The 56,271-nt window shown below is 71.0% G+C and carries 56 protein-coding genes (1 of these 56 only partly in view); 44 read left to right on the top strand and 12 right to left on the bottom strand.

Going from position 1 to position 56,271, the window contains the following annotated elements:
* From rpsP to PD653B2_RS04475, 14 genes are all read left to right on the top strand, one after another.
* Window positions 1–94: the end of a 30S ribosomal protein S16 gene (rpsP, locus tag PD653B2_RS04540; RefSeq protein WP_085871145.1), read on the top strand. It extends 494 nt beyond the left edge of the window; 94 of the gene's 588 nt are visible here — the last part of the coding sequence; the start codon falls outside the window, past its left edge; the stop codon is at window positions 92–94.
* Between the two features lie 2 nt (window positions 95–96).
* A complete protein-coding gene (locus PD653B2_RS04535; protein WP_085871144.1) occupies window positions 97–339 on the top strand; it encodes an RNA-binding protein in 243 nt (80 codons plus the stop codon).
* Window positions 340–419: 80 nt separating this feature from the next.
* On the top strand, window positions 420–971 hold the full coding sequence (gene rimM / locus PD653B2_RS04530) for a ribosome maturation factor RimM (protein WP_085871143.1): 552 nt from the start codon (window positions 420–422) through the stop codon (window positions 969–971).
* 157 nt (window positions 972–1,128) lie between these two features.
* Window positions 1,129–2,274: a tRNA (guanosine(37)-N1)-methyltransferase TrmD gene (gene trmD, locus PD653B2_RS04525; RefSeq protein WP_085871142.1), complete on the top strand. Its 1,146-nt coding sequence runs from the start codon at window positions 1,129–1,131 to the stop codon at window positions 2,272–2,274.
* Between the two features lie 205 nt (window positions 2,275–2,479).
* Window positions 2,480–2,830, top strand: coding sequence for a 50S ribosomal protein L19 (gene rplS / locus PD653B2_RS04520; RefSeq protein WP_085871141.1), 351 nt, complete (start codon window positions 2,480–2,482; stop codon window positions 2,828–2,830).
* A gap of 105 nt (window positions 2,831–2,935) precedes the next feature.
* Window positions 2,936–3,730 (top strand): signal peptidase I, encoded by a 795-nt coding sequence (lepB, locus tag PD653B2_RS04515; RefSeq protein WP_085871140.1) that lies wholly within the window; start codon window positions 2,936–2,938, stop codon window positions 3,728–3,730.
* 21 nt (window positions 3,731–3,751) lie between these two features.
* On the top strand, window positions 3,752–4,447 hold the full coding sequence (locus PD653B2_RS04510; protein ID WP_085871139.1) for a ribonuclease HII: 696 nt from the start codon (window positions 3,752–3,754) through the stop codon (window positions 4,445–4,447).
* Window positions 4,444–4,752, top strand: a complete 309-nt coding sequence (locus PD653B2_RS04505; protein WP_085871138.1) for a DUF2469 domain-containing protein — start codon at window positions 4,444–4,446, stop codon at window positions 4,750–4,752. The genes PD653B2_RS04510 and PD653B2_RS04505 overlap by 4 nt, the downstream gene beginning before the upstream one ends.
* 65 nt (window positions 4,753–4,817) lie before the next feature.
* Window positions 4,818–5,288, top strand: a complete 471-nt coding sequence (locus PD653B2_RS04500; protein ID WP_085871137.1) for a TadE/TadG family type IV pilus assembly protein — start codon at window positions 4,818–4,820, stop codon at window positions 5,286–5,288.
* Window positions 5,289–6,866 carry a hypothetical protein gene (locus PD653B2_RS04495; RefSeq protein ID WP_085871136.1) on the top strand — a complete coding sequence of 526 codons (1,578 nt, stop codon included), beginning with the start codon at window positions 5,289–5,291 and terminating at the stop codon, window positions 6,864–6,866.
* 115 nt (window positions 6,867–6,981) lie between these two features.
* Window positions 6,982–7,356: a YraN family protein gene (locus PD653B2_RS04490; RefSeq protein WP_085871213.1), complete on the top strand. Its 375-nt coding sequence runs from the start codon at window positions 6,982–6,984 to the stop codon at window positions 7,354–7,356.
* On the top strand, window positions 7,356–8,942 hold the full coding sequence (locus PD653B2_RS04485) for a YifB family Mg chelatase-like AAA ATPase (RefSeq protein ID WP_085871135.1): 1,587 nt from the start codon (window positions 7,356–7,358) through the stop codon (window positions 8,940–8,942). Before PD653B2_RS04490 ends, PD653B2_RS04485 begins: the two co-directional genes overlap by 1 nt.
* Window positions 8,939–10,075: a DNA-processing protein DprA gene (gene dprA, locus PD653B2_RS04480; protein ID WP_085871134.1), complete on the top strand. Its 1,137-nt coding sequence runs from the start codon at window positions 8,939–8,941 to the stop codon at window positions 10,073–10,075. Before PD653B2_RS04485 ends, dprA begins: the two co-directional genes overlap by 4 nt.
* 82 nt (window positions 10,076–10,157) lie before the next feature.
* On the top strand, window positions 10,158–11,057 hold the full coding sequence (locus tag PD653B2_RS04475) for a tyrosine recombinase XerC (protein WP_085871212.1): 900 nt from the start codon (window positions 10,158–10,160) through the stop codon (window positions 11,055–11,057).
* A 32-nt stretch (window positions 11,058–11,089) separates the two neighbouring features.
* Here PD653B2_RS04475 and PD653B2_RS04470 read toward each other — a convergent pair whose 3' ends face one another.
* Entirely contained in the window at window positions 11,090–11,671 is a 582-nt protein-coding gene (locus PD653B2_RS04470; RefSeq protein WP_207559330.1) for a M23 family metallopeptidase, read from the bottom strand.
* Between the two features lie 391 nt (window positions 11,672–12,062).
* Here PD653B2_RS04470 and rpsB point away from each other — a divergent pair, with 391 nt between their 5' ends.
* The 7 genes from rpsB to rlmN all read left to right on the top strand — a co-directional run bounded on the left by rpsB (window position 12,063) and on the right by rlmN (window position 17,884).
* Window positions 12,063–13,055 carry a 30S ribosomal protein S2 gene (gene rpsB, locus PD653B2_RS04465; RefSeq protein ID WP_085871133.1) on the top strand — a complete coding sequence of 331 codons (993 nt, stop codon included), beginning with the start codon at window positions 12,063–12,065 and terminating at the stop codon, window positions 13,053–13,055.
* 50 nt (window positions 13,056–13,105) lie between these two features.
* Complete coding sequence (tsf, locus tag PD653B2_RS04460; RefSeq protein ID WP_085871132.1) at window positions 13,106–13,918, top strand: translation elongation factor Ts; 813 nt, start codon at window positions 13,106–13,108, stop codon at window positions 13,916–13,918.
* A gap of 115 nt (window positions 13,919–14,033) precedes the next feature.
* Window positions 14,034–14,747, top strand: a complete 714-nt coding sequence (gene pyrH, locus PD653B2_RS04455) for a UMP kinase (protein ID WP_085871131.1) — start codon at window positions 14,034–14,036, stop codon at window positions 14,745–14,747.
* Window positions 14,748–14,816: 69 nt separating this feature from the next.
* The gene (gene frr / locus PD653B2_RS04450; protein WP_207559333.1) at window positions 14,817–15,371 is read left to right on the top strand and encodes a ribosome recycling factor; all 555 of its coding nucleotides are present in this window, start codon (window positions 14,817–14,819) and stop codon (window positions 15,369–15,371) included.
* A 15-nt stretch (window positions 15,372–15,386) separates the two neighbouring features.
* A complete protein-coding gene (locus tag PD653B2_RS04445) occupies window positions 15,387–16,292 on the top strand; it encodes a phosphatidate cytidylyltransferase (RefSeq protein WP_085871129.1) in 906 nt (301 codons plus the stop codon).
* A gap of 58 nt (window positions 16,293–16,350) precedes the next feature.
* On the top strand, window positions 16,351–16,698 hold the full coding sequence (locus PD653B2_RS04440) for a hypothetical protein (protein WP_085871128.1): 348 nt from the start codon (window positions 16,351–16,353) through the stop codon (window positions 16,696–16,698).
* A 55-nt stretch (window positions 16,699–16,753) separates the two neighbouring features.
* Window positions 16,754–17,884: a 23S rRNA (adenine(2503)-C(2))-methyltransferase RlmN gene (rlmN, locus tag PD653B2_RS04435; protein WP_085871127.1), complete on the top strand. Its 1,131-nt coding sequence runs from the start codon at window positions 16,754–16,756 to the stop codon at window positions 17,882–17,884.
* A gap of 20 nt (window positions 17,885–17,904) precedes the next feature.
* Here rlmN and PD653B2_RS04430 read toward each other — a convergent pair whose 3' ends face one another.
* The 3 genes from PD653B2_RS04430 to PD653B2_RS04420 are packed head-to-tail and all read right to left on the bottom strand — an operon-like array spanning window position 17,905 to window position 21,492.
* Window positions 17,905–19,515: a TIGR03767 family metallophosphoesterase gene (locus PD653B2_RS04430; RefSeq protein ID WP_085871126.1), complete on the bottom strand. Its 1,611-nt coding sequence runs from the start codon at window positions 19,513–19,515 to the stop codon at window positions 17,905–17,907.
* Window positions 19,516–19,542: 27 nt separating this feature from the next.
* Window positions 19,543–20,628, bottom strand: coding sequence for an LOG family protein (locus PD653B2_RS04425; protein ID WP_085871125.1), 1,086 nt, complete (start codon window positions 20,626–20,628; stop codon window positions 19,543–19,545).
* A gap of 9 nt (window positions 20,629–20,637) precedes the next feature.
* Window positions 20,638–21,492 (bottom strand): serine protein kinase RIO, encoded by an 855-nt coding sequence (locus PD653B2_RS04420; protein ID WP_085871124.1) that lies wholly within the window; start codon window positions 21,490–21,492, stop codon window positions 20,638–20,640.
* A 209-nt stretch (window positions 21,493–21,701) separates the two neighbouring features.
* Here PD653B2_RS04420 and PD653B2_RS04415 point away from each other — a divergent pair, with 209 nt between their 5' ends.
* Window positions 21,702–23,129, top strand: coding sequence for a M1 family metallopeptidase (locus PD653B2_RS04415; RefSeq protein WP_085871123.1), 1,428 nt, complete (start codon window positions 21,702–21,704; stop codon window positions 23,127–23,129).
* On the opposite strand, the gene ddaH is transcribed toward PD653B2_RS04415, so the two are convergent.
* Genes ddaH through PD653B2_RS04400 form a run of 3 tightly spaced genes read right to left on the bottom strand, consistent with a single transcriptional unit; the run spans window position 23,130 to window position 25,763 of the window.
* Window positions 23,130–23,894, bottom strand: a complete 765-nt coding sequence (gene ddaH / locus PD653B2_RS04410) for a dimethylargininase (protein WP_207559331.1) — start codon at window positions 23,892–23,894, stop codon at window positions 23,130–23,132. It abuts the gene before it with no gap.
* A 10-nt stretch (window positions 23,895–23,904) separates the two neighbouring features.
* Entirely contained in the window at window positions 23,905–25,281 is a 1,377-nt protein-coding gene (locus PD653B2_RS04405) for an NAD(P)/FAD-dependent oxidoreductase (RefSeq protein ID WP_242665139.1), read from the bottom strand.
* Between the two features lie 8 nt (window positions 25,282–25,289).
* The gene (locus tag PD653B2_RS04400) at window positions 25,290–25,763 is read right to left on the bottom strand and encodes an Lrp/AsnC family transcriptional regulator (RefSeq protein WP_242665138.1); all 474 of its coding nucleotides are present in this window, start codon (window positions 25,761–25,763) and stop codon (window positions 25,290–25,292) included.
* 164 nt (window positions 25,764–25,927) lie between these two features.
* Between PD653B2_RS04400 and PD653B2_RS04395 the strand changes: the two genes are divergently transcribed.
* From PD653B2_RS04395 to PD653B2_RS04380, 4 genes are read left to right on the top strand one after another with little or no spacing between them, the layout of a single operon-like run.
* A complete protein-coding gene (locus PD653B2_RS04395) occupies window positions 25,928–27,121 on the top strand; it encodes a polyamine ABC transporter substrate-binding protein (protein ID WP_085871119.1) in 1,194 nt (397 codons plus the stop codon).
* Complete coding sequence (locus PD653B2_RS04390) at window positions 27,114–28,271, top strand: ABC transporter ATP-binding protein (RefSeq protein WP_242665137.1); 1,158 nt, start codon at window positions 27,114–27,116, stop codon at window positions 28,269–28,271. Before PD653B2_RS04395 ends, PD653B2_RS04390 begins: the two co-directional genes overlap by 8 nt.
* Window positions 28,268–29,128 carry an ABC transporter permease gene (locus PD653B2_RS04385; protein WP_085871117.1) on the top strand — a complete coding sequence of 287 codons (861 nt, stop codon included), beginning with the start codon at window positions 28,268–28,270 and terminating at the stop codon, window positions 29,126–29,128. The genes PD653B2_RS04390 and PD653B2_RS04385 overlap by 4 nt, the downstream gene beginning before the upstream one ends.
* Entirely contained in the window at window positions 29,125–29,979 is an 855-nt protein-coding gene (locus tag PD653B2_RS04380) for an ABC transporter permease (RefSeq protein WP_242665136.1), read from the top strand. Before PD653B2_RS04385 ends, PD653B2_RS04380 begins: the two co-directional genes overlap by 4 nt.
* Before the next feature lie 85 nt (window positions 29,980–30,064).
* On the opposite strand, the gene PD653B2_RS04375 is transcribed toward PD653B2_RS04380, so the two are convergent.
* Window positions 30,065–30,958, bottom strand: coding sequence for a hypothetical protein (locus PD653B2_RS04375; protein ID WP_085871116.1), 894 nt, complete (start codon window positions 30,956–30,958; stop codon window positions 30,065–30,067).
* Window positions 30,959–31,171: 213 nt separating this feature from the next.
* Complete coding sequence (locus PD653B2_RS04370; RefSeq protein WP_085871115.1) at window positions 31,172–32,560, bottom strand: aspartate aminotransferase family protein; 1,389 nt, start codon at window positions 32,558–32,560, stop codon at window positions 31,172–31,174.
* A gap of 104 nt (window positions 32,561–32,664) precedes the next feature.
* Between PD653B2_RS04370 and speB the strand changes: the two genes are divergently transcribed.
* The 4 genes from speB (at window position 32,665) to PD653B2_RS04350 (ending at window position 38,159) form a co-directional block, all read left to right on the top strand.
* Window positions 32,665–33,666, top strand: a complete 1,002-nt coding sequence (speB, locus tag PD653B2_RS04365) for an agmatinase (RefSeq protein ID WP_085871114.1) — start codon at window positions 32,665–32,667, stop codon at window positions 33,664–33,666.
* Window positions 33,663–35,279, top strand: a complete 1,617-nt coding sequence (locus PD653B2_RS04360) for an amidohydrolase (protein WP_085871113.1) — start codon at window positions 33,663–33,665, stop codon at window positions 35,277–35,279. The genes speB and PD653B2_RS04360 overlap by 4 nt, the downstream gene beginning before the upstream one ends.
* 71 nt (window positions 35,280–35,350) lie before the next feature.
* Entirely contained in the window at window positions 35,351–36,787 is a 1,437-nt protein-coding gene (locus PD653B2_RS04355; RefSeq protein WP_085871112.1) for a gamma-aminobutyraldehyde dehydrogenase, read from the top strand.
* A gap of 160 nt (window positions 36,788–36,947) precedes the next feature.
* The gene (locus tag PD653B2_RS04350) at window positions 36,948–38,159 is read left to right on the top strand and encodes a saccharopine dehydrogenase family protein (protein WP_085871111.1); all 1,212 of its coding nucleotides are present in this window, start codon (window positions 36,948–36,950) and stop codon (window positions 38,157–38,159) included.
* On the opposite strand, the gene PD653B2_RS04345 is transcribed toward PD653B2_RS04350, so the two are convergent.
* Window positions 38,156–39,451, bottom strand: a complete 1,296-nt coding sequence (locus PD653B2_RS04345) for a polysaccharide deacetylase family protein (protein WP_085871110.1) — start codon at window positions 39,449–39,451, stop codon at window positions 38,156–38,158. The genes PD653B2_RS04350 and PD653B2_RS04345 overlap by 4 nt on opposite strands.
* 154 nt (window positions 39,452–39,605) lie before the next feature.
* On the opposite strand from PD653B2_RS04345, the gene PD653B2_RS04340 reads away from it, so the two are divergent.
* The 5 genes from PD653B2_RS04340 to PD653B2_RS04320 all read left to right on the top strand — a co-directional run bounded on the left by PD653B2_RS04340 (window position 39,606) and on the right by PD653B2_RS04320 (window position 45,307).
* Window positions 39,606–40,682, top strand: coding sequence for an ABC transporter ATP-binding protein (locus tag PD653B2_RS04340; protein ID WP_085871109.1), 1,077 nt, complete (start codon window positions 39,606–39,608; stop codon window positions 40,680–40,682).
* Window positions 40,679–41,896: an ABC transporter substrate-binding protein gene (locus PD653B2_RS04335; protein ID WP_085871108.1), complete on the top strand. Its 1,218-nt coding sequence runs from the start codon at window positions 40,679–40,681 to the stop codon at window positions 41,894–41,896. The genes PD653B2_RS04340 and PD653B2_RS04335 overlap by 4 nt, the downstream gene beginning before the upstream one ends.
* A gap of 4 nt (window positions 41,897–41,900) precedes the next feature.
* The gene (locus tag PD653B2_RS04330) at window positions 41,901–42,749 is read left to right on the top strand and encodes an ABC transporter permease (RefSeq protein WP_242665135.1); all 849 of its coding nucleotides are present in this window, start codon (window positions 41,901–41,903) and stop codon (window positions 42,747–42,749) included.
* Entirely contained in the window at window positions 42,749–43,573 is an 825-nt protein-coding gene (locus PD653B2_RS04325) for an ABC transporter permease (protein WP_242665134.1), read from the top strand. The genes PD653B2_RS04330 and PD653B2_RS04325 overlap by 1 nt, the downstream gene beginning before the upstream one ends.
* Window positions 43,574–43,657: 84 nt before the next feature.
* Entirely contained in the window at window positions 43,658–45,307 is a 1,650-nt protein-coding gene (locus PD653B2_RS04320) for a bifunctional 3'-5' exonuclease/DNA polymerase (RefSeq protein ID WP_085871107.1), read from the top strand.
* 6 nt (window positions 45,308–45,313) lie between these two features.
* On the opposite strand, the gene gabT is transcribed toward PD653B2_RS04320, so the two are convergent.
* On the bottom strand, window positions 45,314–46,663 hold the full coding sequence (gene gabT / locus PD653B2_RS04315; protein WP_085871106.1) for a 4-aminobutyrate--2-oxoglutarate transaminase: 1,350 nt from the start codon (window positions 46,661–46,663) through the stop codon (window positions 45,314–45,316).
* Between the two features lie 111 nt (window positions 46,664–46,774).
* On the opposite strand from gabT, the gene PD653B2_RS04310 reads away from it, so the two are divergent.
* The 9 genes from PD653B2_RS04310 (at window position 46,775) to PD653B2_RS04270 (ending at window position 55,667) form a co-directional block, all read left to right on the top strand.
* The gene (locus PD653B2_RS04310) at window positions 46,775–47,887 is read left to right on the top strand and encodes a 1-deoxy-D-xylulose-5-phosphate reductoisomerase (RefSeq protein ID WP_085871208.1); all 1,113 of its coding nucleotides are present in this window, start codon (window positions 46,775–46,777) and stop codon (window positions 47,885–47,887) included.
* Entirely contained in the window at window positions 47,884–49,245 is a 1,362-nt protein-coding gene (locus tag PD653B2_RS04305) for a M50 family metallopeptidase (RefSeq protein WP_085871105.1), read from the top strand. Before PD653B2_RS04310 ends, PD653B2_RS04305 begins: the two co-directional genes overlap by 4 nt.
* Window positions 49,246–49,255: 10 nt before the next feature.
* The gene (gene ispG / locus PD653B2_RS04300) at window positions 49,256–50,407 is read left to right on the top strand and encodes a flavodoxin-dependent (E)-4-hydroxy-3-methylbut-2-enyl-diphosphate synthase (RefSeq protein WP_085871104.1); all 1,152 of its coding nucleotides are present in this window, start codon (window positions 49,256–49,258) and stop codon (window positions 50,405–50,407) included.
* Between the two features lie 62 nt (window positions 50,408–50,469).
* Entirely contained in the window at window positions 50,470–51,732 is a 1,263-nt protein-coding gene (locus tag PD653B2_RS04295) for an alkaline phosphatase family protein (protein WP_085871103.1), read from the top strand.
* Window positions 51,729–52,856, top strand: a complete 1,128-nt coding sequence (locus PD653B2_RS04290; protein ID WP_085871102.1) for an alkaline phosphatase family protein — start codon at window positions 51,729–51,731, stop codon at window positions 52,854–52,856. Before PD653B2_RS04295 ends, PD653B2_RS04290 begins: the two co-directional genes overlap by 4 nt.
* Window positions 52,857–53,051: 195 nt before the next feature.
* Complete coding sequence (locus tag PD653B2_RS04285; RefSeq protein ID WP_085871101.1) at window positions 53,052–53,897, top strand: GNAT family N-acetyltransferase; 846 nt, start codon at window positions 53,052–53,054, stop codon at window positions 53,895–53,897.
* A 21-nt stretch (window positions 53,898–53,918) separates the two neighbouring features.
* The gene (locus tag PD653B2_RS04280) at window positions 53,919–54,281 is read left to right on the top strand and encodes a DoxX family protein (protein WP_085871100.1); all 363 of its coding nucleotides are present in this window, start codon (window positions 53,919–53,921) and stop codon (window positions 54,279–54,281) included.
* 49 nt (window positions 54,282–54,330) lie between these two features.
* The gene (locus PD653B2_RS04275) at window positions 54,331–54,921 is read left to right on the top strand and encodes a DUF6318 family protein (protein WP_085871099.1); all 591 of its coding nucleotides are present in this window, start codon (window positions 54,331–54,333) and stop codon (window positions 54,919–54,921) included.
* 233 nt (window positions 54,922–55,154) lie between these two features.
* Entirely contained in the window at window positions 55,155–55,667 is a 513-nt protein-coding gene (locus PD653B2_RS04270; RefSeq protein ID WP_242665133.1) for a hypothetical protein, read from the top strand.
* A 48-nt stretch (window positions 55,668–55,715) separates the two neighbouring features.
* Here PD653B2_RS04270 and PD653B2_RS24760 read toward each other — a convergent pair.
* Window positions 55,716–56,271 (bottom strand): HNH endonuclease signature motif containing protein (locus tag PD653B2_RS24760; protein WP_165763321.1); only part of this gene is annotated, 556 nt, incomplete at its 5' end.

Raw genomic sequence — 56,271 nt, 5'->3', positions numbered from 1 at the left:
GGTTCCCGCTGACGAGACCCCGGAGGGCGCGGCCGAGACGGCCGAGGCCGCCGAGACCGTCACCGCTGAGGACGCCGGCAAGAGCGAGGCCTGAGCATGCTGGCCGATGCTCTCGAGCACCTGGTGCGTGGCGTCGTCGACAACCCCGACGACGTGAGCGTGCGCGACAAGCAGCTGCGCCGCGGCTCGATCCTCGAGGTCCGGGTGCACCCCGACGACCTCGGCAAGGTGATCGGGAGGGGCGGCCGTACGGCGAGCGCCTTCCGCACCGTGATCTCCGCCCTGGCGGGTCGCGGTGGCGCCCGGATCGACTTCGTCGACGTGGACCGTCGTCGATAGCGCACAACCGCTTGAATGGGTGTCGCCCTCCGGGGCGGCACCCGTTCTGCATTTGCCCCTGACCTGCCGAGAGGAATCGAGTGGAGACCATCGACGTCGTCGTGGGCCGGATCGGCAAGGCCCACGGCCTGCGCGGTGACGTGACGATCAACGTCCGCACCGACGAGCCCGACCGGCGCTTCGCGCCCGGCTCGGTGCTGGTCGTCGAGGCACCTCCGGGTTCGGCGTCGACGCTGCGGACCGTGACGGTGGCGAGCACCCGGTGGCACTCCTCGGTGCTGCTGGTCCGCTTCGAGGAGATCCCCGACCGCACCGCGGCCGAGGCCGCGCGGGGCCTCACCCTGCTCGCGACGGTCCCGGTCGACGCGTCGCCGGACGACCCCGACGAGTTCTACGACCACCAGTTGGTCGGGATGACGGCGTACGACGTCGACGGCACGCCGCTCGGCGAGGTCACCGGGCTGATCCACGGCGCCCAGGACCTGTTGGCGATCCGGGCCACCGACGGCCGCGACACCCTGGTGCCGTTCGTCAAGGCGCTCGTCCCCGAGGTCGACGTCCCCGGCCGTCGGGTCGTCATCGCCGACCGTCCCGGCCTGGTCGCGCCGCTGGAGGACGACTCCAGGCCATGACTCCTCGTCCCATGGCCTGCTACGCGCCGCCCATCACGCACGCTGGACTGCGTGGTCGTCCGTCGGTGGGCGAACCCGGCCCACCTCCCTCCTCCGCCTTGCCAGCGCACGCGCTGGACGACGCTCGCGACGGCCAAGGACGAGGAGGCAGGACCTGATGCGCATCGACGTCGTCACGATCTTCCCCGACTACCTCGCCCCGCTCGAGCTGTCGCTCGCGGGCAAGGCGCGTGACAAGGGCCTGATCGACGTCCGGGTGCACGACCTGCGGTCCTGGACCCATGACAGGCACCACACCGTCGACGACACGCCGTACGGCGGCGGCGCGGGCATGGTCATGAAGCCCGAGCCGTGGGGCGAGGCGCTCGACGCGCTGATCGGCGAGGACCGTCCCACCGTCGTGTTCACCACCCCGTCGGGGCAGCCGTTCACCCAGGCGGTCGCCCGCGAGCTCGCCACCCGCGACCGCATCGTCTTCGCCTGCGGGCGCTACGAGGGCATCGACCAGCGGGTGCTCGACGACGTGGCGACCCGCGCCGAGGTCCGCGAGATCTCCCTCGGTGACTACGTGCTGAACGGGGGAGAGGTGGCCGCGCTCGCGATCACCGAGGCCGTGGTCCGGCTGGTGCCGGGCTTCATGGGCAACGCCGAGTCGCTGGTCGAGGAGTCGCACGAGGACGGTCTGCTGGAGTACCCCGTCTACACCAAGCCCGCCTCGTGGCGCGGCCACGACGTACCCCCGGTGCTGCTGTCGGGCGACCACGCGGCGATCGCCGCCTGGCGCCGCGAGCAGTCCGTACGACGCACCGCCGAGCGCCGGCCCGACCTCGTCCACCCGTCGGTGCTGCTCGACGACGTCGAGATCCGCCTGGTCGAGCCGTCCGACGCCGGCGAGCTCTTCGTGCTCCAGCGGGCCTGCTGGGTGCAGGAGGAGCAGGACAACCCCGGTGTCCGGATCCCCGCCCTGCACGAGTCGTACGACGACGTCCGCGCCTGGACCGCCCGCGACACCGTCCTGGTGGCGCGCTCGGGCGGGCGCCTCGTGGGGGCCGTGCGGGCGTCGCTGCACGACGCCGAGACCTGGGACATCGGCCGGCTGATGGTCGCCCCCGACCTGTCCGGCCGCGGCGTGGGGCGCATGCTGCTCGCGCGTATCGAAGCGGCCGCGCCGCCGGGCGTCACGACGTACTCCCTCTTCACCGGCGCCGGGAGCCTGCGCAACCAGCGGATCTACAAGAAGGCGGGCTACCGGCTGCGCGGCGAGGTCGAGCCCGGCGTGGTCCGGATGACCAAGCGCGCCTGAATTCACGGAGCCGGTCTCGCCTGTGGCAGACTTGTTCCTCGGCTCAGTCGGCCAAACAAGGATCGCCCCGCGGACACGTCCGCGGAGGATCCGCACCAGTCCCTGCCACAGGGGGGACATGGCGCCGCCGGCCAGCACCTGCTGGGCCTCCATCTGAAAGATCCCCGTACCGCGCCTGACCTGTGGCACTCGCGAGGAGAACATCATGAGCAACGTCATCGCCGATCTCGGCACCGCGCTCAAGCGCGACGACGTCCCGGCCTTCCGCGCCGGCGACACCATCAAGGTCCACGTGAAGGTCGTCGAGGGCAGCCGCTCCCGTGTCCAGATCTTCCAGGGCGTGGTCATCCGCGTGCAGGGCTCCGGCATCGGCCGCAGCTTCACCGTCCGCAAGGTCTCCTTCGGCGTCGGTGTCGAGCGCACCTTCCCGCTGCACTCCCCGATCTTCGAGCAGATCGAGGTCGTGACCCGCGGTGACGTCCGCCGCGCCAAGCTCTACTACCTGCGCAACCTCCGCGGCAAGGCCGCGAAGATCAAGGAGCGCCGCGAGGCCTGAGGGTTTTCTCAGGCATCGTCGTTACTCTCTGCGCGTGAGCACCCCAGGAAACCGCGGGATTCCCCCGCTTCGCTCCTCCAACCCGCGTTTCCCCGGGGACCCCGCATGACTTCCGAAGACCGCGACCCGACCGTCGTCGCTGAACCCGACGGGCCGGTGTCGCGGTCTTCGCACGCCGAGACCACGGTGGACGGACCGAAGAAGAAGCACCTGCCGATCTGGCAGGAGACCGCCCTGCTGCTGGGCATCGCCCTGGTGCTGGCGATCGTGATCAAGGCGCTGTTCGTCCAGGCCTTCTACATCCCGTCGCAGTCGATGGAGCCCGGGCTGGTCAAGAACGACCGGATCCTGGTGCAGAAGATGTCGTACTGGTTCGGCGGCAGCCCCGAGCGCGGCGACGTCGTGGTGTTCAAGGACCCCGGCGGCTGGCTGAGCGCCGAGGAGTCGGCCGGCCCGACCAACGGCGTCGCGCAGGTCCTCTCCAAGATCGGCCTCTACCCGTCGGGCGGGCACCTCGTGAAGCGCGTGATCGGCGTCGCCGGCGACACTGTCAAGTGCTGCGACAGCCAGGGCCGGATCTCCGTGAACGGCCAGCCGCTCGACGAGAAGGACTACGCACGCCTCGGCGGCGCCGAGTGCTACGGCCCGATGGTCGCGAACTGCAACTGGCAGGTCGGCCCGGTGCCCGACGGGCACATCTTCGTGATGGGCGACAACCGCAACAACTCCGCCGACTCCACGGTGCACATGTGCCTGAAGACCGACAAGGACTGCACCAAGAACCCGTACGTCGACGTCGACGACGTCGTCGGCAAGGTCTTCGTGCTGCTGTGGCCCAGCGACCACTTCACGTTCGTGCACCGCCCGGACACCTTCGCGGACGTGCCCGGCGCGTCCTAGGCACGAACTAGTGTCGACGCTGTGAGTGCCCTTCCGCGTGGATCGACGGTGCGCCGCGACGCCGGCCTCTACGGCTACGAGCGCGCGCTGCGCCGCGAGGGCATCGACCTGATCGCCGGTGTCGACGAGGCCGGCCGGGGCGCCTGCGCCGGTCCGCTGGTCGCGGGTGCGGCGATCCTGCCCGCGGGCCGGGCCGGCATCGTCCCGGGCCTCGCCGACTCCAAGCTGCTCACCGAGAAGGCGCGCGAACGCTGCTACGAGCAGGTCGTGCAGCGGGCACTGGCGTGGTCGGTGGTGTCGATCTCCCACGAGGAGTGCGACCGGCTCGGCATGCACGTCGCCAACGTCGAGGCGCTGCGTCGGGCGGTCGCGCTGCTCGACCTCGCGCCGTCGTACGTCCTCACCGACGGCTTCCCCGTCGACGGCCTGGGTGTGCCCGGCCTGGCCGTCTGGAAGGGCGACCGGGTCGCCGCGTGCATCGCCGCGGCGTCGGTGCTGGCCAAGGTCACCCGCGACCGGATGATGACCGAGCTCGACCGCGAGTGGCCGGCGTACGACTTCAAGACCCACAAGGGCTACATCACCGACGTCCACACCGCCGCGCTCACCGAGCACGGACCGTCGCCGGTCCACCGGATGCGGTTCGTGAACGTACGGCGTGCCGCGGGGCTGGAGCCCCTGGCCCCCGAGGCTGCGGAGATAGAGTCGGTGCCGTGAGCGCCGAGGACCTCGAGAAGTACGAGACCGAGATGGAGCTGACGCTCTACCGCGAGTACCGCGACGTCGTCGGCATCTTCAAGTACGTCGTCGAGACCGACCGCCGGTTCTACCTGTGCAACCAGGTCGACGTGAAGGCGCGCACCGAGGCGGGCGACGTGTTCTTCGAGGTCTCGATGAGCGACGCCTGGGTGTGGGACATGTACCGCCCGGCGAGGTTCGCGAAGAACGTCAAGGTGCTGACGTTCAAGGACGTCAACGTCGAGGAGCTCAGCCCGGCCGAGATCGACCCTCCGAAGGTCTGACTCCCGGTCGACCTTCTGGACCAGACCAGCGGGACGGCACGTCGTCTCGGGGGTAGGACTTCGTCATGAGTGGTGGGGTGGCCCGGCCCGCGCGCAGGGGGGAGCGCGGTGCCGCGGCCGTCGAGTTCGCCCTCGTCGTGCCGTTCCTGCTGCTGCTCGTTTTCGGCATCATCAGCTACGGGTTCATGCTCAGCTTCCGCCAGGGGGTCAGCCAGGGCGCCGCCGAGGGGGCTCGGGCGGCCGCCGTCTCGCCGGCCGGCGACGACGCCGACCGGCTCGCTGCGGCGCGGGACGCGCTGAACGACAGCCTGGACACGTACGGCGTGACCTGCGACGCCAGCGGTGTCCTGCTGCGCGGCGGCACCAGCGTCGGGACCTGTGCGGTGACGATCGCGGCGTGCGCGAACGACGGCGGCGCGCAGTGCGCCAGCCTCACGGTCGACTACCTCTACGACGACCACCCGCTGGTGCCCGGCTTCCCGCTGGTGCCGTTGCCCGACCACCTCGACTACACCGCCGTCGCGCGGGTGAGCTGAGTGCCCCGCCGGGACGAGCGCGGGGCCGTCGTACCCCTGGTCGCGATCCTGCTGACCACCCTGCTCGGCGTCACCGCGCTGACCGTCGACATCGGCGTCCAGCGGGTCGCCCGCGCCGACATGCAGGCACTGGCCGACGTGGTGGCGCTCGACCTGGCCCGCGAGCTGGACGGCCGTGCGGCGTCCGCGATCCTGCCCGGCCTCCAGGCGGCTGCGGACCGCAGCCTGGCCCGCAACGCCGACACGGCCGGCGACGCGGCCTCGGTCGAGCCGGAGCTCGGCACCCTCGACGGCGCGACGTTCGTGCCGGCCGGCGGGGCGACCGTGCCCGACGCGGTGCGGGTGACCGCCACGACCAGCGTCGACTTCTCGTTCCGGCCCGGCAGCGGGGGAGCGGGGCGTACGGCGGTCGCCGCGGCGTCGCCGGTCGCGTGCTTCGCGCTGGGGTCGTACTCCGCGCGGGCCTCGTCGGGGGACTCCACCCTCCTGACGACCTACCTGGGCAAGGCACTCGGCCTCAGCGGCACCGTCGGCGGCTACTCCGGGCTCGCCGCCGTGGACGTCCGCCTCGCCGACCTCGCCTCCGAGCTCGACGCAGGCACCGTCGACGAGCTGCTCGCCACCGGACTCACGGTCAAGGAGCTCTACGTCGCGATCGCCCACGTCCTGCAGCGCAACGGCGACACCGCCGCGGCGACGCTGCTCCAGAGCGTCCAGGCGGCCGTCGGCGTGAACCCCTCGCTGACGATCGACCGGATCGTCGCCATGAAGTCCGGGGACGACGCCGCACTCCTGTCCACCGTCAACGTGCTCGACCTGGTGGTCGCGGCCGCGCACGTGGCGACCGGGGGCAACTTCGTGACGCTCCCGCTGACGACGGAGGTGCCGGGCCTGACCGGCGCCTCGCTCGACCTCCAGGTCGTCGAGCGGCCGCAGATCGCCTGCGGACGCGCCGCCGAGACCGTCGCCCGGACCTCCCAGGTCACGGCGGTGCTGACGGGCACGAACACCGCGGCGCTGACCCTCCCCGACGTCGCGTCGGCGTCGATGACCTCCACGGTGACGGTCCGGCTCTCGCTCGCGGACGCGACCGGCACGATGACCTCGACGGTCTGCGGCGACGGCACCGCGACGAGTCCGGCGAGCATCACGGTGCAGGTGGCGACCCCGTCGTCGCCGGCCTCGGTCGACGCCGGCGTGACGGCAAGCCTCGCGACCACGGCCCTCGCCGGACCTCCGATGACCGTGGCCCTCGACCCGGTCACGCTCCACGGCTCCGGGACGTCGACCACCCAGGACGTGGTGATCGACGTGCCGCCGCGGGCCTTCGACACGGCGTACGCCGCGCACTCGAACGCCGTCGCCCTGCCCGCTCTCTCGGCCAGCGACGTCAGCGGCCCGGGCATGTTGTCGCACGCGACCAAGGCCGCGGTGGCCACGGTGCTCGGCAGCCTCACCACCTCGGTCAACGACGGGCTGCTGTCCGTGCTGAGCGCCGACCTCGGCCTCCATGCCTCCGGCGCGGACGTCTTCGCGCTGCCGACGCCGAGCTGCGCCGGCGTCGCCCTGCGGGGCTGACGGCCCACCACTCGTCCACAGGCCGGCGTCCCGCACGTCTCTCCACACGCCGTCGTCCGCGCCCTGCCCGACGTCCGTGCCGCCGGGAACGCTGGCGGGCCAGGAGGTCGAGGACATGACGAGTTCGACAACAGCCGCGATCAAGCAGGCGCTCGGTGCGTACGGCGAGACCCTGGCCGCGCGACACCTGGTCGAGCAGGGGATGGTCCTGCTCGACCGCAACTGGCGGTGCGAGGCCGGCGAGATCGACCTGGTGCTGCGCGACGGTGACGTGCTGGTCGTCTGCGAGGTGAAGACCCGCAGCAGCGTCCGCTACGGCACGCCCCACGAGGCGGTCACCGACATCAAGGTGGCCCGGCTGCGCCGGCTGGCGACGCGCTGGCTGGAGGACCGGGGAGTCGCGGTCCGCGACGTCCGGATCGACCTGGTCGGCATCGTCCGACCGCGTCGCGGCGCGTCGATCCTCGACCACGTGCGGGGGATCGGCTGATGCCCTTCGCGACCGCCCACACCGTCTCGCTGCACGGCGCCGTCGGGCACCTCATCGACGTGCAGACCGACGTCTCGCCGGGCCAGGTCGGCGTCACGCTCGTCGGCCGTGCCGACACCACGATCAACGAGGCGCGCGACCGCTGCCGGATGGCGATCATCAACAGCGGCCTCGACTGGCCGGCCACCCGGCGGATCACGATCCTGCTGTCGCCGGCAGACCTGATGAAGACCGGCACCCACTTCGACCTCGCCGTCGCGGTCTCGGTGCTGGCGGCGGCCGGCACCGTCCCTGGCGCGTCGCTCGCGGGCACGGCGTTCGTCGGCGAGCTCACGCTCGACGGCAACCTGCGCTCGGTCACGGGGGTGCTGCCGATGGTGCTGGCCGCGGCCGAGCGGGGGATCCGGGCGGTGTTCGTGCCGGAGCCGCAGGCGGCCGAGGCCGCGATGGTCCCCGACATGAGCGTGATCGGGGTCCGCTCCCTGGGCCAGGTGGTGGCGATCCTGCGTGACGAGGAGGTCCCGGACGCGCCGCCGGTCGCGCCGGCGTCCGGTGCCCGGCTGCTCGCCTGGCGGGGCAAGGAGCGTCTCGAGGAGCTCGACCTCGGTGACCTGCTCGGCATCGCCGACGCGCGGTTCGCCGTCGAGGTCGCGGCCGCCGGCGGCCACCACCTGCTGCTCTCCGGGCCGAAGGGGTGTGGCAAGACCAGCCTCGTCGAGCGGATGCCGGGCATCCTGCCGGACCTGAGGCGGGACGAGTCGCTCGAGCTCAGCGCGATCCAGTCGCTCGCGGGCACCCTCGACCCGGACGTCGGGTTCCCGACCCGGCCGCCGTTCTCGGCGCCGCACCACGACGCCAGCAAGGCGAGCCTGATCGGCGGCGGGCTCGGGGTCGTGCGGCCGGGCGAGGTCAGCAAGGCGCACACCGGCGTGCTGTTCCTCGACGAGTTCCCGCTGTTCCGCTCGGACGTGATCGAGGCCCTCCGTCAGCCGCTCGAGAACGGCGACGTCACGATCGCCCGGCGTGACGAGTCGGTCACCCTGCCGGCCCGGGGCATGGTGGTGCTCGCGGCAAACCCGTGCCCTTGCGGCGACTACAGCAACGACGTGCGCCAGAACCGGTGCAGCTGCCGCGAGGTCCAGCGTCGCGACTACCGCAACAAGGTCACCGGTCCGGTCGCCGACCGGGTCGACATCGTGCGGCACCTGCCGCCGCTCCGGAGGCTCGACGGTGCCGCCGACCTCGCGCCGGCCGAGTCCTCCGCGGCGGTGCGGCGGCGCGTGGAAGCCGCCCGTGCCCGACAGGCCGAGCGGTACGCCGAGGCCAGCTGGCGCCTCAACGGCCAGGCGCCGGGCCCGGTGCTGCGCGAGCGCTGGCCGCTCACCAAGGCCGGCCAGCAGGCCGTCGACGCTCAGCTGTACGACGGGAAGCTCAGCCGGCGCGGCGCCACCCGTGTCCACCGGCTCGCCTGGACGGTCGCCGACCTGCGAGGTCTCGACGGTCCCGGTCTCCCCGAGGTCGACACCGCGCTGCGGCTGCGCACCGGCGAACCGCTGCTGCTCTCGATGCTGGAGCGCGCCGGATGAGCGCCGAGTCGGCCGACCGGCTGGCCCGGGCCGCGCTGTCCGCGATCTCGGAGCCGGGCGACCCGCGGCTGGCCGTGCTGGCAGACGAGATGGGAGCCACGGTCCTCTACCGGCAGCTGCTGGAGGAGAGCAACGTCGCCGGTCTCCACACCGACCTCGCGGCCCGGCTGGCCGCAGCCGACCCCGAGCGAGTGCTGACCGATGCGGCCCGCCAGGGCGTCCGCTTCGTGACCCCGTCCGACACCGAGTGGCCGACCCGGCTCGACGACCTCACGTCCGTGGCGCCGATCCAGGAGCGCGGCGGCCCGCCGATCGGGCTCTGGGTGCGCGGGCCGCTGCGGCTCGACCGGCTCGACACGGCAGTCGCCGTCGTCGGCTCGCGCTCCGCCACGACGTACGGCGCCGACGTCGCCGCCGAGATCGCCGCGGTCGTGGGACGCACCGACCGGTGCATCGTGTCCGGCGCCGCGTTCGGCATCGACCAGGCCGCCCACCGCGGAGCGATCGCCGCGGACGGCCCGACCGTCGCCGTGCTCGCCTGCGGAGCCGACCGGGTCTACCCGACCGCGCACCGCCAGCTCCTCGACCACATCGCGGCCGAGGGGGCCGTGGTCTCCGAGACCGCGCCCGGGGGCGCGCCCACCCGGATCCGGTTCCTGTCCCGCAACCGGCTGATCGCCGCCCTGACGGTCGGCACGGTCGTGGTCGAGGCGGCGGTGCGCAGCGGCGCGCTCAACACCGCCAACTGGGCGTCCCGGCTCAACCGCGTGCTCCTCGGGGTGCCCGGACCGGTCACCAGTGCGTCGTCCCAGGGAGTGCACCAGCTGATCCGGACCGGCGCGGCCACCCTGGTCACCTCCGGGGCCGAGGTCCTCGAAGCCGTGGGCGCGGCCGGCGAGCACCTGCTCGAGGTGCCCCGGGGCCGGGAGCTTCCCCGAGACCGGCTGACGCCGCGGCAGCGCCAGGTGCTCGACGCGGTCCCGGTCGCCCACGGGGCGCGCGCCGACTCGATCGCCCGTGCCGCCGGCCTGGGGCTGGTCGAGGTCGGCTCCGCGCTGGTCAAGCTCGAGGAGCGGGGGCTGGTCGAGCTGGACGAGGCCGGGTGGCGGCTCGCCGCGCGCGCTCACACGTGACGGGTGCCGGGGTTCCTAGACTCGACAGGTGAGCGAGCAGGAGGCCCGAGGTGCGGCCGAGAGCGCCGAGCTGCCGGAGCCGATGGCCCGGGTGCTCGGCGACTACGAGCGGCACCTCACGGCCGAGCGCGACCTGGCGGCTCACACCGTGCGCGCCTACCTGGGCGACGTCGGCGGGCTGCTCGACCACGCTTCTCGTCTCGGGATGACCGACGTGACCGAGCTCGACCTGCGCACCCTGCGCAGCTGGCTGGCCAAGCAGCAGACGCTCGGCAAGTCCCGCACCACCATCGCCCGCCGCGCGACCGCGGCGCGGGTGTTCACGGCCTGGCTGTCGCGCACCGGCCGGGCGCCGATCGACGCCGGCGCGAGCCTCGGCTCGCCGAAGGCGCACAAGTCGCTGCCCCCCGTCCTGCGTGCCGACGAGGCGAGCGACCTGATCCGGGGCGCCGCCGAGCGCGCCGACGACGGCAGCCCGGTCGGGCTGCGCGACGTGGCGATGCTCGAGCTGCTCTACGCCACCGGGATCCGGGTGGGCGAGCTGGTCGGGCTCGACCTCGACGACATCGACCGCGAGCGCAACGTCGTGCGGGTCTTCGGCAAGGGACGCAAGGAGCGGTCGGTGCCCTTCGGCCGCCCGGCTGCGCGCGCCCTCGACTTCTGGCTCAAGCACGGCCGCCCGCAGCTCGCCGTCGACGGCAGCGGGCCGGCGGTCTTCCTTGGCGCCCGGGGCGGGCGGATCGACCAGCGCGCAGTGCGGACCATGGTGCACCGGCGGATGACGGACGTGCCGGGGGCGCCCGACATCGGGCCGCACGGTCTGCGCCACACCGCCGCCACCCACCTCCTCGAGGGCGGCGCCGACCTGCGCTCGGTCCAGGAGCTGCTCGGCCACGCCTCGCTGGCGACCACGCAGCTCTACACACACGTCACCACCGACCGGCTGCGCCGGGCCTACCAGCAGGCGCATCCGAGGGCATAGCGGAGACGCGCCAGCGGATCCGGTGAGGTGCCTCAGGGCGGTGACCACCTCAGCAGGAACAGCTGCAGCGGCGACCGCCAGGCGACGTACGGCATCGGCACCACCCGACTCACTGGCTCGTCCCGCCACAGCGGCAGCAACCGCACCGGACCGGCCCCGACCAGGCGCAGCGGGTCGAGGTAGGTGTCCGCGCCCTCGATCCAGCCCCAGTGCAGGCAGGCTCGGGGCAGGCAGTGCGACCCGCCCAGGGCGAGCCTCCCGATCGGGTCGCCGGCCGCGACCGGGTCGCCGAGCGAGACGGTCGCGTCGACCGGCTCGTACGTCGTCCGGGTGTCGCCGTGGTCGACGACGACCACGCCACGACCGGCCAGCACGCCGGCGAAGCTCACCCGCCCGGGCAGCGCCGCGCGCACGACCTGCCCGGCGGTCCCGAGCAGGTCCACGCCGCGGTGCCCCGAGCCCCAGGGCGAGTCCGGCGGGTCGAAGCCGGCCACCACCGCGGGCTCCGGCCGGAGCGGCCACCCGCCGACGGGGTCGGTGTCCGCGGCCCGGGCGACCGACGGCCAACAGAGGGCGACGAGGACGGCCAGGAGGAGCGTGAGGCGGGTGGTCATGGCCCGACCCTGTCGGGGCGGTGCTCTCGGCGCGACCGCGGCGCGAGAGCCTGGGGACGACGCTGTCGGAGACGCCCCTGTGGAGGCGTGCCGGCCAATTGGCCCGGACCGGCGGATGCGACTACTCTGGTCGGAGCAATCCTTGCGGATTGACTTCGCACGCCTGCAGACCGCGACGGGCCCCTCTCCGGGGACCCGACCACCCGTGGGCGCGGACCCTCAGTTCGACTGGCCGACGTTCGATCCAGCCAGCCGATCGGGTCGCGCGCAGGCGTCAGGGCAGCCGGCTCCCGCCGGTTGCAAGAACTGAAAACAACCAGAGCTCGCTCCGGTCCGTCCTGGTTCAAGGACGGGCGGCAACGGGGTGTGCTCGACACAACAGGAGAACCACATGGCAGTCGTCACCATGCGCCAGCTGCTCGAGAGCGGCGTGCACTTCGGACACCAGACCCGTCGCTGGAACCCGAAGATGAAGCGCTTCATCATGACCGAGCGCAACGGCATCTACATCATCGACCTGCAGCAGTCGCTGGCCTACATCGACCGGTCGTACGCCTTCGTCAAGGAGACCGTCGCCAAGGGCGGCACGATCATGTTCGTCGGGACGAAGAAGCAGGCCCAGGAGGCGATCGCCGAGCAGGCGACCCGCGTCGGGATGCCCTACGTCAACCAGCGCTGGCTCGGTGGCATGCTCACCAACTTCCAGACGGTGCACCAGCGGATCAACCGTCTCAAGGAGCTCGACGAGATCGACTTCGACGACGTGGCCGGCAGCAGCCGCACGAAGAAGGAGCTGCTCCAGATGCGCCGCGAGCGCGACAAGCTGAACAAGTCGCTCGGCGGTATCCGCGAGATGACGCGTACGCCGTCCGCCGTCTGGATCGTCGACACCAACAAGGAGCACCTCGCCGTCGAGGAGGCGCGCAAGCTGCGCATCCCGATCATCGGCATCCTGGACTCCAACTGCGACCCCGACCTCGTCGACTTCCCGATCCCGGGCAACGACGACGCCATCCGCGCGGTCGGCCTGCTGACCCGCGTCGTCGCCGACGCCGTCGCCGAGGGCCTCATCGCCCGCTCCGGCGCCAAGGCGAGCGAGGGCACCGAGGCCGTCGGTGCCGAGGAGCCCCTGGCCGAGTGGGAGCGCGAGCTCCTGGGCGGCGACGCCGAGAAGGCCGCCGTCGAGGCGACCGGTGGCGACACCGCCACCGAGGCGCCCGCCGAGGCCGCCACCGGCGCGTCCACCGAGGCCGCCGAGGCGACCGAGGCCGCCGCCGAGGTCACCGAGGCTCCCGCCGAGACCGCTGCCGAGGCTCCCGCCGAAACCGCTCCCGAGGCCGCCGCCGAGGCGCCCGCCGAGGACGCGACCGAGGCCAAGGCCTGAGCCGAGCCCCCGAGGCTCGTGCACCACAGAACACTTCAGGAAGCAGGAACATGGCTAACTTCACCGCCGCTGACGTCAAGAAGCTCCGTGAGCAGACCGGCGCCGGCATGATGGACTGCAAGAAGGCGCTCGACGAGGCCGACGGCGACTTCGACCAGGCCATCGAGATCCTCCGCGTCAAGGGTGCCGCCAAGGCTGCCCAGCGCGGCGCCGAGCGCGAGGCCTCCGCCGGCCTCGTGGCGCACGCCCCCGGCGTGCTCGTCGAGCTCAAGTGCGAGACCGACTTCGTCGCCAAGGGCGAGGACTTCATCGCCGCCGCCCAGCGGATCGCCGACGCTGCTGCGGAGGCCAAGCCGGCCGACGTGGCCGCGCTGCGCGAGCTCTCCCTGGGTGACGAGACCGTCGGCCAGGTCGTCGACGGACTCGCGGTCTCGATCGGTGAGAAGATCGAGCTCGGCCAGTACGTCCACTTCGACGGTCCGGTCGTGGCCTACATGCACAAGCGTGCGGCCGACCTGCCGCCGGCCGTCGGCGTGCTCGTCTCGTACGACGGCGACGCCGACGCGGCGCGCGCCGCAGCGATGCAGATCGCCGCGATGCGCCCGCAGTACCTCACCCGCGAGGAGGTGCCCGCCGACGTCGTCGCCCACGAGCGCGACATCGCCGAGAAGACCTCTCGCGAGGAGGGCAAGCCCGAGCAGGCGATCGCCAAGATCACCGAGGGTCGCGTCAACGGGTTCTTCAAGGACGTCGTGCTGCTCGAGCAGCCGTCGGTCACGGAGAACAAGAAGACCGTCAAGGCCGTCCTGGACGAGGCCGGCACCACCCTGAAGCGGTTCGCCCGTTTCGAGGTCGGAGCCTGATCGACTAGGTTCTAGGCAGACCACGTGAGGAGGCCGGCTCGATGACAGGAAAACTGATCATCGGACCGGCCTTCTCGCATGTTCGGACCCCGCCCGTCGTACGAAGGAGCCGCCCGTGACCGGTTACAAGCGCGTCCTGCTGAAGCTGTCCGGCGAGGTGTTCGGCGGTGGCAAGGTGGGCGTCGATCCCGACGTCGTGCAGACGGTCGCCCGCGAGATCGCGGCGGTCTCGCAGGCCGGCGTCCAGATCGCGGTCGTGACCGGTGGTGGCAACTTCTTCCGCGGCGCCGAGCTCCACCAGCGCGGCATGGACCGGGTCCGTGCCGACTACATGGGCATGCTCGGCATCGTGATGAACTGCCTGGCGCTCCAGGACTTCCTGGAGAAGATGGGCGTGGAGACGCGCGTGCAGACCGCCATCACCATGGGGCAGGTCGCCGAGCCGTACATCCCGCGCCGCGCGATCCGCCACATGGAGAAGGGCCGCGTCGTGATCTTCGGCGCCGGCATGGGCATGCCGTTCTTCTCCACCGACACCGTGGCCGTCCAGCGCGCCCTCGAGAGCAAGTGCGACGTCGTCCTGGTCGCCAAGAGCGGGGTCGACGGGGTCTACACCGCCGACCCGCACCTCGACCCGACCGCGACGAAGTTCGACGAGCTGACCTACGACGAGGCGATGTCGCGCGGCCTGCGGATCATGGACCAGACGGCGTTCGCGCTCTGCGGCGAGAACAAGCTGCCCATGGTCGTGTTCGGCATGGAGCCGGAGGGCAACATCCTGCGGGTCGTCCAGGGTGAGAAGATTGGCACGCTCGTCCACGCGGGCTGACGCCGCACGCCTGCGCGACACCCGCTGGACCCCTACGTTCCCCGCTTGGACATCGAAGGAGCACCCGTGATCAACGACATCCTCAACGAGGCCGACAGCAAGATGGACAAGTCGGTCGAGTCGACGCGCGAGGAGTTCGCGGCGATCCGGGCGGGCCGGGCCCAGCCGAGCATGTTCAGCAAGATCGTCGTCGACTACTACGGCTCGCCGACCCCGCTCCAGCAGCTGGCCTCGTTCACCGCCCCGGAGGCCCGGATCATCCTGATCCAGCCGTACGACGTGGGCGCGATGGGCAACATCGAGCGCGCGATCCGCGACTCCGACCTCGGCGTGAACCCCTCCAACGACGGCAAGATGCTCCGCTGCGTCTTCCCGGAGCTGACCGAGGAGCGTCGCAAGGAGTACATCAAGATCGCCAAGGCCAAGGCCGAGGACGGCCGGGTCGCCGTACGCAACCTGCGTCGTGCTGCCAAGCAGGGCCTGGAGAAGCTCGAGAAGGACGGCGAGGTCGGCAAGGACGACGTCACCGGCGCCGAGAAGAGGCTCGACGGCATGACCAAGAAGCACACGGACGCCATCGACGAGATGCTCAAGAACAAGGAGTCCGAGCTGCTCGAGGTCTGAGCAGCTCGCCGACACATGACCGACGCCATCACGCCGGCCACTCCACCTCCCGCCGGGTCCTCCGTCGGGCCGCCGACGAAGGACCACGGCCGCGCCGGCCGCGACCTGCCGGCCGCCCTCACCTCCGCGGCCGTGCTGGTCGGCGCGATCCTCCTGTCGCTGCTCTTCTGGAAGACGGCGTTCATGGTGATCGTCGCCGTCGCCGTGGCGGTCGCGATCTGGGAGCTGCACAAGGGCTTCCGGGCCAAGGACATCGAGCTCCCCGAGCAGCCGCTGATGCTCGGCGGCGTGGTGATGGTCGTCGTCGCGTACTTCTGGGGGACACCCGCGCTGGTCACCGCCACGGCGGTCTCGGCGCTCGCGACCATGCTGTGGCTGCTGAAGCGCGGCATCGACGGCTACGTGCAGAACGCGACGGCGTCGGTGTTCACCCTGATCTACGTGCCCTTCCTCGGGTCGTTCGTCGCCCTGCTCCTCGCCGAGGGGGGCGGCATCAACGCCCACGGCCTCGACGACCCGGGTGTGCAGGGCATCATCACGTTCATCGCAATCACCGTCGCCTCCGACACGGGCGGGTACGTCGCCGGCGTGCTGTTCGGCAAGCACCCGATGGCGCCGGTGATCTCGCCGAAGAAGTCGTGGGAGGGCTTCGCCGGCTCGATCGTCTTCTGCCTGCTCGCCGGCTGGGCGCTGGTCGTCCACCTGCTCGACGGCGACTGGTGGGTCGGTCTCGTCCTCGGCCTGGTCGCGGTCGTGATGGCCACCCTGGGCGACCTGTGCGAGTCGGTCATCAAGCGCGACCTCGGGATCAAGGACATGAGCCAGGTCATCCCGGGCCACGGCGGCCTGATGGACCGGCTCGACTCCCTGCTCGCCACCATCGCCCCGACCTGGCTGATCCTGCACTACCTGGTCTTCTAGCGCGGCCACCCGGCACGCCGAGGCGCAGCTCAGGCGATCTGCGCATAGCATCGAGGTGATGTCGGCCGACCAGGAAAACCCGACCACCACGGAGAAGGCTCCCGACTGGTGGCACCGCGACCACCCCACGTTCACCTCGCTCAGCGGGTTCTTCGCCGGGCTGGCGTTCGTGATCGTGGTGCCGGGGCTGTTCGCGGCGATCCTGAACTGGATCTTCGAGTACCACACCGCCGAGGACCTGTTCCCGCTCGTGCTGGTGACCCTGGCGGTGCCGATCGGGTTGATCATCGCCAAGCGGACGCGGCGGTTCGGGACCTACCTGGTGATCGGCATGGTCAGCACCGCGCTGGTCGTCGGAGGCGTGGCCGCCCTCGTGCTCTGGTACATGGTCACCTACCAGTCGTAGGGCGTGACTCGTCGAATCGCCCGGCCGACCACCCGGATGGGATGATCGAGACCTCATGTCCGACTCAGAGCGCACCTCCCTGCCCCTCGTCTTCGACGAGCCGCGCGGCCGCAAGAAGCCGCCGCCGCACCTCGCCGACCTCGCGCTCGACGAGCGCGTCGAGCGGCTCAAGGAGCTCGGGCTGCCGGGCTTCCGGGCCAAGCAGCTCTCGAACCACTACTTCGCGCGCCTGGTGGACGACCCGGCCGAGATGACCGACCTGCCGGCTGCGCAGCGCGACGAGCTCGTGGCCGCGTTGCTGCCGGACCTGATGACGCCGCTGCGCACCATGGAGGCCGACCGCGGTACGACGCGCAAGACCCTCTGGAAGCTCTTCGACGGCGCGCTGGTCGAGTCGGTGCTGATGCGCTATCCCGACCGCGCCACCGTCTGCGTCTCGAGCCAGGCCGGCTGCGGCATGGCCTGCCCGTTCTGCGCGACCGGCCAGGGCGGCCTGCAGCGCAACATGTCGACCGCCGAGATCGTCGAGCAGGTCGTGGCGGGCGCCCGGTCGATGGCGCGCGGCGAGGTCCCCGGCGGGCCCGGTCGCGTCTCCAACGTGGTCTTCATGGGCATGGGGGAGCCGCTGGCCAACTACAAGGCCGTCATCGGCGCCGTACGACGCCTGGTCGACCCGGCACCCGAGGGCCTCGGGATGTCCGCGCGGGGCATCACCGTCTCGACCGTCGGCCTGGTGCCGCGGATCAACCAGCTGACCGAGGAGGGCATCCCGGTGACCCTCGCGCTGTCGCTGCACGCCCCCGACGACGAGCTGCGCAACGAGCTGGTGCCGATCAACACCCGTTTCTCCGTCGCCGAGACCGTCGACGCCGCCTGGAACTACGCGCGCGTCACCAAGCGCCGGGTCTCGATCGAGTACGCGATGATGCGCGGCATCAACGACCAGGCCTGGCGGGCCGACCTGCTCGGCGACGTGCTCCAGGAGCGCGGCGACTGGGGCTGGGTGCACGTGAACCTGATCCCGCTCAACCCCACGCCGGGGTCGAAGTGGACGGCGTCCGACCCGGCCGATGAGCACGAGTTCGTGCGCCGGCTCGAGGCCAAGGGCATCCCGACGACGGTCCGCGACACCCGCGGCCGCGAGATCGACGGCGCCTGCGGGCAGCTGGCGGCGACCGAGGTCTAGGACCTCGGCCGCCGGTCGGCTCAGCGCAGGAAGGCCGGCGCCTTCAAGATCAGCTCGGTGTTGCGGTCCGACCGGTTGCCGCCGCGGTGGTGGTCGCGCTCCTGCCAGTCGTTGAGCGCGAGCTCGCGACCGAGGGCCGCCAGCTGCAGCGAGTCCGTCAGGTCGCCGTCCCAGGTGAGCGGTGCGCCGTGGTCGACCATCGTGGTGAAGATCGACAGCGTGCCGTCCTTGTTGTTCGCGACCTCGAGCAGGCGGGACTGCTGCGGCCAGTCGATGTGGGAGGCGGTGTTGATCTCCCAGAAGCCGTTGGCCACCTTCTTGTCCTTGCCCGTGCCGGTGACCCGCTTGTGCGCCCAGATGTGGTTGGTGTGGGTGTGGCCGTTGACCCAGGCGATGACGTTGTCGTGCTTGAGCAGCTCGCGCTCGATCTTGTCGGCGCGCGCGGTGTCCTCGAAGGACGCCAGCGGGTGGTGGCTGGCCAGGATGATCAGCTTGTTGCCCGAGGCGCCGAGCGTCTTCTTGAGCCAGGCGAACTGGTCGTCGTACATCGCGCCCTTGTCGCCGAACTGCGACACGGTGTCGAGGACGACGAACCGGACCAGGCCCTGGTCGAACGTGTAGTACGCCGTGCCCGTGTCGACGTTCTCCTGGGTGAAGCCGTGGCCCTCGGGCAGGCCGGTCGTGGTGAAGTGCTCCTCCACCCACTCGGTGCGCGAGAGCAGCCGGCGGTTGGGGTCGGCGGTGATCGTGCGGTCGCCCTTGCTGGTCTTCTTGACCGTGCCCACGGCCTGCGCCTGGTAGGCGGGGCTGTGCGCCCAGTTGCCCTGGACCAGGCCGTCGTGGTTGCCCATCGCGGTCAGCCACTTCATCTTGAGGCCCTCGGCCGTGAACGGCGCCCGGGCGGCGTCGAGCAGGCCCGGGACGAGCGGGAAGCCGTACAGGGCCCGCGGCTTGTCGTCCTCCTTGCCCGCCGGGGTGCCCTCGGGGTGCCAGAAGGTCGTGTCGTAGAAGGCGGGCTCGCCGTCCATGACGCCCTCGTAGCGAGCGGGGTCGCCGGAGTCGACCGTCACCTCACCGCCGTCAAGGAGGTCGATGTTCCACCGCAGCTCGTTGTACTGGCCCGTGTCGGAGTTGTCGCCGGTCTGGATGGCCAGCGCAAGCGGCTTGCCCAGCACCGGGCCGCCGCCGATCTCGTTGATGTGGCGCACCATCGCGTCGGCGACCTGGCCGGTGAGCATCTCCTGCGGCCGGTAGGCGGAGCTGCTGACGATCTCGCCGAGCTCGAGGCGCAGCGGCGACTGCGCGTCGAGGATGTGGACGTCGCTCAGCTGGACGAAGGTGAGCAGCGGCTTGCGGCGCTTGCCCCGGCCGCTCTTGGCCTTCGCGCCGATGCCGGCGCGCACGACGTACGACTCACCGGGCTTGCTGACGACCGGCCGGTAGCCGCCCGGACCGGCCGGACCCTTGCCGAGCACCGTGGTGCGCGTGGTGCCGTCGGCACCGGCCCGCGCGACGGGACGGGCGACGGGGCCGGCGACGGCCTCGGCGGCCAGGCTGCCGGAGCCGGTGAGGGTGGCGGCCGCACCGATGGCGGCACTGGAACGGAAGAGGTCGCGACGGGAGATCTGCACCGCGTCAACCTAGTCCTCACCGGGTGTTCACGTATGCGAAACAATCAGGTTGGCCGCCTCCTCCCACGTCTCGACGAGGTGCACGTGGTCCTCCATCGGCTTTCCCCGGGACAGGGCTCGCAGCAGCGGCCACGCCGGCAGCTCCTCGGTCCAGTAGGACGTGCCGACGAGCACCATCGGCGCGACCGACGACTCGTCGGCGTAGAAGTTCTCGCAGGCGTCCTGGAAGATCTCCTGCACCGTGCCGCCGAAGCCCGGCAGGAAGACGATCCCGGCGTCGCACACCTGGAGTAGCGTCGCCTCGCGGGTCGAGTTGCGGAAGTACTTCGCGATCGCGGTCGCGAAGACGTTCGGCGGCTCGTGCCCGTAGTGCCAGGTGGGGATCCCGAGCGTGTCGGCCCCGCCGGGGAAGCGCTCCAGCACCGCGAACGCACGCGCTACCCAGGCGCTCACCGACGGTCGGTACGCCGGCACCTCGGCGAGCAGGGCGAGCGCCTCGTCCAGGGCGTCGGGTCGCGGCGCGAGGCGGGCGCCGAGGTTGGCCGCCTCCATCGACCCGGGTCCGCCGCCGGTGGCGACGGTGCGGGCGCCGGCCAGGGCCAGCCCGAGGCGGGCGGCGTCGGCGTACGCCGCGGCGCCGCGCTCGACGGCATGCCCGCCCATCACCCCGACCAGGCGACGGTCCTCCACCCACGACTCCAGGGCCAGGTCCACCGCGTGGTCGTGCAGCGCGCGGGCCAGCGCCTTGTCACGGGTCGACGGCCGCTGCGTCCAGGCGAACGCCCGGGCGTCGAGCGAGTCGGCGTACCGCGGTGTGTCGTACAGCTCCGCGGCCGAGTAGAGGCTCGTGCGGCCGGTGTCGACCGGCACCTCGTCGGTCGCCGGGAGCACCAGCGCCCCGGCCGCGCGCACCACGGCGTCGTCGCCCTCGGCGAACACGCAGGCCACGAACGTCGCGCTCGCCAGCCGGCTGCGCGCCAGCACGTCGTGCCGCCCGGTCAGGTCGACGCCGCGCACCTGCCAGCCGCGCATCGACGTGGCGCCCGCGGAGATCCGGGCGTCGAGCTCGGCAAGGCTGTCGACCTGGACGCCGCGGCCGCGTGATCGCTTCACCCGCGCAGACTAGAACGCGTGGGCGATCAGCTCCCCGAAGAGGTCCTGCTCGTCGACCTCGAGCCCCCGCGCACGGAACCACCCGCAGACGTTGGCGCAGTCGCGCATCAGGAAGTCCATCCCGGCCGGGTTGCCCACGAGGTCGACGATCTGGGGCAGGTCGATGATCACCAGCCGGTCGCCCGCGGCGAGGATGTTGTACGCCGAGAGGTCGCCGTGGACGATCCCGTGCTGCACCATCACCGCCATCGCGTCCCGCAGCTGGTCGAGGTACGACGCCAGCAGGGCCGGCTCGGGCCGGGTCTGGGCCAGCCGCGGCGCCGTCTCGCCCTCGTGCGTGATCCACTCCATCAGGAGCTCGGTGCCGTCGATCTGCACGGGGTAGGGGACCGGCAGGCCGAGCTGCCAGCAGCGCTTGAGGGCGTCCCACTCGGAGGTCGCCCACTCGCCCGCGGCGACGGCCTTGCCCCACGTGCTCTTGCGCTTGAGCGCCCGCTCGTCGCGGGAGCGCTTGACGCTGCGCCCCTCGGTGTAGGTCGCGGCCCGGTGGAAGGTGCGATGGTCGGTGCCGCGGTAGCGCTTGGCGACCATGACGACCGACTCCCCGAGGGCATCGGAGCCGGGCACTGCGCGCTCCAGCAGGTGTGCGTCGGCCTCCTTGCCGGTCTTGAGGACGCCGAGGTCGGTGTCGACCGCGGCCTGGGAGGTGACCACCCAGTCGGGGCGGGGCTCCGGGCCGCGGCAGAGCGGCTCGACGCTCAGCCAGGTGGACCAGCGTTGGCCGTCGGCGACGTCGTCGTACGCCTCGAAGTCGAAGACGAAGGTGGGGTCGAGATCAGGGTCGAGCGAAGGTTCGTGCTGCATCGGTGTGGGTGCTCCAGAGGTGAGAGAAGTGGTCTGCGGACAGGCCAAGGACCGTCATGGACATGTCACGCTCCTCTCGCTCGGGCACCCGGACCCTGCACACTGCTGGGCCGGACGACTGGGGCCAGTCTGGGAGCGGCCACCGGCGGACCGCAACCGATTAAGCGACGAGGCCCGCCCGACGCGATACGGCGGGCTAGGTTGTCCCGGTGATCCGTCGCCTCGCCGCCTTGGCCGCCGCCGCGCTCGTCGTCGTACCGCTCGTCACGTCGGGCGCGGCCGTCGGTCGCGCAGATGACCCGCACGGGTCGGCGGGGATCGGCGATCCCTACTTCCCGCTCGACGGCAACGGCGGCATCGACGTGCGTCGCTACGAGATCCACGACCGCTACGACTTCGGGTCCCGCAAGCTCTCGGGCTGGACGAAGGTCTCGCTGACCGTCACCGAGGACCTGTCCGGCTTCGACCTCGACTTCCTGCTGCCCGTGCGGTCGGTGACGATCGACGGCGACCCCGTCGACTTCCACCAGGACGCCCACGAGCTGGTCATCGAGCACGCGACCCTGGCGGGCGGGTCGCTGGATGTCGTGGTCCGCTACGCCGGCAAGCCCTCGGCGTACTCCTACGAGGGTGAGAGCAACTGGCTGGCCAGCGACCAGGAGGTGGTCGCGATGAACCAGCCGCACATGGCGCCCTGGTGGTTCCCGTCCAACGACCACCCGCTCGACAAGGCGTCCATGAGCATCAGCATCACGGTGCCGAAGGCCAACCAGGTCGTCGCCAACGGCACCCGCGACCAGCGCACGGTCCACGGGGACTTGGCGACCACGACGTGGACGGCCGCCCCGATGGTGCCCTACCTCGCCTTCTTCGCGGCCGGTCGCTACACGGTCGCGAAGAGCAACGAGTACGGCATCCCGTCGTACGTCGCGGTGTCGAAGGCACTGAAGCCGGCCGAGCAGCGGACCGCCATGGGGCTGATGAAGCAGACGCCGAAGCTGCTCGACTGGCTGACGAAGCAGCTCGGCGACTACCCGTTCGCGACCACCGGCGGGCTGACCACCAGCCTCGGGGTCGGCTTCGCCCTGGAGAACCAGACCCGTCCGACGTACCCCTACATGGGGGACGGCAGCGGCGCTGTGTCGACGGTGGTGCACGAGCTCGCGCACCAGTGGTTCGGCGACTCGGTGGCGCTCGCCGGCTGGAAGGACATCTGGCTCAACGAGGGCTTCGCGACCTTCATGGAGGACTACTACGCCGAGACGCACGGCGGGCCGGGCGCGAACGCGCGGCTGCACGACGCCTACGACAGCCGCGACGCCGACGACGCGTTCTGGAACCTCGAGGTCGCCGACCCGTGCCCCTCGCACACGAGGTGTGTGGACCGGATCTTCGACGGACGGGTCTACCAGCGCGGCGCGCTCGCCCTGCAGGCGCTGCGCAACGTGATCGGCGAGACCGACTTCTGGGACGTCCTGCGCACCTGGGCGACCACCCGGAGGGGCGGCAACGGCAGCACCGAGCAGTTCCAGGCGGTCGCCGAGGAGAAGAGCGGCCAGGACCTCGACGGGTTCTTCGACGCCTGGCTGCACGCCGCCTCGAAGCCGGCCGACACTGCAGCCAACGGCCTCGGCTGACTATCCGCGCAGGCGCACCGACAGGCAGGTGACGCAGCCCTCGAGCTTCTCGAACTCGGAGATGTCGACGGCGACCACCCGCAGACCGCGCTCCTCGAACAGTGCCCGGGTCACCGGCGCGCTGGTCGACATGAGCACGGTCGACTCGTCGAGGAGCACCACGTGGGAGCCGGCCTCCTCGGGCACGGGCAGGAACGCGTCCCAGACCGACGGGTCGTCGACGAGGGGATCGAAGCCGATCACGGTGCCGTCGGGCAGCGCGGTGACAGCCGACTTCAGGTGCAGCACCCGGGCCACGGGGACGCCGATCACGCGGGCGCCGAGCGGTGCGAGCAGGGCGGCGAGCTGCTCGAGGCCCGACGCGTTGGTGCGCCCGCCCATCCCGACCCACACCATGCCGCCGTGCTTGAGGACGTCGCCGCCGTCGAGGGTGCCGGGCTCCTCGATCCGGGCGATCCGGTAGCCGAGGCCGGCCAGCGTCTCCTCGGTGCCGGCGGTCTCGGGCTTGCGCTCGTCCGCGCCGGGGCGCGAGATGACGGCCAGGTCGCCGTAGACGACCACCGTGTCCTCGACGAAGACGGCGTCCGGGCAGTCGTCGGCCGGTGGCACCTCCACCGTCTCCCAGCCCTCGGCCCGCAGCGCCTCGACGTAGCCCTCCCACTGGCGCGCGGCGAGGTCCTCGTCGACCGGCGAGCGGGCGATGTGGGTGAGGAGCCCGTCGGCGAGACGGGGGCCAGGGCGGCGGACCAGGGCGCGCTTGTTCACGAGGTCATCCTCAACCCAGGAGCGGGGAGACCGCACGCGCGATGACGCTGGGCAGCCGGGTGACGGACTCCTCGGCGTCGGCCAGGGTCATCGCGCGCAGGCCGGCGTTGATGCCGAGCCAGCGCAGCGGCTCCCGCTCCCAGGCGGGAGAGCGGTGGCCGACCCACGGCAACCGCGTGAGCTCGGTGTCGCGCTCGAGGACGAGGTCGCGCAGCGTGCGGCCGGCGAGGTTGGTGGTGCTGACGCCGTCGCCGACGTACCCGCCGGCCCACCCGAGCCCGGTCTCCCGGTCGAGCCCCACCGACGCGCACCAGTCGCGGGGGATGCCCAGCGCGCCGCCCCACGCATGCGTGACACGGGTCCCCTCGAGGACCGGGAACAGGTCGACGAGCGTGGCGTAGAGCCGCGCGAAGACCTTCTCGTCGCGGTCGAACTCGGGCTTGATCCTCGAGCCGAGGTGGTACGGCGCCCCGCGCCCGCCGAAGACCAGCCGGTCGTCGGCGGTGCGCTGCCCGTAGATGATCAGGTGCCGGTGGTCGGAGAACGTCTCGCGCCGCGCCAGCCCGATCTCGTCCCAGGTCGCCGCCGACAGGGGCTCGGTCGCGATGATCAGCGAGTAGACCGGGACCAACGTCCGGTCCTCGCCCTTCAGCGTCGCCGTGTAGCCCTCCGTCGCGCGCAGGATCGTGCGGGCGCGCACGTCGCCGAGGCCCGTGTGCGCACGGCCGGGCGCGATCGACCGGACGGGGGTCTGCTCGTGGATCGTGACGCCGCGGCGCTCGACCGCGTCGGCCAGCCCGCGCACCAGCCGCGCGGGGTGGATCGCGGCGCAGTCGGGGGTGTACGTCGCGCCGATCGTGCGGCTGCCCCGCAGGACCGACCGCGCCTCCGCCTTGTCGAGCAGGCGGACGTCGTCCTCGCCGCGGCCCCAGGTGCGGGCGTCGGCGACCTCGGCCCGGGCCCGGCGCAGCTGGGCGCGGCTGCGGGCGAGCGAGATGGTGCCGCCCTTGGCGATGTCGGCGTCGATGCCCTCCGCGGCAGCGACCCGCACCACCTCGTCGACGGTCTCGCGCATCGCGCGGTGCTGGGCCAGGGCCGCGTCGCGGTCCCTCATGCTCGCCAGGGTGGCGAGGGACGCGGGGAAGAGCGCCGAGCACCAGCCGCCGTTGCGCCCGGAGGCGCCGTACCCCGCGGTCTCGGCCTCGAGGACCACGATCCGCAGCGACGGGTCGGCCTCGGCCAGGTAGTGGGCCGTCCACAGCCCGGTGAACCCCGCCCCGACGACGGCGACGTCGGCCTCGATGTCGCCGGGGAGTGCCGGTCGGGGCGTCCAGTCCGTGTCGACGGAGTCGTGCCAGAGGGACAGGCGCTCCCAGTGCGGGTTCACGGAGGAGATCAGCGCACACCCCACGAGTAGGTCTGCTTGCGCAGGCTGAGGTACATGAAGGTCTCGGTCGCGGCGACGCCCTCGATGGTGCGGATCCGTCCCGAGATGAGCTCGAGCAGGTGCTCGTCGGTCTCGCAGACGACCTCGACGAGGAGGTCGTAGGAGCCGGCGGTGACGACGACGTAGTCGACCTCGTGCAGCTCGGCGATGGCGTCGGCGACGGGCTCGAGCGGACCGGAGACCCGGACCCCGACCATCGCCTGGCGGGCGAAGCCGAGCTCGAGCGGGTCGGTCACGGCGACCACCTGCATCACCCCGGCCTCGATCAGCCGCTGCACGCGCTGGCGGACCGCGGCCTCGGACAGGCCGACCACCTTGCCGATCGCGGCGTACGACCGTCGGCCGTCCTGCTGGAGCTGTTCGATGATCGCCTTCGACACGTCGTCGAGCTGGAACGCCGGGCGGCCGGACTTCCTCGTCATGGGCCGCATGCTTCCCCAGCACCGGCCTGGGGTCAAAGGTTTCGACCGGCCCGGCGGCAAGCGATTTCGTTGCGAGGATGTTTCGGATCCACTGGATCGCTTGTCGAGGGCCCCCATGCGTGGCACGATCCGAGCCATCGACGGGATTTGCCGAAGGGAGTCGCATGGCGCCGCAGTCGCCCGCTGAGCGGGCTGCGCTGTCTCGAAGAGGGCTGCTCAAGGGTGGTGGTGTCGTGGCCTTCGCCGGCATCAGCGTCGCGGCCCTCAAGCTGCCGTTCTTCGGCGTCGACCCGCGGAAGGTCGATCCGGCGGACTGCATGGCCCCGGACGTGTCCGACAGCGAGATGAAGCTGATCGTCTCCAACTGGCCGGCCTACATCGACCCGAAGAAGAAGGAGACGTCGACGCTCAGCGTCTTCCAGCAGCAGACCGGCATCTCGGTCTCCTACACCGACGACGTCAACGACAACAACGAGTTCTACGCCAAGGTGAAGAACCAGCTCGGGTCCTGCCAGACCATCGACCGGGACATGATCGTCCTCACCGACTGGATGGCCGCGCGGATGATCTCGCTGGGCTGGATCCAGCCGCTCGATGCGGCGAAGGTGCCCAACCTCCACGCCAACCTGATCGAGCCGCTGCGCAACCGTCAGTGGGACCCCGACCTGGAGTTCCACGCGCCCTGGCAGAGCGGCCTGACCGGTATCGCCTACAACGCCGCCAAGACCGGTGAGATCAAGAGCTTCGAGGAGCTGCTCACCCGCTCCGAGCTCAACGGCAAGATCAGCCTGCTGAGCGAGATGCGCGACACGATGGGCTTCATGCTCAAGGTCGTGGGCGCCGACCCGAGCGACTTCAGCGACGACGAGTGGGGCACCGCGATCGACCGGCTCCGCGAGGTCGTCGCGTCCGGACAGGTCCGCGCCTTCACGGGCAACGAGTACATCCAGGACCTCGCCGCCGGCAACATCGTGGCCTGCGAGGCGTGGTCGGGCGACGTGATCCAGGCCCAGTTCGACAACCCGGACATCAAGTTCGTCACGCCCGAGGAGGGGCTGTCGCTCTGGAGCGACAACATGCTGGTCCCCAACCTCGCGACCCACGAGGCCAACGCCGAGAAGTGGATCGACTACTACTACGAGCCCGAGGTCGCCGCGAAGCTCGCCGCCTGGGTGAACTACATCTGCCCGGTCAAGGGGGCCCAGGAGGCGATGGAGAAGGTCGACCCGTCGCTGGTCGACAACAAGCTGATCTTCCCCGACGACGAGACCCTCTCGGTCACCTTCGACTTCATGCCGCTGAGCGAGAAGCAGATCACCGCCTACCAAGGAGAGTTCGACGATGTCACAGGTGGCTGAGCAACAGCCGACAGCGGCCGACGCCGAGTCGTACGACGGTCTGCGGTTGCGCAACGTGACCAAGTCGTTCGCGGCGTTCACGGCGGTCGACGACCTCGACCTCGACGTGCCCAGCGGCTCGTTCATCGCGCTGCTCGGTCCGTCGGGCTGTGGCAAGACGACGACGTTGCGGATGGTCGCCGGGCTCGAGACGCCGACGGCGGGCTCGATCACGCTGGCCGGGCAGGACATCACCTACGCCAAGCCGTACCAGCGGCCGGTCAACACGGTGTTCCAGAGCTACGCGCTCTTCCCGCACCTCGACATCTACGAGAACGTGGCGTTCGGCCTGCGGCGCCGCAAGTCGAATGAGGTCGACGCCTCGGTGCGCGACATGCTCGAGCTGGTGGAGCTGACGTCGCAGGCCCGCAAGAAGCCGGCCCAGCTCTCCGGTGGACAACAGCAGCGGGTCGCGCTGGCGCGGGCGCTCATCAACAAGCCCGAGGTGCTGCTCCTCGACGAGCCGCTCGGCGCGCTCGACCTGAAGCTGCGGCGCTCGATGCAGCTCGAGATCAAGCGGATCCAGACCGAGGTCGGTCTCACGTTCGTGCACGTGACCCACGACCAGGAGGAGGCCATGACCATGGCCGACACGGTCGCGGTCATGAACGCCGGCGTGATCGAGCAGATGGGTGCGCCGGCCGACCTCTACGAGAACCCGCAGTCGACGTTCGTCGCCAACTTCCTCGGCCAGTCCAACCTCATCGAGGGCACGATCCGCAGCCGCGCCGCCGACGTGGTCACCGTCGACATGCACGGCGTCCAGGTCTCGGTGCCGACCGAGCGCTGCCATGCGGACAGCGACAAGGGCTGGGTGGGGATCCGGCCCGAGAAGGTGCTCATCGGGGCGCCGGGCGAGGAGCTCGACGCCCCCGGCAACACGATCCCGGGTGGCGTCGTGACCGACGTCAGCTTCGTCGGGGTCAGCACGCAGTACCTCGTCCGGATGCCGTGGGGCCAGGAGCTCGCGATCTTCCAGCAGAACACCGGCCGGCACCGGCTCTTCGCCCCGGGGGAGGAGGTCGAGCTGTCCTGGCGCCCGGAGTACGCGTTCCTCCTCGACTTCAGCCAGGACGCGTCGGCGGGCTCGCAGAAGGTCGACGCGGAATGAGCGAGACTGTCCGCAAGCGCGGTTCGACGGGCTACCTCCTGCTGATCCCCGGCGTGCTGTGGCTCGGCCTCTTCTTCGTGGTTCCGCTGTACTCGCTCGTCGCGACCAGCCTGTTCGACCCGAGCGGGTCGGACACCACCGGCTACACGATGACCTACCACTGGGCGAACTACTCGCACGTCATCAGCGACTACTGGCAGCCGCTGCTCCGATCGCTGTGGTACGGCGCGCTCGCGACGTTCTTCTGCCTGGTCCTCGGCTACGTGCTGGCGTACGCGATCGCGTTCAAGGCCGGCCGCTGGAAGAACCTGATGCTGGTGCTGGTGATCGCGCCGTTCTTCACCAGCTTCCTGGTGCGGACGCTGTCGTGGAAGCTGCTGCTGGCCGACGACGGCTTCATCGTCAACACGCTGCAGTTCGTGCACATCCTGGGCGCCGACGGCCGGCTGCTGGCCACGCCGGTCGCGGTCATCGCCGGACTGACGTACAACTTCCTGCCGTTCATGGTGCTGCCGCTCTACGCGAGCATCGACAAGATCGACCCGCGGCTGATCGAGGCGTCCAGCGACCTCTACGCCAACCCCTTCGTCGGCTTCTTCAAGGTGACGTGGCCGCTGTCGCTGCCGGGCGTCGTGTCCGGCACGCTCCTCACCTTCATCCCCGCGGTCGGTGACTACATCAACGCCGAGCTGCTGGGCAGTCCCAACCAGCGGATGATCGGCAGCGTGATCCAGAGCCTGTTCACCAACGCCAACAACTACCCGGCGGCCGCCGCGCTCTCGGTGATCCTGATGGCGCTGATCGTGGTGATGGTGCTGTTCTACGTACGCCGCGCGGGGACGGAGGACCTGCTGTGACCACGGCGACCACTACGAACCGGAAGGTCAACTACAAGCAGGGCTCGGCGGCCGGCCGCTGGATCCGTCACCACCTGGTGCTGATCCTCGGGCTGCTGGTCCTCGTGTACACGTTCGTCCCGATCTTCGTGGTCGTGCTGATGAGCTTCAACGACCCGACGAGCCGGCTCATCTACCGCTTCGACGGGTTCACCCTCCACAACTGGCTCAACCCGTGCGAGGCCGAAGGCATGTGCGGCGCGCTCAGCACGAGCGTCCAGATCGGCCTGCTGGCCACGCTCGGCTCCACGATCCTCGGCACCCTCATCGCCTTCGCGCTGGTCCGACACGACTTCGTCGGCCGCTCCTCGATGAACCTGCTGATCTTCCTGCCGATGGCCTCGCCCGAGATCGTGATGGGCTCCTCGCTGCTCGCGCTGTTCGTCGCGGCCGGCCGGGGCGGCCAGCTCGGGTTCTGGACCATCCTGATCGCACACATCATGTTCTGCATCTCGTTCGTGGTGGTCACCGTGAGAGCCCGGCTGGCCGGCCTCGACGACAACCTCGAACAGGCGGCGATGGACCTTTACGCCACGCCACAGCAGACGTTCTGGAGGGTGACCTTCCCGCTGGTCTTCCCGGGCATCCTGGGCGCGGCGCTGCTGAGCTTCTCGCTGTCCTTCGACGACTTCATCATCACCAACCTCAACGCGGGCAACACCACCACGTTCCCGATGTTCGTCTGGGGTGTCGCCCAGCGCGGTGTGCCCATGCAGGTGAACGTCGTCGGCACCGTGATGTTCCTGGTGTCGGTGCTGATCGTCGTCGGCGGCGAGGTCAACAGCCGGCGCCGTTCCGCCAAGCTGGTCTGAGCCGAGTCGGCGCCAGTTTCCCGGGTTTCGGCGCCGAGCCGGCGCCAGTTTCCCGGGTTGGGGCATCGAGTCGGCGTGAGGTTCCTCAGACGAGGACCGTGCGGATGCCGAAGGTCGCGCGCGCCTGCTTGTACGCCGCGGCCAAGCGCCGGTCGGCGTCTTGGTGCTGGCCGAAGACGCTCGGCTTGCGGAAGATCTCGATCGTCCAGTTCCGCTGTCGCTCGAGCCAGTCTCGGCGCTCCTCGTCGTGCGACTCGCGGTCGTCGCCGTGCCACGCCTCCCCGTCGTACTCGGCCGCGAAGAGGAGGTCCTCGAGCCCCATGTCGAGGTAGAACAGCACGCGGCCGTTCAGCTCGACCGGGATCTGGGTGCGTGGACGAGGCAGGCCGCCGTCGTACCAACGCAGCCGGAGAGCCGACTCCCCGAACGACCCGGACCCACCGTCGGCCAGCGGCGCGAGGACGCGCAGCATGACGACGCCTCGGCGACGGTTGAAGCGCGGGATCTCAGCAAGCATCTGCTCGTGGGAGAACACGCGGAGCCCGAGCATCGTGTCCATGCCGTGCAGCTTCAGATCTCGGTTCTTCTGGAGGCGACCCAGGTCGAGAGCCGTTCGCAGCGGTGTCGTCACCACGACGCCGTGGATGTCCTGGAGATCGCGAGGCTCGATCTCACGCTCGCCACTGGCGGTGAGGCCGTTGCGAAGGCGGCCCCCGTCACTCGGCCGGAAGCAGGAGATCGGCGGCGGAGCGAGATGCTCGTTGGGCGCCAGGGCGCGGTCGCCCGCGTGGAGCCAGGCCGCGGATCTGTCCGTGATGAAGCTGCCAGGTGGGACGACGAGCGACAGCATGTGGCAGCGGAGCACGATGGATTCCGGTACTTGGGCGGCGACGTAGACGCCCCGAATCGGTCGTCGCAGGTATCCCTTGAGGACCAGACCGTGGAGCACCTTGTCGGTGACGCCGAACTGGTGAGCCATCGCTCGCGTGAACGGGGCGTCCGTGGGGAGTCGGGATGCGCCGTCGAGAAAGATCGGATCTGCCATGCCCTCGGCATGCCCGTCGCGGCGGCCGGCGTACCACCGGTGTCGGGACCTGTGGATAGCTGGAAACTGGCGCCGACTCGGCCGGGTTGTCGGGGAAACTGGCGCCGACTCGGCGGGGTTGTTGGGGAAACTGGCGCCGGGTCGGCGTCAGAGGAGGGTGGCGGCCTTGTCGAGGACGGTGCGCAGCATCTGCTCCATCTCGTCGAAGTGCGTCTGGTCGCAGATCAGCGGGGGAGAGAGCTGGATGACCGGGTCGCCGCGGTCGTCGGCGCGGCAGTAGAGGCCTTCGTCGTAGAGCGCCTTGGAGAGGAAGCCGCGCAGCAGCTTCTCGGACTCGGCCTCGTCGAAGGTCTCCTTGGTGCCCTTGTCCTTGACCAGCTCGATCCCGTAGAAGTAGCCGTCGCCGCGGACGTCGCCGACGATCGGCAGGTCCAGCAACCGCTCGAGGGTGGAGCGGAAGGCGCCCTCGTGGTCGCGGACGTGCTCGAGGACGTGCTCGTTCTCGAAGATGTCGAGGTTGGCCATCGCGACCGCGGTCGAGACCGGGTGGCCGCCGAAGGTGTAGCCGTGGGCGAACGACTCGGCTCCGTGCAGGAAGGGCTCCATCAGCCGGTCGGAGGCGATCATCGCGCCGAGCGGGGCATAGCCCGAGGTGATGCCCTTCGCGCAGGTGATGATGTCGGGCTGGTAGCCGTAGCGCTCCGCGCCGAACATGTGGCCCAGGCGGCCGAAGGCGCAGATGACCTCGTCGGAGACCAGCAGTACGTCGTACTCGTCGCAGATCTCGCGCACCCGCGCGAAGTAGCCGGGCGGGGGCGGGAAGCAGCCGCCGGCGTTCTGCACCGGCTCGAGGAAGACGGCCGCGACCGTGTCGGGCCCCTCGTTCTCGATCGCGATCGCGATCTGGTCGGCGGCCCAGCGGCCGAACGCCTCCGGGTCGGTGCCGTCGAGCAGCCCGCCGGTGGTCTCGTGCGCGCGGTAGATGTTGGTGTTCGGCACCCGGAAGGTCGAGGGCACCAGCGGCTCGAACTGCTGCTTGAGCGGCGGCAGCCCGGTGATCGAGAGCGCACCCTGGGTGGTGCCGTGGTAGGCGATCGAGCGGCTGATCACCTTGTGCTTCATCGGCTTGCCGGTGAGCTTGAAGAAGTTCTTCGCGAGCTTCCACGCCGACTCGACGGACTCGCCGCCACCGCTGGAGAAGAAGACCCGGTTGAGGTCACCGGGCGCGTAGCCGGCGATCCGCTCGGCGAGCAGGATCGCGTTGGGGTGCGCGTAGGACCACAGCGGGTGGAACGCGAGCTCCTTGGCCTGCGCCGCCGCGGCGTCCGCGAGCTCGGTGCGCCCGTGCCCGAGCTGGGAGACGAAGAGCCCGCCGAGACCGTCGAGGTAGCGCTTGCCCTGGGCGTCGTAGATGTAGGCGCCCTCGCCACGCACGATGATCGGCACGTCCGAGGTGTCGTACGTCGAGTGCCGCGTGAAGTGCATCCACAGGTGGTCCTTGGCGGCCTTCTGCAGGTGGTCGTAGTCCGGGTGCATACCCCCATGGTGCGTGGTCGGACCGTGCGGATGCAAGTGAATCAGTCGCCCACACGGGTGAAATGCGCGGAATCCGTAGCAATGTCGCGTGGTAGGAAGGCCTCATGACCCGGTACGGCGCACAGTTCGGCCCCGACATCACCTTCCTCGGCGTGGACCCGGTCGACCTCGACGACGCCGCCGCGCTCGCGGCCGCCGACGTGGTCGTCGTGGGCGCCCCCTTCGACGGGGGTACGTCGCACCGTCCCGGCACCCGCTTCGGCCCGATGGCGATCCGCCAGACCGACTACCTCCCGCAGGACGGCTCGCGGCCGCACCTCGCGCTCCGCGTCGACGCGCTCCAGGACATCCGGGTCGTCGACGCCGGCGACGTCGAGATGCCGCCCGGCGAGATCGAGCGCGCGCTCGGCAACCTCGAGGACGCGGTGTACGCCGTGGCCAGTGCCGGCGCCGTCCCCCTGGTCCTCGGCGGCGACCACTCCATCGCGCTCCCCGACGCGACCGGCGTCGCCCGGCACCTCGGCTGCGGCAAGGTCTCGATGATCCACTTCGACGCCCACGCCGACACCGGCCACATCGAGTTCGGGTCCCTCTACGGCCACGGCCAGCCGATGCGCCGGCTGATCGAGTCCGGAGCGCTGCGCGGCGACCGGTTCCTCCAGATGGGGCTGCGCGGCTACTGGCCCGGCCCCGAGACCCTGGACTGGATGGCCGAGCAGCGGATGCGCTCCTACGAGATGACCGAGATCGGCAAGCGCGGGCTCGAGGCCTGCCTCGACGAGGCCTTCGAGATCGCGCTCGACGAGTGCGACGCGGTCTTCCTCTCCGTCGACATCGACGTCTGCGACCCCGGGCACGCGCCGGGCACCGGCACCCCCGAGCCGGGCGGCCTCACGTCGAGGCAGCTGCTCGACGCCGTACGGCGGATCTGCGTCGAGCTGCCCGTCGCCGGCATCGACGTGGTCGAGGTCTCGCCCCCCTACGACCACGCCGAGATCACGGCCTACCTCGCCAACCGGGTCTGCCTGGAGGCGCTCTCCGGCCTGGCCGTCCGCAAGCACGGCATCACCCACGACCCGGCGGGCCCGCTGCTGGAGGGCAGGTGACGACCCTCTTCACCAACGGCACGCTCTTCGACGGGCACCGGTACGTCGGTGCCGGCGAGGTGCTGGTCGGCCAGGGCCGGATCATCGCCGTCGGTCGCGACCTCGGTCCGTCGGACGAGGTGGTCGACCTGCAGGGTGGCCTGCTCGCGCCCGGCTTCGTGGACGCGCACGTGCACCCGATCCAGGGCGGGCTCGAGCGGCTGCGCTGCGACCTGTCCGAGCTGGGCACCCGCCACGAGTACCTCGCCGCGATCAGGACGTACGCCGAGGAGAACCCCACCGTTGACTGGATCCTCGGCGGCGGCTGGGCGATGCCCGCCTTCCCGGGCGGCACCCCGACCGCCGCCGACCTCGACGCGGTGGTGCCGGACCGGCCGGTGTTCCTGCCCAACCGCGACCACCACGGCGCGTGGGTCAACAGCCGGGCGCTCGAGATCGCCGGCATCGACCAGCACACCCCCGACCCGGCCGACGGCAGGATCGAGCGCGACGCCGGCGGCCGACCGACCGGCACTCTCCACGAGGGCGCGACCGCGCTGGTCTCCCGACGCCTCCCGCGCACCACCGGCGAGGACTACTACGCCGCGCTGATGGCCGGCCAGGCCCACCTGCACTCGGTCGGCGTGACGTCGTGGCAGGACGCGATCGTCGGGGCCTACTCGGGCATGGACGACCCGGCCTCGACGTACACGACCGCCGCCGCGAACGGTGACCTGCGCTCCCACGTCGTCGGCGCCCTGTGGTGGGAGCGCGGCCGCGGGGTCGAGCAGGTCGCCGACCTGGTCGGTCGCCGCGACGCGATGACCGGCGGCCGGTTCCGCGCCACGACGGTCAAGATCATGCAGGACGGGGTCGCCGAGAACGGCACGGCCGCGCTGCTCTCGCCGTACCTCGACCGGTGCGGCCACCCGACCGGCAACAGCGGCCACTCGTTCGTCGAGCCCGGTGCCCTCCGCGAGGCCGTCGTCGCCCTCGACGCCGCGGGCTTCCAGGTGCACGTGCACGCGATCGGCGACCGCGGCACCCGCGAGGCGCTCGACGCCTTCGAGGGCACCGACCCGGCGCGCCGCCACCAGGTCGCGCACCTCCAGCTCGTGCACCCCGACGACGTACCCCGCTTCGGCGAGCTCGGCGTCGCCGCCAACATGCAGATGCTCTGGGCCTGCCTCGACGAGCAGATGGTCGACCTGACGCTGCCGTTCCTCGGTGAGGAGCGCGGCCGCTGGCAGTACCCCTTCGGCGACCTGCACCGCACCGGCGCCCCGCTCGTCGCCGGCAGCGACTGGCCGGTCAGCACGCCGAACCCGCTCGAGGCGATCCACGTCGCGGTCACCCGCACGGCGTACGGTGAGGAGGGACCGGCCGGCACCGAGCCGTTCCTGCCCGAGCAGGCGCTCGACCTGGAGACGGCCTTCGCGGCGTACACCTCCGGGAGCTCGTGGGTGAACCACCGCGGACCGGACGACGAACAGGTCGCCGGCGTGCTCCGTCCGGGTGCGGTCGCCAACATGGTCGTCCTCGACCGGGACCCGTTCGCCGGGCCGGCCGGGGAGATCGGCGGCACCCGGGTCGTCGCGACCTGGATCGACGGAACACCCGTCTTCGAGGCGTGATTCGACTGATTTCGTGTCGAGCGCCTCTTACCTCTACAGATTCCGTAGCCAGATCGCCTAGGCTCGCCGACATGGCCGACCAGATTTTCAGGAACGTGATCAACGGCGAGCTCGTCGACAGCGTGTCGGGGGAGACCTACGACGTCATCGACCCGACCACGGGGGAGGTGTACGCCCAGGCGCCGAAGTCGGGCGCCGAGGACATCGACCGTGCCTACGCCGCGGCCGACGCGGCCTTCGAGGGCTGGGGCTACGGGTCGACTCCCCAGGACCGCTCGAACGCCCTGCTCGGGCTCGCGGCGGCGATCGAGGAGCGCGTCGAGGAGATCAACGCCGTCGAGTGCAAGGACACCGGCAAGCCGCTCGGACTGACCATGTCCGAGGAGATGCCGTACGCCTCCGACCACTTCAAGTTCTTCGCCGGCGCGGCGCGCGTGCTCGAGGGCAAGGCGGCCGGCGAGTACATGGCCGACCACACCTCGTGGGTACGCCGGGAGCCGGTCGGCGTCGTCGGCCAGGTGACGCCGTGGAACTACCCGCTGCTGATGATGATCTGGAAGGTCGCGCCCGCCCTGGCCGCCGGCAACACCGTCGTCCTCAAGCCCAGCGACACCACGCCGGCGAGCTCCACGCTCCTCGCCGAGATCGCCCAGGAGTTCCTGCCGCCGGGGGTGCTCAACGTCGTCTGCGGTGACCGCGACACCGGCCGGGCTCTCGTCTCGCACAAGACGCCGCAGATGGTCGCCATCACCGGCTCGGTGCGCGCCGGCATGCAGGTCGCGGAGGCGGCCTCCCACGACCTGAAGCGGGTGCACCTCGAGCTCGGCGGCAAGGCGCCGTGCATCGTCTTCGACGACGCCGACATCGCCAAGGCCGCCGAGGGCATCGCCGGCGCCGGCCTCTTCAACGCCGGCCAGGACTGCACCGCGGCCACCCGGGTGCTCGTGCAGGCAGGCATCCACGACGAGTTCGTCGCCGCCCTGGCCGAGGCCGCGAAGGGCATGCCGACCGGCATGCCCGACGACGAGGCGACGTACTACGGCCCGCTCAACAACGCCCACCAGCTCGCCCACGTCTCGGGCATGGTCGACCGCCTCCCCGACCACGCCAGGATCGAGACCGGCGGTGCGCGCAAGGGCGACCGGGGCTACTTCTACGAGCCCACGGTGCTCTCCGGCCTGCAGCAGCAGGACGAGCAGATCCAGACCGAGATCTTCGGCCCGGTGATGACCGTCCAGAAGTTCGCCGACGAGGCAGAGGCGCTGACGTGGGCCAACGACGTCCAGTACGCGCTCTCGTCGAGCGTCTGGACCAGGGACCACGCGCGAGCGATGCGGATGTCTCGCCGGCTCGACTTCGGCGCGGTGTGGATCAACACCCACATCCCGTTCGTGTCCGAGATGCCGCACGGCGGCTTCAAGCACTCCGGCTACGGCAAGGACCTGTCCATGTACGGCTTCGAGGACTACACGCGCATCAAGCACGTCATGAGCTACATCGGCGAGTGAGGCCCGCGGTGGTTTCGAGGCTCGTCGCTGGCGCTCCTCGCACCTCAACCACCGACACCGGTGGTTGAGGTCCTCGCACCTCAACCACCGACATCGGTGGTTGAGGTGCGAGGCGCCCTGCGCCTGAGCCTCGAAACCACCACCAACGAAAGAGACAACTGTGAAGATCCTCTTGGTCGGCACCGGGGGCGTGGGGTCGGCGTTCGCCGCGATCGCCGCGCGCCGCGACTTCTTCGAGACGATCGTGGTCGCCGACTACGACCTCGCCCGGGCGGAGAAGGCCGCCGCGACCGACGAGCGGTACGTCGCCGCGCAGGTCGACGCCTCGTCGGCCGACGCGGTCGCCGCGCTGTGCCGCGAGCACGGCATCACCCACGTGATGAACGCGGTCGACCCGGTGTTCGACATGTCGATCTTCAACGGCGCCTTCGAGGCAGGCGCCGACTACCTCGACATGGCGATGTCGCTGTCGAAGCCGCACCCGGAGTCGCCGTACGAGAAGACCGGCGTGAAGCTCGGCGACGAGCAGTTCGCGGTCGCGGACGACTGGGAGTCCGCCGGCCGGCTCGCGCTGGTCGGGATCGGCGTCGAGCCGGGTCTCTCGGACGTGTTCGCGCGCTACGCCGCGGACCACCTCTTCAGCGAGATCGACGAGCTCGGCACCCGCGACGGTGCCAACCTCACCGTGACCGACGACGACGGCCACGAGGTCTTCGCGCCGTCCTTCTCGATGTGGACCACGATCGAGGAGTGCCTCAACCCGCCCGTCATCTGGGAGAAGGACCGGGGCTGGTTCACGACCCCGCCGTTCAGCGAGCCGGAGGTCTTCGACTTCCCGGAGGGCATCGGCCCGGTCGAGTGCGTCAACGTCGAGCACGAGGAGGTGCTCCTCATGCCGCGCTGGGTCGACTGCAAGCGGGCGACCTTCAAGTACGGCCTCGGCGACGAGTTCATCAACATCCTCAAGGTGCTGCACACGCTCGGCCTCGACAGCACCGAGAAGGTGCGGGTCAAGGGCGTCGAGGTGAGCCCGCGCGATGTGGTCGCCGCGGTGCTGCCGGACCCGGCCACCGTGGGCCCGCGGATGAAGGGCAAGACCTGCGCCGGACTGTGGGTGACGGGCACGGGCAAGGACGGTGAGCCGAGGTCGACGTACCTCTACCACGTGGTCGACAACGAGGTGACGATGCGCGAGTACGGCCACCAGTGCGTGGTCTGGCAGACCGCGATCAACCCGGTCGTCGCCCTCGAGCTGCTCGCCACCGGTGCGTGGTCGGGTGCGGGCGTGCTCGGTCCGGAGGCGTTCGACGCGGTGCCGTTCCTGGACCTGCTCACGGAGTACGGCAGTCCCTGGGGACAGCAGGAGCTCTAGAAGAGCGGGGGCACCCGTAGGTCCGGCCACCGCACCTGGGCGAAGGCGGCGTGCGCCGCCTGCCCTCGGGTCTGCTCGGGCGGCCGCACCGTGAGCGTCGCGCGCGCCCCCGCGGTCGCGAGCACGAACGTGCGCACCCGCTGGTCGGGCCGTCCGACCGGCACGGTCAGCATGCCCGTCGCCCGTCGCGCCAGCGCCGGGACGACGACCCCGACCGCCCCGAGCGCGGTGCGTACGACGACCGCCTGGTCGCGGTCGCGCGGCCGGTCGGTCCGCACCTCGACCGGGACGACGGTCGGCAGCAGCGGGGAGGCGGTGACCGTCGCGTCGCGGAGGCTGACGACCGGGTGCGGGTCGTCGTCGAGCACGCGGACGACGGTGCCGGGGGAGAGCGTCACGTCCTCCGGCGTCTCGTCGACCTGGTCCTGGGGCGCGCGGTAGGTGAGCTGCGCGGTCCGCTCGCCGCGCGGGACGTGCACCGTCCGGCCCGCCACCCGCACCGTCGTGGTGCGCGTGGTCGGCTGGTCGAGCCGCACCGTGAGCCGCACCTGCTCGCCCTCGGCGACCCGCCCGCGAGCGGGCGTGACCGTCACCTCCGGCACCGGCGGTGTGGGCTGACCGGTCTCGTCGAGCCCGGCGAAGCAGAAGCCCCGCGCGCGCAGGGTGGCGATCTCGCCGGGCAGCGCGCGCAGCGTGGCCGGCGAGTTCGTGACGCCGTCGTGCTGGAGCACCACGTTGGTGCGGTGCCGGTGGACCCCGTCGAGGACCCGCTCGCGGATCTGGCCCGGGGTCAGCCCCGTCCAGTCGCGGGAGTCGATCGTCCACAGCACCGGCACCAGGCCCAGGCCGGCGAGCACCCGGCGGACCCGGTCGTCGACGGCGCCGTACGGCGGACGGGCCAGGCGGGTGGGGTGCAGCCCGGCGTCGACCATCGCCTCCTGGGTCGAGCGGATCGACTTCCTGATCTCGGCCTTGCTCTGGGTGGTCAGGTCGGTGTGCAGCCAGGTGTGGTTGCCGATCGCGAAGCCGGCCCGCTCGACGAGCCGGGCGGTGTCGGGCGCCGCCACGACCCGGCTGCCGACCATGAAGAACGTGGCCGGGACGTCGAGCCGAGCCAGCAGCCGCACCAGCTTCGGGGTGACGGTGCTCGACGGCCCGTCGTCGAAGGTGAGCGCGACCAGCCCGCGCGAGCACGGCACGACCTCCTGGTGCGTGCGGGGAGCGGAGTCCGCCGGCACGGCGAGGGACACCGGCAGCACGACGGCGAGCAGCAGCCCGAGCGCCCAGCGCATGCACCCACCTCCTGCGGGTCAGACGCGCGCCGGGGCGAGCTGGTTGTCGCGCGCACGTAAACCGAAGTCACGGGAACGTAACGACCTACCAAATCGTTGTGAATGGGCCCGCAGACGATGGAACTCGACGGTCCGACCCCGCTAGGTTGCCGCTATGTCGACGGCGATCTCGTTGCGTGGCGTGAGCAAGCACTTCGACCAGGTGCGCGCCGTCGACGACCTCGACCTGGACATCGTCGACGGCGAGTTCTTCTCGATGCTCGGCCCGTCGGGCTCCGGCAAGACGACCGTGCTGCGGCTGATCGCCGGCTTCGAGGAGCCCACGTCCGGCCGGGTCCTGCTGGCCGACGAGGACGTGACCCGGCGCCCGGCGTTCGCCCGCGACGTCAACACCGTCTTCCAGGACTACGCGATCTTCCCGCACATGAGCGTGCAGCAGAACGTCGAGTACGGGCTGCGCGTGAAGAAGGTGCCCGGCGCCGAGCGTCGCCAGCGCGCCGAGGAGGCCCTGGCGACGGTCCGGCTCGAGGGGTACGCCGACCGGCGGCCGCACCAGCTCTCCGGCGGCCAGCGCCAGCGGGTCGCGCTGGCCCGCGCGCTGGTCAACCGGCCGCGGGTCCTGCTGCTCGACGAGCCGCTCGGTGCCCTGGACCTCAAGCTCCGCCGCGAGATGCAGATCGAGCTCAAGGAGATCCAGCGCGAGGTCGGCATCACCTTCGTCTTCGTCACCCACGACCAGGAGGAGGCGCTCACGATGAGCGACCGCATCGCGGTCTTCAACGAGGGGCGCATCGAGCAGCTCGCGACGCCGGTCGAGCTCTACGAGCGGCCGGTGAGCGCGTTCGTCGCCGGCTTCGTCGGCACCTCCAACGTCTTCCAGGGCGAGGTCGCCCAGCAGCTGCTCGGCGAGGAGGGCACGTTCGTGATCCGCCCCGAGAAGGTGCGGATGTCGTCCGAGGCCCCGGGCGAGGCACGGTCCGGTCCCGCGGTCTGTGCGGCGCCCGGCGTCGTCCGCGAGGTCGTCTACCTCGGCTCCACCACGGTGTCGGTCGTCGACCTCGACGCCGGCCCCACGCTGACGGTGTCCCACCAGAACACCGACAGCTCGATCGACGCCGCCCTCGAGCGACGCGACCAGCGCGTCGTCCTCTCGTGGCGGCGCGACCACCTGGTGTCCCTGGGTGCGGCTCCCGCCGCCCCGGTGGCGTCCCCTGAGGAGGAGACAGCATGAAGACAATCGGCTCGAAGAGGCTCGCGGCGGTGGCCTGCGCCGGGCTCCTGGCCCTGGCCACGGCATGCGGCACCAGCTCGGGAGACGGCGACGGCGGCGGCCCGAAGGCCGCCGAGGAGCAGGGCGGGTTCACCGCCCCCGACGTCCCGATGATGGAGGAGCTCGGCGACATGGAGGGCGAGGTCAACATCCTCGCCTGGCCCGGCTACGCCGAGGACGGCTCGACGGACAAGTCGATCGACTGGGTGACCCCGTTCGAGGAGAAGACCGGCTGCCAGGCCAACGTGAAGTACTTCGCCACCTCCGACGAGGCCATCCAGCTGATGAAGTCGGGGGAGTACGACGTCGTCTCGGCGTCCGGCGACGCCTCGCTGCGGTTGATCGCGGGTGGCGACGCCGCCCCGGTCAACACCGACCTCCTGACCAACTACCCCGACATCGAGGACTTCCTCAAGGACCAGCCCTGGAACTCCGTGGACGGCCAGATGTACGGCGTCCCGCACGGCTGGGGCGCGAACCTGCTCATGTACAACCCCGATGTGGTCGACCCGGCCCCGACGGGCTGGAGCGCGGTCTTCGACGACGCGTCGCAGTACGCCGGCAAGGTGACGGCGTACGACTCGCCGATCTACATCGCCGACGCGGCGCTCTACCTGATGAACACCCAGCCCGACCTGGGTATCAAGGACCCCTACGCCCTCGACGAGGACCAGCTCGCGGCCGCCGTCGACCTGCTCAAGAAGCAGAAGGCGAACGTGTCGGAGTACTGGTCCGACTACCTCAAGGAGGTCGCGGCGTTCAAGAGCGGCGACTCGGTCATCGGCACCACCTGGCAGGTGATCGCGTCCACGATCGGCGACAAGGTCGAGGCGTTCCTGCCCGACGAGGGATCGACCGGCTGGTCCGACACCTGGATGATCAGCGCCGACGCGCCCGACCCGAACTGCGGCTACGCGTGGATGGACTACATCACCAGCCCGGAGGCGCAGGCCGCCGTGGCGGAGTACTTCGGCGAGGCGCCGGCCAACACCTTGGCCTGCGACCTGACGTCCGACACGTCCTTCTGCGACACCTACCACGCGAAGGACGCGGCGTACGCCGACCAGATCCACTACTGGACGACGCCGATCGCGCAATGCCTGGACGGGCGCACGGACGTGACGTGCACCGACTACGGCGACTGGACGACGGCCTGGACCGAGGTCAAGGGCTGACGACTTGAGCGTCCTCGATCGCCGTCCGGGTCTCCGGGTGGGCGCGCTCCTCACGCCACCGATGCTGTGGCTGGGGGTCGCCTACCTGGGGGCCCTGGCGGCGCTCCTCATCACCTCCCTGTGGACGCAGGACGACTTCACCGGCACCATCCAGCGCACCTGGACGCTCGACAACTTCCGGGACCTCTTCACGATCGACGTCTACCGCACGATCACGCTGCGCACGATCGGCATCGCCGCGCTGGTGACGGTCATCGACGCGGTGCTGGCCTTCCCGATCGCGCTGTACATGGCGAAGGTGGCCTCGCCCAGGCTCCAGCGCCTGCTGGTGATCGCGGTCCTGATGCCGCTGTGGGCGTCGTACCTCGTCAAGGCCTACGCGTGGCGCGGGATGCTCTCGGCCGACGGCCCGCTCGCGTGGGTCGCGGCGCCGTTCGGCCTGCACTCGCCGGGCTACGGCGTGCCGGCCGTGATCATCACGCTGTCCTACCTGTGGCTGCCCTACATGATCCTGCCGGTGTACGCCGGTCTCGAGCGGGTGCCGAACTCGCTCTTCGAGGCCTCGGCCGACCTGGGCGGCGGCGCGTGGACGACGATCCGCCGCGTGGTGATCCCGATGGCCTTCCCGGCGATCGTGGCCGGCTCGATCTTCACCTTCTCGCTGTCCCTGGGCGACTACATCGCGGTCAAGATCGTCGGCGGCACCAGCCAGCTGCTCGGCAACGTCGTCTTCGACAACCAGGGAGCGGCCAACAACCTGCCGTTCGCCGCGGCCGTCGCCACGGTGCCGATCGTCGTGATGCTGGTCTACCTCGCCGCGGCCCGTCGTACCGGCGCGCTGGAGAACCTCTGATGAGCCAGCAGATGATCCTGTCGAGCGGGCTGCGCCGGTCGCTCACCGCCGTCACGCTGGTCGGCCTCGTGGTGATCTACGTGCCGCTCGCGCTGGTGCTCCTCAACTCGTTCAACACCGACAACACCTTCGGCTGGCCGCCTGAGTCGCTGACGCTGCGCTGGTGGAAGCTCGCGTGGCACAGCGAGGGCGCCCGCAACGCGCTGTGGACCAGCATCGAGGTCGCGATCGCGGCGACCGCGATCGCGCTGGCGCTCGGCACGCTGGCCGCGATGGCGCTGCGGCGGAGCCGGTTCTTCGGGCGCAACGTCGTGTCGCTGCTGATCATCTTGCCGATCGCGCTGCCCGGCATCGTCACCGGACTCGCGTTCCAGAACGGCTTCCGCACCATCCTCGGCGTCCCGCTGAGCCTGTGGACGATCGTCATCGCCCACGCGACGTTCTGCATCGTGACCGTGTTCAACAACGTGCAGGCCCGCTTCCAGCGGCTCGGCGTGAACTTCGAGCAGGCCTCCATGGACCTCGGCGCCGGCCGGTGGACGACGTTCCGCCTGGTCACCTTCCCGATGCTGCGCTCGGCGCTGCTGGCCGGGGCGCTGCTGTCGTTCGGGCTGTCGTTCGACGAGATCGTGGTGACCACGTTCACCGCCAGCAGCCACGACCAGACACTGCCGCTGTGGATCTTCCAGAACCTCTTCCGCCCCAACCAGGCGCCGATCGTCAACGTCGTGGCCGCGGTGCTGGTGCTCTTGTCGGCGATCCCGATCTACCTCGCCCAGCGGCTGTCGGGCTCGACCGCGGAGACGATGACCGGGGCGCGTTGATCAGCGCGTCTCGACGTCGGGCCCCTGGCTGCGCACCGTCACCGCTCGAGCGCGGCTGTCGTCGCAGGCTGAGAGGGTGCTCCCATGACCCGGGTCTCGCTCTCGCGCCTGCCGGGCGATCGCGTCCTGGTCGTCGACGACGACGGGGGCCGGGAGCTCGCGGTGGCCGACCTGGCGGCGTACGTCGGCGCGCGTGAGGTCGACGCGCCGCGCTGGGTGTGGGACGACACCGCGCGCTGGTACCCGCCGCTGCTCGCCGCCGGGGTGCGGGTGCAGCGCTGCCACGACCTGCGACTGGGCCACCACCTGCTGCGCCGCGCCCCCGCCGTCGACGGGCGGCTCCTGGAGGGCGTCGACTCGGAGCACTGGGACCGCCTCGGCCCGAGCGCGCCGTCCCACCCCGCGCTGTTCTCCGTCGACGACACGGCCGAGCACCTGCGCGCCGACGTCGAGGACGCCCGTCAGCTGGCGGCGGTGGCGGCCTCGGCCGAGTCCGCGCGCCTCGGGCTGCTGCTCGCGGCGGAGTCGTCGGGAGCCCTGGTCGCCGCCGAGATGACGCACGCCGGCGTGCCGTGGCGCACCGACGTGCACGAGCGCCTGCTCGCCGACCTCCTCGGCCCGCGGCCGCCGCGGGGCGCCCGTCCGCAGCGGCTCGACGCCCTGGTCGCCGAGGTGCGGGCTGCGTTCGAGGCGCCCGGGCTGAATCCCGACTCGCGACCCGAGCTGCTCACCGCGCTGCGCCGGGCCGGGCTGGACGTCGCCGACACCCGGGCCTCGACCCTGCGCGCGCTCGACCATCCCGGCATCGCGCCGCTGCTGCGCTACAAGCAGCTCGCGCACCTCTTCCAGACCAACGGCTGGACCTGGCTCGACCAGTGGGTCAGCGGCGGCCGGTTCCGGCCGTCGTACCAGCCGGCCGGCTCCGCCACCGGCCGGTGGTCGTCCAACGGGGGAGGCGCGCTGTCGTTCCCGGTACAGGTCCGGTCGGCGGCGGTGGCCGACGAGGGCTGGACGTTCGTGGTCGCCGACGTCGCCCAGCTCGAGCCGCGCGTGCTCGCCGGCATGAGCGGCGACCGTGCGCTGGCCAAGGCGGCCCGCGGTGCCGACCTCTACCAGGGGATGGTCGACGACGGCGCGGTCGCCAGCCGCAAGGACGCCAAGCTCGGCCTGCTCGGCGCGATGTACGGCGCCACCACCGGCGAGAGCGGCCGCATGGTCGCCGGGCTCACCCGGCGCTACCCCGACGCCTTCGGCCTCGTCGAGGACGCCGCCCGTGCCGGCGAGCGCGGCCAGGTCGTGCGCACGCTGCTGGGGCGCGGGTCGCCCGGGCTGGGGGAGGCGTGGGACCGCGACCCCGACGACCCGCCGGTCGACCCCGACAGCCAGGCCCGCTACCGGCGCGCCTACGGCCGCTTCACCCGCAACTTCGTCGTCCAGGGCACCGGCGCCGAGTGGGCGCTGTGCTGGATCGCCGACCTGCGCAACCGGCTCTGGCGCCTGGGCGGCACCGGCCCGCTCGACGTCCGCCCGCACCTGGTGTTCTTCCTCCACGACGAGGTCGTCGTGCACACCCCGGTCGCCCTCGCCGACGAGGTCGTCGCGCAGGCGACCGCGGCGGCCACGACCGCCGCGGGCCTGCTGTTCCGCGAGCTCGCGATCGACTTCCCGCTCAACACCTCGGTCGTGCGGTCCTACGCCGAAGCGGGCAAGCCCGGCGCCGCCGTCGAGCCGTGAGTGCGGTCACGCCGTGGCGGCGAAGGCCTCCGCGACCACGTCGAACGCCTCCTCGAGGAGGGCATCCCCGATCGACAGCGGTGGCAGGAACCGGAAGACGTTGCCCCACGTGCCGCAGGTGAGCACGACGACACCCTGCTGGTGGCAGTACGCCGCGACCGCCGCCGTGCGGGCCGGGTCCGGCTCCGTCGTCCCCGGCTTGCACAGCTCGATCGCCATCATGGCGCCGCGGCCACGGACGTCGGCGATGACGTCGTGGCCCGCGGCCAGCTCGCTGAGGCGGGCGCTCATCCGGGCGCCGATCTCGCGGGCCCGGGCGTCCAGCCGGCCCTCCCGCATCTCCTCCATCGCACCGAGCGCGGCCGCGCAGGCGACCGGGTTGCCGCCGTACGTGCCGCCGAGGCCGCCGACGTGCACGCTGTCCATCAGCTCCGCGCGGCCGGTGACGCCGGCGAGCGGGAACCCGCCGGCGATGCCCTTCGCGGTCGTGACCAGGTCGGGCACGACCTTCTCGTGCTCGGAGGCGAACCAGTCGCCGGTGCGGCAGAAGCCGCTCTGGATCTCGTCGGCGATGAACACGATGCCGTTGTCCTGCGCCCACGCCGCGAGGGCGGGCAGGAAGCCGGGCGCCGGGACGATGAAGCCGCCCTCGCCCTGGATGGGCTCGATCACCACGCAGGCGAGGTTGTCGACACCGACCTGCTTGTCGAGCACGTCGATCGCCCGCGCCGCGGCCTGCTCGCCGGTCAGACCGTCGCGCAGCGGGTAGGACATCGGGGCCCGGTAGACCTCGCCCGCGAACGGGCCGAACCCGTTCTTGTAGGGCATGTTCTTCGCCGTCATCGCCATCGTGAGGTTGGTGCGGCCGTGGTAGGCGTGGTCGAAGACCGCCACCGCGTCCCGGCCGGTCGCGACGCGGGCGATCTTCACGGCGTTCTCGACGGCCTCGGCGCCGGAGTTGAAGAGCGCGCTCTTCTTCGCGTGGTCGCCGGGGGTGAGCTCCGCGAGCGCCGCGCACACGTCGACGTAGCCGTCGTACGGCGTGACCATGAAGCAGGTGTGCGTGAAGGCGTCGACCTGCGCGTGCACGTTGCGGGCCACCGCGGGGGCCGCGTTGCCGACGGTGGTGACCGCGATGCCGGAGCCGAGGTCGATGAGCGAGTTGCCGTCGACGTCGACGATCACGCCCCCGCCTGCCGCGGCCACGAAGACCGGCAGCGTCGTCCCGACGCCGTTGGCGACGTGGGTCTTCTTGGCCTCCAGCCGCTCGAGCGAGCCGGGGCCGGGGATCGCGGTGACGAGGCGGCGCTCCTGCGGGAGGGTGGGGCCACCGACGGCGACAGCAGTTTCGGTCATGACAAGGAGCCTAGTGCGACGGGTTCCGTCACTGGCAGGGGTGTTGGGCAACGATTTCATGACCGTTCGTGGCGATTCAGTGACCGGCGGGCGGTGCGGGACACTGGAGTGGTGACTCGCCGCGATATCGCCGTCCTCGGCTCGACCGGGTCGATCGGCACCCAGGCCCTCGACCTGGTCCGTGCCAACCCCGACCGGTTCCGGGTCGTCGCCTTGACCGCGGGCGGGTCGAACCCCGAGCTCTTCGAGCGCCAGGTCGCGGAGTTCGGCCCCGCCTGCCCCGACCTCTTCAGCGGTCTCGGGGAGGAGGCGAGCGTCGAGGCGGCCGGTCGGCCCTGCGACGTCGTCCTCAACGGCATCACCGGCGCCGTCGGCCTGCGGCCGACCCTCGCCGCGCTCGACGCCGGCACCACGCTGGCCCTGGCCAACAAGGAGTCGCTGATCATGGGCGGCCCGTTGGTGCTCGACCGCGCGAAGCCCGGTCAGATCGTCCCGGTCGACTCCGAGCACAGCGCGCTCGCCCAGTGCCTGCGGGGCGGCACGCCCGAGGAGGTACGCCGGCTGGTGCTGACCGCGAGTGGCGGGCCGTTCCGCGGCCGCACCCGTGAGCAGCTCGCCGACGTGACGCCCGAGCAGGCGATGGCCCACCCCACCTGGGACATGGGCCCGGTCATCACGATCAACTCGGCCACGCTGGTCAACAAGGGTCTCGAGGTGATCGAGGCACACCTGCTCTTCGGCATCCCCTTCGACCGGATCGAGGTCGTGGTCCACCCGACGAGCGTCGTGCACTCGATGGTCGAGTTCGTCGACGGCTCGACGCTGGTGCAGGCCAGCCCGCCGACCATGCTGATCCCGATCGCGCTCGGCCTGTCCTGGCCCGACCGGGTGCCCGACGCGGCGCCGTCCGTCGACTGGACCCGCCCGGAGACGTGGGAGTTCTTCCCGCTCGACGACGAGGCGTTCCCCGCGGTGTCCCTCGCCCGGGCCGCGGGGGAGGCCGGCGGCACGGCACCCGCGGTCTACAACGCCGCGAACGAGGTGGCCGTCGACGCCTTCCGCAGCGGCCGGCTCGCGTTCAACGACATCGTGCCCACGGTTCAGGCTGTTCTCAGCAGCCACGACGTACTCTCTGAAGGGCAGACGATGACCGTCGAGGACGTCCTCGCGGCCGATGCCTGGGCGCGCACCGTCGCCACCGCGAAGATCGAAGGGACCCGATGACCGGCCTGTTCTACGTGCTCGGTGTGGTGATCTTCGTGGTCGCCATCCTGGCCTCGATCGGTCTCCACGAGCTCGGACACATGATCCCCGCGAAGGCGTTCGGCGGGAAGGTCACCCAGTACTTCATCGGCTTCGGGCCCACGGTGTGGAGCAAGCAGGTCGGTGAGACGGAGTACGGCGTCAAGGCGATCCCGCTCGGGGGCTACGTGAAGATCGTCGGGATGCTGCCGCCCGGCGCGGCCGAGCTCGCCGACGAGGTGACCTACGACGACCAGGGCAACCCGGTCGTCAAGGTCCGCAAGTCCAACACCGGCATGTTCACCCAGCTCATCTCCGACGCCCGCGCGGCGGAGTGGGAGACGATCAAGCCCGAGGACTCGGACCGCCTCTTCTACAAGATGGCGTGGTGGAAGAAGGTCATCGTGATGGCCGGCGGGCCGACGGTGAACATCCTCATCGCCTTCTTCATCTTCTGGGGCGTCTTCGGCCTCTACGGCCAGCACACGGTCGAGCCCGACGCCGGCGCTCCCGTGATCGACAACGTCTCGCAGTGCGTGATCCCGTACGCCGAGGAGGGTCGCGACTGCACGGCCGGCGACCCGGCCAGCCCGGCGGCCGAGGCGGGCCTGCAGCCCGGTGACACCGTCACCACGTTCAACGGCACCGCCGTCACCGGCTGGGAGCAGCTGCGCGACCTGATCCGCGGCAACGAGGACGGTCAGGCGGTCATCGGCTACGAGCGCGACGGCCAGCAGCTGACCGGCACCACGAGCACCACCGTCGAGGCCCGGCCGACGTCCGGCACCGACCTCACGCTCCGCCAGGTCGGCTTCCTCGGGGTCACGCCGACCAGCCACACGGTGGTCACCACCGGCGGGCCGGTCTACACGCTCGACCAGATGGGCGACATGACGGTGCAGACGGTCCACGCGCTCGGCACCCTGCCGGTCAAGGTGTGGGGCGTCGCCGAGGCGATCGTCGGCGTCAAGGACCGCGCCGCCGACAGCCCGGTCAGCATCGTCGGCGGCGGCCGGCTCGCGGGGGAGACCGTGTCCCACGAGGGCTTCCCGTTCACCGAGAAGGCCGTCTTCCTGCTGATGCTGATCGCCGGCTTCAACTTCTTCATCGGGATGTTCAACTTCATCCCGCTGCTGCCCCTCGACGGCGGCCACATCGCCGGCGCCCTGTGGGAGGCGATCCGGCGCGGGTTCGCCCGGCTGCGCGGCCGGCCCGACCCGGGCTACGTCGACGTCGCCAAGCTGCTCCCGATCGCGTACGTCGTGGCCTCGGCGCTGCTCGTCATGGGCGTCGTCCTGATCATCGGGGACCTCGTCGTCCCCATCCACCTCGAGTCCTAGGATTTCCTTCATGACCGCCATCAGCCTGGGCATGCCCGAAGCACCGCCCCCGGTGCTCGCCCCGCGCCGCAAGACCCGCCAGATCCAGGTCGGCAAGGTCGGCGTCGGCAGCGACTTCCCGGTCTCCGTGCAGTCGATGACGACGACGCTCACCAGCGACGTCAACAGCACGCTCCAGCAGATCGCCGAGCTGACCGCGACCGGCTGCGACATCGTCCGGGTCGCCTGCCCCAGCCAGGACGATGCGGACGCGCTGGCCGAGATCGCCCAGCACTCGCAGATCCCGGTGATCGCCGACATCCACTTCCAGCCGAAGTACGTCTTCGCCGCGATCGACGCCGGCTGCGCCGCCGTCCGGGTCAACCCGGGCAACATCCGCAAGTTCGACGACCAGGTCAAGGAGATCGCCCGGGCCGCCAAGGACCGCGGCACCTCGATCCGGATCGGCGTCAACGCGGGCAGCCTCGACAAGCGGATCCTGGACAAGTACGGCAAAGCCACGCCCGAGGCGCTGGTCGAGTCGGCCGTCTGGGAGGCGGGGCTCTTCGAGGAGCACGACTTCCACGACTTCAAGATCTCCGTGAAGCACAACGACCCGGTCGTCATGGTGCGCGCCTACGAGCTGCTGGCCGAGGCCGGCGACTGGCCGCTCCACCTCGGGGTCACCGAGGCCGGCCCGGCGTTCCAGGGCACGATCAAGTCGGCCACGGCGTTCGGCGCGCTGCTGTCCCAGGGGATCGGCGACACGATCCGCGTCTCCCTCTCGGCCCCGCCGGTCGAGGAGGTCAAGGTCGGCATCCAGATCCTGCAGTCGCTCAACCTGCGCCCCCGCAAGCTCGAGATCGTCTCGTGCCCGTCGTGCGGCCGCGCCCAGGTCGACGTCTACACGCTCGCCGAGCAGGTGACCGCCGGCCTCGAGGGCATGGAGGTCCCGCTGCGCGTCGCGGTCATGGGCTGCGTCGTCAACGGCCCGGGCGAGGCGCGTGAGGCCGACCTCGGCGTCGCCTCGGGCAACGGCAAGGGCCAGATCTTCGTCAAGGGCGAGGTCATCAAGACCGTCCCCGAGTCGCAGATCGTGGAGACCCTGATCGAGGAGGCCATGCGCATCGCCGAGGGCATGGAGTCCGTGGACGGCGCGGCCGCGTCGGTCACCGTCTCTTAACGTCTGGCAAACACCCGTTCGGATCTGGTGACGCGAAGTCGATCGAGGCGCACACTGCCTGCGTGAGCATCTCTCGCCGCCATCTGCTCGGAGCCGCGTCGGTCTCCGGCGTGGCCGCCGCCACCGGCGCGGCCCGCTGGCTGCCCGCGAGCGCGGCCGCCACCCTCCCCGCCCCCGCGGACTCCGGTATCGAGCACGTCGTGCTCGTGATGATGGAGAACCGCTCCTTCGACCACTACCTCGGCTGGCTGGACGGTGCCGACGGCAAGCAGGCGGGGCTGAGCTACGTCGACCGCAAGGGAGTCCGGCACAAGACGCACCACCTCGCGTCGCCGGACGGCTGCGGCTTCGAGGACCCCGACCACTCCTACGAGGGCGGCCGGATCCAGCTCAACGGAGGGAAGCTCGACGGCTTCCTCAAGTCCGGCAACAACGACCTGCTCGCGATCGGCTACTACACCGACGAGGACCTGTCGTTCTACTCGCACGCCGCTCGTGACTGGACGGTGTTCGACCGCTACTTCTCCGCGGTGATGGCCGAGACCTACCCCAACCGCTTCTACCAGCACGCGGCGCAGACCGACCGGCTCCACAACAACACCGACCAGTGCACGCTCACCACGATCTGGGACCGGCTGGCGGCCAAGGGCGTCAGCGGCACCTACTACTTCAGCGACATCCCGTTCACGGCGCTCTGGTACGGCAAGTACGCCAGCATCTCCCAGCCGTTCACGAAGTTCCTCGTCGACGCCGCGGCCGGGACGCTGCCCGCCGTGTCGTTCGTCGACCCGCGCTTCCTCGACGAGGAGTCGGGCAGGTCGAACGACGACCACCCGCTCGCCGACATCCGGGCCGGCCAGGCGTTCCTCAACCAGGTCTACGACGCGGTCCGCAACGGCCCGGGCTGGGAGAAGACCGTGCTGGTCATCAACTACGACGAGTGGGGTGGCTTCTTCGACCACGTCCAGCCGCGCAAGGCCCCCGATGTCGCGAAGAAGACCGCGCTGCGCGGCTTCCGGACGCCGGCGCTGATGATCTCGCCGCTGGCCCGCCGGGGTCACGTCTCCCACCACGTCTACGACCACACCTCGGTGCTGAAGATGATCGAGTGGCGCTGGGGCCTGAAGGCGCTGACGCCGCGCGACCGGCACGCCCGCAACATGGCGCAGGCGCTCGACTTCGCCCGTGCTCCGGACCTCTCGTCGCCGACGTACGACGTCCCGGACATCACGCCCGCGGGCTGCGCGCCCGACGAGACCAAGTCCGCGGACTGGGCCGCGCTGAAGCGGCTGGCGCTCGACCTCGGGATGAGGTTGCCCGGATGATCGTGCGACCGCTCTGTGTCCTGGCGCTGGTCGTCAGCGGGCTGGCGCTCTCGCCGGCACACGCCGACCGGCCGGCCGCGGCTCCCGCTCCCGCACCGGCCGCGGCGCGGTACGTGCCGCCGGCGCGGCACGTGTTCGTGATCAACATCGAGAACAAGGGCTACGACGAGACCTGGGGCGGCGACTCGGCGGCGCCGTACCTCGCGACCACGCTGCGCAAGAAGGGCGTGCTGCTCAACCACTACTACGGCACCGCCCACAACTCGCAGCCCAACTACGTCGCCCAGATCTCGGGGCAGGGTCCGAACCCCGACATGCAGTCCGACTGCCAGAGCTACTCGACGTTCGCGCGGACCGGCACCGTGGCGCCGGGGCAGGCGCTCGGCACCGGCTGCGTCTTCCCGGCGGACGTGCCGACGCTGCCGGGGCAGCTGAGCCGCCACGGGCTGACGTGGAAGGGCTACATGGACGACATGCAGAAGCCCTGCCAGCACCCCCAGCGCGACACCATGGACCCGACCCAGCACGCGACCGCGGAGCACAACTACGCCGTGCGGCACAACCCGTTCGTCTACTTCCGGTCCATCACCGACCGGGCGACGTACTGCAAGCACCACGTCGTCGGGCTCGGGCGGCTGCGCCACGACCTGCGTCGCGTCAGCACCACCCCCAACCTCGTCTACATCACCCCGGACCTCTGCCACGACGGGCACGACGCGCCGTGCGCTGACGGGCGACCGGGTGGGCTGGCGACCGTGAACAGCTGGATGCGGACGTGGGTGCCGCGGCTGCTGAAGTCACCGGCGTTCCGCAAGAACGGCGTGCTGGTGATCACCGCCGACGAGTCCGACGGGCCGCAGGAGGACGCCACCGCGTGCTGCGGGCCCGCCACGTCGGCCAACTCGCCGATGCCGGGCATCCTCGGCCCCGGCGGCGGCAAGATCGGCGCCCTGGTGATCTCCAAGTACGTGGCGCCCCGCACGTGGAGCACCACGCCGTACAACCACTACTCGCTGCTCGGCTCGATCGAGGAGATCTTCGGGCTCACCAAGCTGGGCTACGCGCGCGACGAGGGCGTCGACACGTTCGGGCTCGACGTCTACAACTCCGGTTGGAACCGGTAGCCAGGAGCGGTCACTCCTCGTCGAGCTCGGCGTCGCCGATCAGGCGTAGGGGTGCCGCATCCGCGGCGCTGACGCTCGCCGTGATCGCCGCTGCGCCCGCCGACGCGCGATCCTCGAGGAGACGTGAGGACCCGCCGGACGAACGAGTCCGGGAGAGGTGACCTGCCCGGGCCCGGCTCCGCGTAGGCTCACGTCGTGCTCACGACCCGCCACGGTGTTCGCCCGCTGGGAGCAGCGGACCTGGGGGCCTTTCTGGCGCTCGTCCGCCAGGACCCGGTCGTGAACGTCTTCGTCGACTACCGCGCGACCACCACCAACCTCGAGCCGCGCTGGCTCGGGGGGGAGATGTGGGGTCGCTTCGACGGTGGCGATCTGATCGCCGCGTGCCACGTCGGGGCCAACCTGGTGCCGATCCAGGCGCGCCCGGAGGACGCCGCGGCGTTCGCCGAGCGCGCGCTGACCCGAGGTCGTACGGTGTCGACGATCGTCGGACCGCAGGAGGCGGTCCGGGTGTTCTGGAACGGCGTCGCCTCGAGCTGGGGCCGGCCGCGGGACACCCGCTGGGAGCAGCCGCACCTCGAGATCGCCGGGCAGCCCTTGGTGGCGCCCGACCGACAGGTGCGGCGTACGACGAAGGCCGACATGGGGGAGCTCTATCCCGCCTGCGTCGCCATGTACACCGAGGAGGTCGGCGTCTCGCCCGAGCAGGGCGGCGGCGCCGAGCTCTACCGGGCCCGGGTCGCCCAGCTGATCAACCGGGGCTGGTCGTTCGCGCGCTTCGACGGCGACCGGCTCGTCTTCAAGGCCGAGGTCGCGTGCGCCACGGCGTACGCCGCGCAGATCCAGGGCGTCTACGTCCCGCCCGACCGCCGCGGCGAGGGCATCGCCACGGCGGGCATGGCCGCGGTGGTCGACATCGTCCGGCGCGAGGTCGCGCCCGTGGTGTCGCTCTACGTCAACGACTGGAACACCTCGGCGCGCGCCGCCTACGAGCGGGTCGGCTTCCGTGAGACGGCACGCTTCGCCACCGTGATGTTCTGAGCCCTTCCGTACTCTCGGGACATGTCCCTGAGCCGCAGCACGACGTTCCTGGCCCTCGGCTTCGCCGCGAGCGGCGTCGTCCACCTGGCCAAGCCCGAGTTCTACCTGCCCCTGATGCCGAGCTGGGTCCCCGCTCACCGCCAGGTCATCCTCGGCAGCGGCGTCGCCGAGCTCGCCTGCGCCGCCGGCCTCGCCGTCCCCGCCACCCGCCGCGCCGCCGGGTGGGCCAGTGCGCTCCTGCTGGTCGGCGTCTACCCGGGCAACGTCAAGATGGCCGTCGACGCCGCCAGGACCGACAACACCGGGCTCAAGGTCGCGTCGTACGCCCGCCTCCCGATGCAGTTCCCGATGATCAAGGCCGCTCTCCGCGCCGCCCGCGGCTGACTCTCCACAGGCTCGAGCCGGCCCGTTTCGTTCCTCGCCGGGACGGGGAATGATGCTGGTCGTGACCCGTACTCGGACGGTCCTCACCGCCTTCACCCTCGTGTCGGTGCTCGCGCTCGGCGCCTGCTCCGACGACGACCCCGAGCCCAAGTTCGCTCCTACGCCGTCCACGAGTGCGCCGACAGACATGACGACATCGCCGTCGGCGCCGCCGTCGGATCCGCTTGAGCCGTCGATGCCAGCGGAGGCAACACGAGACTCCGATGCTGGTGCAGAAGCGTTCGTTCGGTACTGGATCGAAATGGTGAACTTTGCGCAGCGGACCGGGCAAACCAACGGGCTCAGGAAGCTCAACGACGTGCGTTGCGCCGGGTGCCGCGGCATGGTCGAGGCGATCGATTCGGCATATCGCTCCGGCGGACACATCGTGGGTGGCGAACTCTCTGCCGGGCGGCTGCGCGAGCTTCCTCTCGACTTCGGCGCTGAGTGGGCCGCTTTTGCTAACGCCCGGACGGCGCCCCAGACCGTAGTGCGTCAAGACGGCACTAAGGAGAAACACGATGGAGCCCCGTTTGATCTGTACACCTACGTCGACTGGGCTGACGGTTGGAGCATGCGATGGCTGCGTACACCTTCGTGAGGCTGGGCCGCGCTGCGGTAGTCCTGGTTCTCACTCTTGGAGCGGTGGCCACGTTGCAGACGTCGGCATCGGCGGAGTGCGGACCCGGCTCGGGCACATCCGTCTCGGGTACCGCTGCCGGCAGCACGCTGGTGATAGGGGCCGAGCAGGAAGTTTCGGCGTCCTGCTCAGAGGGCGGGGGAGTCTCCGCGAGCGCGAATTCAATTCGCGACTCAGACCTTGATGCTCTCTGCGTGCAGGTGGCCATCAGCACGGCGCGAGACCCGTTCCAACTGTGTGATCTTCCAACCGACGGCGAAACGCCTCAGCTCACACCCGGCATCGTCGGGGCGGCGTTCCGGCGGTTGTCGTTGCCGGCGTCGGAGTTGGTGGTGCAGCCGCCGGGTGGGCGGACGTTGGTGAATTTCGAGACGAACTTCTACACCGAGAACGGTGGGTTCACGCGCACGGTGAGTCTGTTGGGTCGGCGGGTGGAGCTTCGGATCTGGCCGGCTGGTTATGGGTGGCGGTTCGGTGATGGGGCGACCAGGCAGACGGTGGGGGCGGGGTCGCCGTATCCGGATCTGGAGATCACACACCGGTACCTGGACAAGGGTCGGGTGAGCCCGCGGGTGGACACGACGTATGCGGCGCAGTTCCGGGTTGGTGGGGGTCCGTGGCGTGAGGTGGCGGGGACGGTGACGGTCCCGGGGGTCGCAGAGGGGTTGCGGGTGGTGGAGGCGCGTCCGGTGCTGGTGGGTTACTGAGCGGGCGTGGGTGTGGCCCCGTCGGCGGTGGCCGACGGGGTCGGGTGGTCAGGTATGTCGTTGGTGGGTGAGGTCGTTGACGTAGACGTGCCCCAGTGGGCTGGTCCAGCGGAAGATGCGGGCTGCGGTGCGTTGGTAGGTCCAGCCGCCGTGGGTCTTGAGGCGGTGGTGGAACCTGCACAACGGGGCGAGGTTGCAGGAGCAGGTGGGTCCGCCGGAGTCGTAGTCGATGATGTGGTCGTTGTCGCAGGACCTGGATGGTCGGGTGCAGTGCGGGTAGACGCAGGTGGGGTGGGTGAGGTTCACCTGTTCGCGGAGCAGCGGGGTGGGGTCGTGGCCCTGGTTCCACCGGTGTTCGTTGAGGTCGATCACCTGACGGGTGTGCACGCTGGACGCCTGGCACCAGTCGCGGACCTGGTCGATGGAGTGGAACGACCTTGTGTTCTCCAGCGTGGCGAAGGGTCCGCCGTCCGTGTGCACGTTCAGCACGACCTGCCGCTTCGGAAAGTCCAGGGTGCCCTGGTTCCTGGCGAGGTCGCCGGCGGCCATGGACCGGCGGACGTCGAGGGTCTCCTCGCAGCCGAGGTCGGCGAGTGCCTGCGCG

Source organism: Nocardioides sp. PD653-B2 (assembly GCF_002117935.1).
Lineage (GTDB): Bacteria > Actinomycetota > Actinomycetes > Propionibacteriales > Nocardioidaceae > Nocardioides.
The sequence above is the reverse complement of the archived record's forward strand: the minus strand, read 5'-3'. Positions and strand labels throughout refer to the sequence as shown.

What these genes read in the sequence shown, in the direction of transcription:
- dprA (WP_085871134.1), top strand. Translation starts at nt 8,939, where the DNA reads ATGAGCGCCGAGTCGGCCGACCGGCTGGCCCGGGCCGCGCTGTCCGCG.
- PD653B2_RS04355 (WP_085871112.1), top strand. Translation starts at nt 35,351, where the DNA reads ATGGCCGACCAGATTTTCAGGAACGTGATCAACGGCGAGCTCGTCGAC.
- PD653B2_RS04395 (WP_085871119.1), top strand. Translation starts at nt 25,928, where the DNA reads ATGGCGCCGCAGTCGCCCGCTGAGCGGGCTGCGCTGTCTCGAAGAGGG.
- PD653B2_RS04485 (WP_085871135.1), top strand. Translation starts at nt 7,356, where the DNA reads ATGCCCTTCGCGACCGCCCACACCGTCTCGCTGCACGGCGCCGTCGGG.
- PD653B2_RS04340 (WP_085871109.1), top strand. Translation starts at nt 39,606, where the DNA reads ATGTCGACGGCGATCTCGTTGCGTGGCGTGAGCAAGCACTTCGACCAG.
- PD653B2_RS04445 (WP_085871129.1), top strand. Translation starts at nt 15,387, where the DNA reads ATGACCGACGCCATCACGCCGGCCACTCCACCTCCCGCCGGGTCCTCC.
- PD653B2_RS04370 (WP_085871115.1), bottom strand. Translation starts at nt 32,560, where the DNA reads ATGCACCCGGACTACGACCACCTGCAGAAGGCCGCCAAGGACCACCTG.
- tsf (WP_085871132.1), top strand. Translation starts at nt 13,106, where the DNA reads ATGGCTAACTTCACCGCCGCTGACGTCAAGAAGCTCCGTGAGCAGACC.
- ispG (WP_085871104.1), top strand. Translation starts at nt 49,256, where the DNA reads ATGACCGCCATCAGCCTGGGCATGCCCGAAGCACCGCCCCCGGTGCTC.
- PD653B2_RS04375 (WP_085871116.1), bottom strand. Translation starts at nt 30,958, where the DNA reads ATGGCTCACCAGTTCGGCGTCACCGACAAGGTGCTCCACGGTCTGGTC.
- PD653B2_RS04470 (WP_207559330.1), bottom strand. Translation starts at nt 11,671, where the DNA reads ATGACCACCCGCCTCACGCTCCTCCTGGCCGTCCTCGTCGCCCTCTGT.
- PD653B2_RS04440 (WP_085871128.1), top strand. Translation starts at nt 16,351, where the DNA reads ATGTCGGCCGACCAGGAAAACCCGACCACCACGGAGAAGGCTCCCGAC.
- PD653B2_RS04320 (WP_085871107.1), top strand. Translation starts at nt 43,658, where the DNA reads ATGACCCGGGTCTCGCTCTCGCGCCTGCCGGGCGATCGCGTCCTGGTC.
- PD653B2_RS04290 (WP_085871102.1), top strand. Translation starts at nt 51,729, where the DNA reads ATGATCGTGCGACCGCTCTGTGTCCTGGCGCTGGTCGTCAGCGGGCTG.
- PD653B2_RS04385 (WP_085871117.1), top strand. Translation starts at nt 28,268, where the DNA reads ATGAGCGAGACTGTCCGCAAGCGCGGTTCGACGGGCTACCTCCTGCTG.
- trmD (WP_085871142.1), top strand. Translation starts at nt 1,129, where the DNA reads ATGCGCATCGACGTCGTCACGATCTTCCCCGACTACCTCGCCCCGCTC.
- PD653B2_RS04275 (WP_085871099.1), top strand. Translation starts at nt 54,331, where the DNA reads ATGATGCTGGTCGTGACCCGTACTCGGACGGTCCTCACCGCCTTCACC.
- PD653B2_RS04420 (WP_085871124.1), bottom strand. Translation starts at nt 21,492, where the DNA reads ATGCAGCACGAACCTTCGCTCGACCCTGATCTCGACCCCACCTTCGTC.
- lepB (WP_085871140.1), top strand. Translation starts at nt 2,936, where the DNA reads ATGACTTCCGAAGACCGCGACCCGACCGTCGTCGCTGAACCCGACGGG.
- PD653B2_RS04475 (WP_085871212.1), top strand. Translation starts at nt 10,158, where the DNA reads ATGGCCCGGGTGCTCGGCGACTACGAGCGGCACCTCACGGCCGAGCGC.
- PD653B2_RS04335 (WP_085871108.1), top strand. Translation starts at nt 40,679, where the DNA reads ATGAAGACAATCGGCTCGAAGAGGCTCGCGGCGGTGGCCTGCGCCGGG.
- gabT (WP_085871106.1), bottom strand. Translation starts at nt 46,663, where the DNA reads ATGACCGAAACTGCTGTCGCCGTCGGTGGCCCCACCCTCCCGCAGGAG.
- PD653B2_RS04305 (WP_085871105.1), top strand. Translation starts at nt 47,884, where the DNA reads ATGACCGGCCTGTTCTACGTGCTCGGTGTGGTGATCTTCGTGGTCGCC.
- PD653B2_RS04345 (WP_085871110.1), bottom strand. Translation starts at nt 39,451, where the DNA reads ATGCGCTGGGCGCTCGGGCTGCTGCTCGCCGTCGTGCTGCCGGTGTCC.
- PD653B2_RS04280 (WP_085871100.1), top strand. Translation starts at nt 53,919, where the DNA reads ATGTCCCTGAGCCGCAGCACGACGTTCCTGGCCCTCGGCTTCGCCGCG.
- rplS (WP_085871141.1), top strand. Translation starts at nt 2,480, where the DNA reads ATGAGCAACGTCATCGCCGATCTCGGCACCGCGCTCAAGCGCGACGAC.
- PD653B2_RS04535 (WP_085871144.1), top strand. Translation starts at nt 97, where the DNA reads ATGCTGGCCGATGCTCTCGAGCACCTGGTGCGTGGCGTCGTCGACAAC.
- PD653B2_RS04490 (WP_085871213.1), top strand. Translation starts at nt 6,982, where the DNA reads ATGACGAGTTCGACAACAGCCGCGATCAAGCAGGCGCTCGGTGCGTAC.
- rpsB (WP_085871133.1), top strand. Translation starts at nt 12,063, where the DNA reads ATGGCAGTCGTCACCATGCGCCAGCTGCTCGAGAGCGGCGTGCACTTC.
- speB (WP_085871114.1), top strand. Translation starts at nt 32,665, where the DNA reads ATGACCCGGTACGGCGCACAGTTCGGCCCCGACATCACCTTCCTCGGC.
- rlmN (WP_085871127.1), top strand. Translation starts at nt 16,754, where the DNA reads ATGTCCGACTCAGAGCGCACCTCCCTGCCCCTCGTCTTCGACGAGCCG.
- PD653B2_RS04400 (WP_242665138.1), bottom strand. Translation starts at nt 25,763, where the DNA reads ATGACGAGGAAGTCCGGCCGCCCGGCGTTCCAGCTCGACGACGTGTCG.
- PD653B2_RS04500 (WP_085871137.1), top strand. Translation starts at nt 4,818, where the DNA reads ATGAGTGGTGGGGTGGCCCGGCCCGCGCGCAGGGGGGAGCGCGGTGCC.
- PD653B2_RS04325 (WP_242665134.1), top strand. Translation starts at nt 42,749, where the DNA reads ATGAGCCAGCAGATGATCCTGTCGAGCGGGCTGCGCCGGTCGCTCACC.